Annotated in this window: 46 protein-coding genes and 1 pseudogene; 14 read left to right on the forward strand and 33 right to left on the reverse strand. The window is 42.9% G+C overall.

Features of this window, described 5'->3' with window-relative positions:
* Together AAA938_RS18800 and AAA938_RS18805 are read left to right on the forward strand one after the other, a co-directional pair.
* Positions 1-167: pseudogene (locus AAA938_RS18800) on the forward strand (IS1595 family transposase); the annotation flags it as partial.
* 4 nt (positions 168-171) lie between these two features.
* The gene (locus tag AAA938_RS18805; RefSeq protein WP_338230318.1) at positions 172-2,847 is read left to right on the forward strand and encodes a T9SS type A sorting domain-containing protein; all 2,676 of its coding nucleotides are present in this window, start codon (positions 172-174) and stop codon (positions 2,845-2,847) included.
* On the opposite strand, the gene AAA938_RS18810 is transcribed toward AAA938_RS18805, so the two are convergent.
* The 3 genes from AAA938_RS18810 to AAA938_RS18820 form a co-directional block, all read right to left on the reverse strand.
* Positions 2,848-3,969, reverse strand: a complete 1,122-nt coding sequence (locus tag AAA938_RS18810; RefSeq protein ID WP_338230319.1) for a serine hydrolase domain-containing protein — start codon at positions 3,967-3,969, stop codon at positions 2,848-2,850.
* Position 3,970: 1 nt separating this feature from the next.
* Positions 3,971-5,479 carry a S10 family peptidase gene (locus AAA938_RS18815; protein WP_338230320.1) on the reverse strand — a complete coding sequence of 503 codons (1,509 nt, stop codon included), beginning with the start codon at positions 5,477-5,479 and terminating at the stop codon, positions 3,971-3,973.
* Between the two features lie 233 nt (positions 5,480-5,712).
* Positions 5,713-6,126 carry a GNAT family N-acetyltransferase gene (locus tag AAA938_RS18820; protein WP_338230321.1) on the reverse strand — a complete coding sequence of 138 codons (414 nt, stop codon included), beginning with the start codon at positions 6,124-6,126 and terminating at the stop codon, positions 5,713-5,715.
* Positions 6,127-6,147: 21 nt separating this feature from the next.
* Between AAA938_RS18820 and AAA938_RS18825 the strand changes: the two genes are divergently transcribed.
* Complete coding sequence (locus AAA938_RS18825; RefSeq protein WP_338230322.1) at positions 6,148-6,405, forward strand: hypothetical protein; 258 nt, start codon at positions 6,148-6,150, stop codon at positions 6,403-6,405.
* On the opposite strand, the gene AAA938_RS18830 is transcribed toward AAA938_RS18825, so the two are convergent.
* From AAA938_RS18830 to AAA938_RS18850, 5 genes are read right to left on the reverse strand one after another with little or no spacing between them, the layout of a single operon-like run.
* The gene (locus AAA938_RS18830; RefSeq protein WP_338230323.1) at positions 6,398-6,679 is read right to left on the reverse strand and encodes a GNAT family N-acetyltransferase; all 282 of its coding nucleotides are present in this window, start codon (positions 6,677-6,679) and stop codon (positions 6,398-6,400) included. The two genes, AAA938_RS18825 and AAA938_RS18830, sit on opposite strands and share 8 nt — an antisense overlap.
* Positions 6,680-6,734: 55 nt before the next feature.
* On the reverse strand, positions 6,735-7,154 hold the full coding sequence (locus AAA938_RS18835) for a VOC family protein (protein WP_338230324.1): 420 nt from the start codon (positions 7,152-7,154) through the stop codon (positions 6,735-6,737).
* A gap of 4 nt (positions 7,155-7,158) precedes the next feature.
* The gene (gene kdsB / locus AAA938_RS18840) at positions 7,159-7,884 is read right to left on the reverse strand and encodes a 3-deoxy-manno-octulosonate cytidylyltransferase (RefSeq protein WP_338230325.1); all 726 of its coding nucleotides are present in this window, start codon (positions 7,882-7,884) and stop codon (positions 7,159-7,161) included.
* Positions 7,885-7,937: 53 nt separating this feature from the next.
* Positions 7,938-10,400, reverse strand: a complete 2,463-nt coding sequence (locus tag AAA938_RS18845) for a GumC family protein (RefSeq protein ID WP_338230326.1) — start codon at positions 10,398-10,400, stop codon at positions 7,938-7,940.
* A 3-nt stretch (positions 10,401-10,403) separates the two neighbouring features.
* Entirely contained in the window at positions 10,404-11,231 is an 828-nt protein-coding gene (locus AAA938_RS18850) for a polysaccharide biosynthesis/export family protein (protein WP_338230327.1), read from the reverse strand.
* A gap of 242 nt (positions 11,232-11,473) precedes the next feature.
* On the opposite strand from AAA938_RS18850, the gene AAA938_RS18855 reads away from it, so the two are divergent.
* Together AAA938_RS18855 and AAA938_RS18860 are read left to right on the forward strand one after the other, a co-directional pair.
* Complete coding sequence (locus tag AAA938_RS18855; protein ID WP_338230328.1) at positions 11,474-12,400, forward strand: GNAT family N-acetyltransferase; 927 nt, start codon at positions 11,474-11,476, stop codon at positions 12,398-12,400.
* Positions 12,401-13,764: 1,364 nt separating this feature from the next.
* A complete protein-coding gene (locus AAA938_RS18860) occupies positions 13,765-14,745 on the forward strand; it encodes a polysaccharide deacetylase family protein (RefSeq protein WP_338230329.1) in 981 nt (326 codons plus the stop codon).
* Between the two features lie 52 nt (positions 14,746-14,797).
* Here the strand turns inward: AAA938_RS18860 and AAA938_RS18865 are convergent, their stop codons facing one another.
* Together AAA938_RS18865 and AAA938_RS18870 are read right to left on the reverse strand one after the other, a co-directional pair.
* A complete protein-coding gene (locus AAA938_RS18865) occupies positions 14,798-16,066 on the reverse strand; it encodes a glycosyltransferase (protein WP_338230330.1) in 1,269 nt (422 codons plus the stop codon).
* A 328-nt stretch (positions 16,067-16,394) separates the two neighbouring features.
* Positions 16,395-16,739, reverse strand: a complete 345-nt coding sequence (locus tag AAA938_RS18870; protein WP_338230331.1) for an avidin-fold protein — start codon at positions 16,737-16,739, stop codon at positions 16,395-16,397.
* 185 nt (positions 16,740-16,924) lie between these two features.
* Here AAA938_RS18870 and AAA938_RS18875 point away from each other — a divergent pair, with 185 nt between their 5' ends.
* Together AAA938_RS18875 and AAA938_RS18880 are read left to right on the forward strand one after the other, a co-directional pair.
* Positions 16,925-17,332, forward strand: coding sequence for a hypothetical protein (locus tag AAA938_RS18875; protein ID WP_338230332.1), 408 nt, complete (start codon positions 16,925-16,927; stop codon positions 17,330-17,332).
* A 133-nt stretch (positions 17,333-17,465) separates the two neighbouring features.
* Positions 17,466-19,811, forward strand: coding sequence for a TonB-dependent receptor (locus AAA938_RS18880; RefSeq protein WP_338230333.1), 2,346 nt, complete (start codon positions 17,466-17,468; stop codon positions 19,809-19,811).
* Between the two features lie 1,758 nt (positions 19,812-21,569).
* Here the strand turns inward: AAA938_RS18880 and AAA938_RS18885 are convergent.
* From AAA938_RS18885 to AAA938_RS18905, 5 genes are all read right to left on the reverse strand, one after another.
* Positions 21,570-24,296 (reverse strand): TonB-dependent receptor, encoded by a 2,727-nt coding sequence (locus tag AAA938_RS18885; RefSeq protein ID WP_338230334.1) that lies wholly within the window; start codon positions 24,294-24,296, stop codon positions 21,570-21,572.
* A 35-nt stretch (positions 24,297-24,331) separates the two neighbouring features.
* Positions 24,332-25,429, reverse strand: coding sequence for a phytase (locus AAA938_RS18890; RefSeq protein ID WP_338230335.1), 1,098 nt, complete (start codon positions 25,427-25,429; stop codon positions 24,332-24,334).
* Between the two features lie 191 nt (positions 25,430-25,620).
* Positions 25,621-27,231: a tetratricopeptide repeat protein gene (locus AAA938_RS18895; protein WP_338230336.1), complete on the reverse strand. Its 1,611-nt coding sequence runs from the start codon at positions 27,229-27,231 to the stop codon at positions 25,621-25,623.
* A gap of 544 nt (positions 27,232-27,775) precedes the next feature.
* Positions 27,776-28,168 carry a hypothetical protein gene (locus tag AAA938_RS18900; protein WP_338230337.1) on the reverse strand — a complete coding sequence of 131 codons (393 nt, stop codon included), beginning with the start codon at positions 28,166-28,168 and terminating at the stop codon, positions 27,776-27,778.
* Positions 28,169-28,853: 685 nt separating this feature from the next.
* A complete protein-coding gene (locus AAA938_RS18905) occupies positions 28,854-29,714 on the reverse strand; it encodes an SDR family oxidoreductase (RefSeq protein WP_338230338.1) in 861 nt (286 codons plus the stop codon).
* 145 nt (positions 29,715-29,859) lie between these two features.
* On the opposite strand from AAA938_RS18905, the gene AAA938_RS18910 reads away from it, so the two are divergent.
* Positions 29,860-30,234 (forward strand): winged helix-turn-helix transcriptional regulator, encoded by a 375-nt coding sequence (locus AAA938_RS18910; protein WP_338230339.1) that lies wholly within the window; start codon positions 29,860-29,862, stop codon positions 30,232-30,234.
* A gap of 560 nt (positions 30,235-30,794) precedes the next feature.
* Here AAA938_RS18910 and AAA938_RS18915 read toward each other — a convergent pair.
* The 8 genes from AAA938_RS18915 to AAA938_RS18950 form a co-directional block, all read right to left on the reverse strand.
* The gene (locus tag AAA938_RS18915; protein WP_338230340.1) at positions 30,795-31,046 is read right to left on the reverse strand and encodes a hypothetical protein; all 252 of its coding nucleotides are present in this window, start codon (positions 31,044-31,046) and stop codon (positions 30,795-30,797) included.
* 17 nt (positions 31,047-31,063) lie between these two features.
* Positions 31,064-31,306: a hypothetical protein gene (locus tag AAA938_RS18920; protein WP_338230341.1), complete on the reverse strand. Its 243-nt coding sequence runs from the start codon at positions 31,304-31,306 to the stop codon at positions 31,064-31,066.
* Positions 31,282-31,710 carry a DUF5675 family protein gene (locus AAA938_RS18925; protein WP_338230342.1) on the reverse strand — a complete coding sequence of 143 codons (429 nt, stop codon included), beginning with the start codon at positions 31,708-31,710 and terminating at the stop codon, positions 31,282-31,284. Before AAA938_RS18925 ends, AAA938_RS18920 begins: the two co-directional genes overlap by 25 nt.
* A complete protein-coding gene (locus tag AAA938_RS18930) occupies positions 31,710-32,459 on the reverse strand; it encodes a hypothetical protein (protein ID WP_338230343.1) in 750 nt (249 codons plus the stop codon). Before AAA938_RS18930 ends, AAA938_RS18925 begins: the two co-directional genes overlap by 1 nt.
* Before the next feature lie 190 nt (positions 32,460-32,649).
* A complete protein-coding gene (locus AAA938_RS18935; RefSeq protein WP_338230344.1) occupies positions 32,650-33,294 on the reverse strand; it encodes a DUF6266 family protein in 645 nt (214 codons plus the stop codon).
* A gap of 273 nt (positions 33,295-33,567) precedes the next feature.
* Positions 33,568-33,762 (reverse strand): hypothetical protein, encoded by a 195-nt coding sequence (locus tag AAA938_RS18940; protein ID WP_338230345.1) that lies wholly within the window; start codon positions 33,760-33,762, stop codon positions 33,568-33,570.
* A gap of 29 nt (positions 33,763-33,791) precedes the next feature.
* Positions 33,792-34,502, reverse strand: coding sequence for a terpene synthase family protein (locus AAA938_RS18945; protein ID WP_338230347.1), 711 nt, complete (start codon positions 34,500-34,502; stop codon positions 33,792-33,794).
* 200 nt (positions 34,503-34,702) lie between these two features.
* Positions 34,703-35,281, reverse strand: coding sequence for a cyclic nucleotide-binding domain-containing protein (locus AAA938_RS18950; protein ID WP_338230349.1), 579 nt, complete (start codon positions 35,279-35,281; stop codon positions 34,703-34,705).
* Positions 35,282-35,550: 269 nt separating this feature from the next.
* Here AAA938_RS18950 and AAA938_RS18955 point away from each other — a divergent pair, with 269 nt between their 5' ends.
* Positions 35,551-36,030, forward strand: coding sequence for a MauE/DoxX family redox-associated membrane protein (locus AAA938_RS18955; protein WP_338230350.1), 480 nt, complete (start codon positions 35,551-35,553; stop codon positions 36,028-36,030).
* Positions 36,031-36,590: 560 nt separating this feature from the next.
* Entirely contained in the window at positions 36,591-36,848 is a 258-nt protein-coding gene (locus tag AAA938_RS18960) for a hypothetical protein (RefSeq protein WP_338230351.1), read from the forward strand.
* A 50-nt stretch (positions 36,849-36,898) separates the two neighbouring features.
* Here AAA938_RS18960 and AAA938_RS18965 read toward each other — a convergent pair whose 3' ends face one another.
* The 3 genes from AAA938_RS18965 to AAA938_RS18975 are packed head-to-tail and all read right to left on the reverse strand — an operon-like array spanning position 36,899 to position 43,738.
* Positions 36,899-38,221 (reverse strand): RagB/SusD family nutrient uptake outer membrane protein, encoded by a 1,323-nt coding sequence (locus AAA938_RS18965; RefSeq protein ID WP_338230352.1) that lies wholly within the window; start codon positions 38,219-38,221, stop codon positions 36,899-36,901.
* 17 nt (positions 38,222-38,238) lie between these two features.
* A complete protein-coding gene (locus tag AAA938_RS18970) occupies positions 38,239-41,439 on the reverse strand; it encodes a SusC/RagA family TonB-linked outer membrane protein (RefSeq protein WP_338230353.1) in 3,201 nt (1,066 codons plus the stop codon).
* Between the two features lies 1 nt (position 41,440).
* The gene (locus AAA938_RS18975) at positions 41,441-43,738 is read right to left on the reverse strand and encodes a TlpA family protein disulfide reductase (RefSeq protein WP_338230354.1); all 2,298 of its coding nucleotides are present in this window, start codon (positions 43,736-43,738) and stop codon (positions 41,441-41,443) included.
* 1,580 nt (positions 43,739-45,318) lie between these two features.
* On the opposite strand from AAA938_RS18975, the gene AAA938_RS18980 reads away from it, so the two are divergent.
* The 3 genes from AAA938_RS18980 to AAA938_RS18990 all read left to right on the forward strand — a co-directional run bounded on the left by AAA938_RS18980 (position 45,319) and on the right by AAA938_RS18990 (position 46,584).
* Entirely contained in the window at positions 45,319-45,531 is a 213-nt protein-coding gene (locus AAA938_RS18980; protein ID WP_338230355.1) for a helix-turn-helix domain-containing protein, read from the forward strand.
* A gap of 201 nt (positions 45,532-45,732) precedes the next feature.
* Positions 45,733-46,113 carry a hypothetical protein gene (locus AAA938_RS18985; protein ID WP_338230356.1) on the forward strand — a complete coding sequence of 127 codons (381 nt, stop codon included), beginning with the start codon at positions 45,733-45,735 and terminating at the stop codon, positions 46,111-46,113.
* A gap of 15 nt (positions 46,114-46,128) precedes the next feature.
* Positions 46,129-46,584 (forward strand): HAD domain-containing protein, encoded by a 456-nt coding sequence (locus AAA938_RS18990; protein ID WP_338230357.1) that lies wholly within the window; start codon positions 46,129-46,131, stop codon positions 46,582-46,584.
* Positions 46,585-47,188: 604 nt separating this feature from the next.
* On the opposite strand, the gene AAA938_RS18995 is transcribed toward AAA938_RS18990, so the two are convergent.
* Positions 47,189-48,967 (reverse strand): anti-phage dCTP deaminase, encoded by a 1,779-nt coding sequence (locus tag AAA938_RS18995; protein WP_338230358.1) that lies wholly within the window; start codon positions 48,965-48,967, stop codon positions 47,189-47,191.
* A gap of 704 nt (positions 48,968-49,671) precedes the next feature.
* Between AAA938_RS18995 and AAA938_RS19000 the strand changes: the two genes are divergently transcribed.
* Complete coding sequence (locus tag AAA938_RS19000) at positions 49,672-50,373, forward strand: sce7726 family protein (protein WP_338230359.1); 702 nt, start codon at positions 49,672-49,674, stop codon at positions 50,371-50,373.
* On the opposite strand, the gene AAA938_RS19005 is transcribed toward AAA938_RS19000, so the two are convergent.
* From AAA938_RS19005 to AAA938_RS19030, 6 genes are all read right to left on the reverse strand, one after another.
* Positions 50,361-51,446, reverse strand: coding sequence for a beta family protein (locus AAA938_RS19005; protein WP_338230360.1), 1,086 nt, complete (start codon positions 51,444-51,446; stop codon positions 50,361-50,363). The genes AAA938_RS19000 and AAA938_RS19005 overlap by 13 nt on opposite strands.
* On the reverse strand, positions 51,443-52,183 hold the full coding sequence (locus AAA938_RS19010) for a hypothetical protein (protein WP_338230361.1): 741 nt from the start codon (positions 52,181-52,183) through the stop codon (positions 51,443-51,445). The genes AAA938_RS19005 and AAA938_RS19010 overlap by 4 nt, the downstream gene beginning before the upstream one ends.
* A 770-nt stretch (positions 52,184-52,953) precedes the next feature.
* Complete coding sequence (locus AAA938_RS19015; protein WP_338230362.1) at positions 52,954-53,676, reverse strand: competence protein CoiA; 723 nt, start codon at positions 53,674-53,676, stop codon at positions 52,954-52,956.
* Between the two features lie 123 nt (positions 53,677-53,799).
* The gene (locus AAA938_RS19020) at positions 53,800-54,528 is read right to left on the reverse strand and encodes a DUF5131 family protein (RefSeq protein ID WP_338230363.1); all 729 of its coding nucleotides are present in this window, start codon (positions 54,526-54,528) and stop codon (positions 53,800-53,802) included.
* 6 nt (positions 54,529-54,534) lie between these two features.
* Positions 54,535-54,942, reverse strand: coding sequence for a hypothetical protein (locus AAA938_RS19025; protein ID WP_338230364.1), 408 nt, complete (start codon positions 54,940-54,942; stop codon positions 54,535-54,537).
* A gap of 335 nt (positions 54,943-55,277) precedes the next feature.
* Positions 55,278-55,487: a hypothetical protein gene (locus tag AAA938_RS19030; protein WP_338230365.1), complete on the reverse strand. Its 210-nt coding sequence runs from the start codon at positions 55,485-55,487 to the stop codon at positions 55,278-55,280.
* Positions 55,488-55,867: the final 380 nt, after the last annotated feature.

Here is a 55,867-nt window from a genome sequence, read left to right on the forward strand (position 1 = left end):
GTAACTTAAAGAAACACCTGCAGACTTACCATATGATCAGTGAACGAATGATGCAGAACTACCTGGACGAGTTTTGTTACAAGCTCAACAGAAGATACTTCGGTCAAAAACTCTTTGACAGACTCATCATTGCTTCTATTTATCCATACTGGTTTGATTGCGGATAATCATATGATTTTTTTTGGAGATAACACATTCAACGGAAACAATACCTTCATTTCAGGAGGCAATCTGGATGCAGATGGTTCTAATCAATTTAGTGTCCCTGCAGGTACCAGTACTTCATTTGTGAAAAATGGAAATGGAAATGACGATTGGCAGGGAGGCAATACCTTTGGAACGGTCAGTTTCACCAACAACTCCAACAACAGATTTAGATTGGCTAATGCTACGGGAGACACCTTTTTAAGCACCTCAACTTTTTCAAACAATGGGACAAACTTCCTGGGTATTGCATTCAATGGAACCAACACTTTTGCCCAGCAAATAGAAATCAACAACACCAATCCTGGAGGTGAAGTAAGATTTGGAGAAGGGGGAGGCACTTCTACTTTAAGCACAGGAGGAGTGGTTACCAGTTCTTTTGCTGCTGCTAACTTGTTAGAGTTTAACAATTTCACTCAGGTGCAAAACTCCCCCAACGGAACCTTCAACACAATTACTTTTACCTCTGTCAATTCCAGTTTCCAGGGAGACTTTACCGTATCTGCGACCACCATCAACTTCAACGGAGCAAATACCTATGCAAGAAACGGAACCTTTACTGCTGCCAGCATCCAAATGACCAATGCAGGGAACAATTTTGCCACAAGCGGTGGTATTGCCCGCTTTACCAAAACTCCCTCAGGAACAACTAATGACTGGAATGGAGGAAATACGTTTGGCACCCTGGAAATTACCAATAATGCAAACAGCAGGCTAAGGCTAGGACAAAACAGTGGGGATACCTTTAATTCCACTTCTGTCTTTACCAACAATGGGAATAATATTTTAGGGATTGCATTCCGTGGTACCAATTCATTTGCTCAGCAAATCACCATCAACAATACCAATGTGGGGGGAACGGTCCGCTTTGGAGAAGGTGGAGGTACATCTACCCTACAAGCCGGAGGAGTGGTTACCAATGATTTTTCTGTGGGAAATCTTTTGGAATTCAACAACTTCACACAAATTCAAAACTCACCCAACGGGAATTTTGGGGTAAGCACCTTTAATTCTATCAACTCCTCTTTTCAAGGGGATTTTGGAGTGACAGCCACCTCATCGATCACTTTCCAAGGTACAAATACCTATGCAAGAAACGGGAATTTTACCGCCCTGAATATCACCGCCAATGGAGCAAATAACTTTTCAACTGCAGGAGGCGTCGCGAACTTCACCAAAACAGGCGGAGGTTCCAACGACTGGGCAGGAGGCAATACCTTTGGTGTAGTTAATTTTGTAAACAACTCCGGGTCAAGATTCCGTCTTGCAGTAAATAATGGAGACACTTTTACACAAAATGCAAGTTTTGTCTCTACCTCCACGGGATTTGTAGAGCCTGCCTTCAACAACATCAGCACCTTTGCTGGAAATATTTCGACTATTGGATCCAACCGGGCTTTGACCTTTGGTTTGGGAAATGGCACTGTCCAAATCGTAGGGAACAATGCACAATTCTGGCAAGGTGATGCGGCAAATTCTCCTATTGTAGAGCGCTTGGTCATGAGCACCACGGGTTCATTGACCTTGTCGGTACCTTTATTGGTAGACATCTCAGCAACATTTACAAATGGAATCGTCAATAGCGATGCTGCCAACTTACTGACAATAGACAATGGTGCCCTTGCCTCAGGAATGTCCAATGCCAGCCATGTGGATGGCCCTGTTCAAAAAATCGGAAATCAGGCATTCACTTTCCCTGTTGGAGATGGAGGTTTTTATGCTCCACTTATCATGGCCAATCGAGGTGGTGGAGGAACAGATATCTACACCGCCCAATATTTTTTAATTGCCCCCGTAGATATCCCTACCGATACCACATCAAGAGACGCTACTATTGGTCTGATGAACCAAAGTGAGCATTGGAATCTGGAAAGGAATAGCGGAACAGTAAATCGAGGCATCTCCCTCTCCTATGATGTGTCAAGGACCGCACCGGTTGTTGATTATACCGAGCTAGTCAGCATTTATTGGGATGGCACTGCCTGGAGAGATTTAGGAGGGTCGATTTCCGGAAATGATACCGCAGGGACTATTACTGCCGGAAACACTTCCAATAGGGGTTTCCTTTCAATAGGAAGTTCATTTAGAATATTACCGGTTGAATTACTCTCTTTTACAGCAAAGCAAACAGAAACCCGGGATATCCTAATCGAATGGAAAACGGCAACCGAAAAAAATAATTCTCATTTTATCCTAGAACGTTCATTTGACGGGAAAAACTGGGAAACCATCTCCTTGATTCCCGGAGCAGGAGATTCTTTAGAGCCTCTCTCCTATCGACATTTGGATACTAATCCTCAGTTTGGGAGAAATTTTTATCGTTTGACACAGGTGGATTTTGATGGACTGACTACGGTCTACCAGACTATTGCTGTCAGTCTTTCAGGTGAACCCGGTAATAATCTACAAGTGGTAGTATATCCAAATCCTACACAGGGCAGGATCTACCTCGAAAGCAAGAACCAAAATCTGGATGGAATGCAGGTGGAAATTCTGAACCTCAACGGGCAATCTATCCTACAATCCGAAGCCATTAGAAATTCAAGGGCAGAGTTTGACCTCTCCGGATTACCTAGAGGAATTTATATTCTGAAGCTATACTCAGCCTCAGAGATTATCACTCAAAAGATTATCCTTCAATAATCAATTGGGAATGATGAGGGATAATTGATCCCACATCTGACGAATAAGAAAGAAAGGCACCGGCAAATCTCCCGGAGCTCCTCCCATCCGGATAATCACCAGATTTTGAGAAGGTATCACCATCAAAAATTGCCCGTTTTTCCCCATAGCCTGATACATATCTGCAGGTGCAGATGGAATCAATGCACCCGGAATGACCGTCTGTGAACCGGGAAGCATATGGGAAGCCTTTCCGTTTAGCCAGGTCAGGTATCCATAGCTTTTGTTGAGTTCCTGTGAGGTCTGAGAAAGTTGATCAAAGTACGAACCGGACCAGATTTGCTCCCCGTTCCAATTTCCCTTGGCTAAAAGCAACAAACCAAAACGGGCAAAAGAACGGGCGTCAGAATAAAACACATTGTTGTCTCCAGTCTGTTGCCAAAAGCCCTTCATACCGATCTTTTTCCCAAGTTTGTCCTCAAAGTAAGCTTGAAAACTCTTCCCGGAGGCCTTTTCTACTACCGATTCCAAGAGTGTATAGGTCCCATTATGGTAGCTCCATCGTGTTCCGGGCTTGGCCAAATAGGTGAATGAGGCCGGAGAGGTATCATCCAGATTGCTGACTTTGTCATTGATACCTGTGGTAAAAGTCAGATGATGCTCAAGCCTGATATCCCGCTCCTGAGAGGAAGGCATGGAAGTCCAGCCTTCTCCCAAGTATTTTTGAGTTCGGTCACTGATTTTCAAAAGCTTTTCTTGCTCAGCCATCCCTACCAGGGCAGCTGTCAGGGTCTTTCCAGCCGAGGCCCAATACCAAAAGGAGTTTTGGTCCATTCCTCCTGTACCGGTCAGCTTGCTCCCCCAATATTCCTCCACCACTATTTTTCCATCTTTCAGAATGATCAAGGCGCGGGTTTCCTGAGTAGGCAACCACTCCAAAAATTCATCCAAAGCCTGCCTATCCCAGCCCAACTCATCGGGAGATTGGCTTTCCCAAAGCGAGGATTCATTGGGAGGAAAATACAAATTGGAAGGAGTCTGATTTCTGGACTTTTGAGCATCCACGCAGGAGGAAGAAAAAAGAGCCCATCCAAAAAGGAGGGCTTTTGTAAGGTAGATTCTGGAAACGGAAAGACTTCTCATCTTATTTTCTGAGGGTATTTTCAATAAATTTTTTCAAGTCCTCTCGGAAAAGCTTGGCTGAGGGCAAATGGGTATACATCATATGTCCTGCTTCATAATACGTCATCACAATCCGGTCTAAAGCCGACTGAGGTAATTCCAGACGGGAAATGGAATGCTCCACTCCATGGAAAACCGTGGCGAGATCGTAATATCCATTCATGATCAAAACCTGAACATAAGGATCTTTGCTCAGCGCTTCCGCCATATCTGGCAAAGTGGTCACGGCTGCATCTGCTCCCCAGAAATTATTTCCCTGATGCTTCCAATCCCAGCGGAATCCTTCTTTGGAATAGGCTGAAGTAGCATAAAGCAGGTCCTTGCTTACTCCCAGGCTACCATGATAATAATCCAGAAAACCCATCGTGTAAGCCGGAGAAATCGCATCGCTCTGAGGGTCGGTAAATGCAGACATGGCCATGGGGTCGATATTGATTCCTTTGTACCGGGAATCCAATCGACCTACTGTTTCCCCTTCCTTTCGAAGAAGTTCTTGATAGTATTCGTCGGCTGTGATCTTGAGATTGGCTCTTTCCCATACCTCTGCACTTATTCCGGTGAGTCCTTGTAGTTTGACAGCCATGGCCGACTTCTCAGCAGCGGAAATCCTATTTCCTTTGAATAAGGCCGGAGCATACTCCTTCTCGGTAAACTCCCTCACTTTTTGCACAAAAGAAGGCAGGTCAGCCCCCTTATCGGCCACTTTATTATGATACCAGCTGGTAGCAGCCATAGTTGGCAGATAGACGAGGTAAGGAAGATCCTCATTAGGTGCAAAAAACAGGGTTCTGAGATCAAATACGGCCGAAACCATAATCACCCCATTCAGTGCGTAGCCTTTTCCCAAAAGATCGTTCATCACCCCGGCATTGCGGAAGGTTCCGTAGCTTTCCCCAAAAATGTATTTGGGCGAGTTGAGCCGATCATGGGCTTTCAAAAACTGCATGATAAACAGGCTGATAGATCGGATATCCTGATCTACTCCCCAAAAGTCCTTTCCGGTAGCTTTCCCGATCGGAACACTCAGTCCTGTGCCCACCGGGTCCATCATCACCACATCCGCAATATCCAAGATGGAAAATTCATTATTTACCAAAGAGTAAGGTGCTCCTTGATTATAGTTAGGGTCATCCACAACAATCCGTTTAGGACCCATGATGCCCATATGCAACCAATAGGATGAAGATCCCGGCCCCCCATTGTATGCAAAAACGATGGGTCTATCCTTGCCTCCATTTTCTTTGATATAAGCTGTAAATCCAAAAAGAGCGATCGGTTCGTTGTCTTCATCTCGCAGCTCCATAGTTCCGGCTTTCGCGTTGAGATTGACCACTTTACCATCAATGGTAACGGACTGCTTGGATTCAAACACCTGAGCTTTAGGCAAAGCTGCAGATTTTTCAGGTGCTGTTTCCTGAGCCCAGGTACTAATGGAGATAAATAAGAAGAGCGCTAGTAATCGTATGTGCATGGCTGTTAGATTTATTTTCTGGGTCAAAGTTTAAGTCAAGTTAATTCAGTTTCATGAATTTCCCATTTTTAGGTAAAACTAGGCGAGAGAAAGACATAAGATATAAGACACAAGACATTAGACCTAAACAGGTTTACGATTAGAGGGAGACAGGATTTTCTGGGAGATCATAAACTGTGAAAAAGTAAATGGGGATAGCAATTTTCCAATCTTTCAATTTTACAATTTTAAAATCAAGAATTCCGAAACTCCTCCCCGGCCTTTAGCTGATAGCATCTTTCATGCAAGTGAAATCCAAGTTTTTCGTAAAAAGGAATAGCATCTTCAGCAGAAAAAAGAAAAAGCCGGGCTTTAGGCGCCAAATCTCGGGTAAACTCCAGAAGCTTTCTCCCCACACCTTGCCTTTGGTAGACTTTGGCCACTGCCAAATCTGCCACAAAACACCGGTAGCAATGATCGGTCAGACCCCGAAGAAGACCCACCAACTCCCCCTCTTTTCTGGCTGTGACAATCAGATTGGAGCCGGAAATCATCTTCTGAAGCAAGTCCAAGTCATTCATAGGCCTCCTCTCTCCCAAACCGGAGTCGTTTAGAATCCAGAGAAACTCTTCCAGAGAAATTTCAGATTCAAGCTGAACGGAAATCATAAAAAATTATTAGTTTAGAATATGACAGGAGGAATAGGGTTTAGCCGACAAGGCCGGCAGTCTTTTGAAGACAATCATAAATTGGGAAAAATCAGGACCAATTCCAGCAGGCCCGGGGTATTTTTAGAAAGAAAAGAAGGAAATGAAGCAGCTTTAACAGAAACTATCGGTTACCTCCAATCGCTTAGAGAAAGAAGGAAAAAAGTACGGCTTTGGGTAGGTACTTTGGTAGCCCTCATAGTCATTCTTCTTTTACTTTTTCTGACTTTCCTTAATTGAGCACATCCCGAAGCTCAGCATGTCGGGCAAATGTCGCCTTGGCAAAGGGACAAAGAGGAATTACTTTTATTTCCTCATTTCTGACCCAATCGACCAGTTTCTTCAGCAATTGAAGCCCAACTCCCTGACCTTTGAGCTCTTCGTCTACTTCGGTGTGCTCGATGATCATTTTTTTAGGACCTGCCATGACATAGACCATTTCAGCCTTTTTCGATCCCTCCACTTCCAGGTAAAAACTTCCTCTCCTGCCGTCTGACTGATGTTTGATTTCCATTTTGATTTGGGTTAAAAGTTAAAATGAGTAATTCAGAATCAAACAACAAGCAGATTCAGCTTTGGGTTCTACCCTCGACCAATCCATCGTAGATATCGTCAATAGGTTCCCAGAGTTCTATGGCATGTCCATCCGGATCGAGGATATGGACAAACTTTCCGTATTCGAAAGTCTCTATTTCATCCAAAATTTTCACTCCAGCTTCCTTAAGCTCAATTACCAGTTCTTCGAGGTTTTCCACCCGATAGTTGATCATAAAGTCCTTTTCGGATGGCTTAAAATACTGGGTATCGGAATTCATGGGAGACCATTGGGTAAAGCCTTTTTGCTGGGGATTCTCTGAAGATCTCCATTCAAAAGCAGTCCCATAGCGGTCAGTATTCAATCCCAAATGCCTCTTGTACCAGGCTTTGGTGGCATCAGGGTCCTTTACCTTAAAAAATATACCCCCTATTCCGGTCACCTTCTTTGCCATAGGATCAAAAAATACTCTTTATGAAATTTCTCGCACGATTCAGATCTTCCTGAGTGTCTATGGAAATGGATTGGTGGTTGGTTTCTACCATTTTTATTTTGACTCCTCTCTCGACCAATCGGAGCTGTTCCAACATCTCTATTTGCTCCAGCCTTCCCTTTGGCCAGGAAGTAAAATCCTGTAGGAGTTCACGGGTATAGGCATAGACTCCAATATGCTTCCAATAGACCAAGTCTTCCTTTTTCTCCCTATTAAACGGAATAGGTGAGCGGCTAAAGTAAATGGCATTGCTCTCTTCATCGACCACTACTTTTACCGTATTGGGATTGTAGGATTCGTCCTCCGAAATCCTGCACATCAGGCTTGCCATTTTCACTTTTGGCCTTTCAAAGGAATTAACAAGATTCTGTAAGGACTCTCCGTCCTGAAAGGGCTCATCGCCCTGTACATTCAGAATCAGATCGGCATCTACCACCTCCAGGGCTTCGGCGATTCGGTCAGACCCACTTTCATGCTTTTTGAAGCTGAAATATACTTTCCCACCCAGTTCCAGAATCTGATCTCTGATCAATTCGTGGTCTGTGACTACCCATACCTCATCGCAAACTCCGGTCGCCAAAGTGCTGAGGTAGGTCCGCTGGATCACAGAAATACCTCCCAAATCCTGAACCAGTTTGGCAGGAAGGCGGGTGGATGAGTACCGGGCAGGGATGAGGACAGCTGTTTTCAATGTTTTTGCAGATATACGCAGTTTCCAATGTTTTCAGATCATGACTTCAATTTTCACCTGATTCTGAATGCATTTTTGATCACTTTCCAAGGTTCAAACTTCTTTGCCTTTTTGATTTTCTTTCGTTTGGTCTCCAAGTCATCCCCGTAGTAATTGTACATGTATTTGTTGTTTTGGGAATAGAGATAGGTATTTCCATACCCGTAGTTATACCCTTCATAGTGGTATCCCGAATTGAGGATTCCATTAAAAACTCCATATACACTGGTTACCTGCTTGTTGTTAAACAGGTCGTTGATCATTACCAAATGGTCTTTGATTGTATAGTTTTGTCTCACCACGTACAAGTTGATATCAAAGAGTCGCATCAGGTCGATGGTTTCAGAAACCAAGCCCATCGGAGGTGTATCAAAGACCACGATGTCAAACCTTTCCTCCAAGTAGTTCAAAAACTCCTTCAGCTTGGGGGTCTGAAGCAATTCGGCAGGGTTGGGAGGAATTACACCTGAAGGAACGAAATAAAGGTTTTGATGTTGGGAAGGAAAAATAATATCCTCTGCTGCCACTTTTCCGATCAGGAAGGTTGATAGCCCTACTTTTTCGGTATGGTTAAAGTACGAAGCCAATTTGGGCCTCCTTAAGTCAGCACCTACAACCACGGTCTTTTTGGAACCCAAAGCCATCGCGGAGGCTAGGTTAAGAGAGGTAAAGGTCTTGCCCTCCCCTGAAACGGAGGAAGTAACCAGAATCTTCTTTGTATTTTTCCCTGAAGCCAAATAGGTAATTGCAGATCTAAGGGATCGGAAAGATTCCGCTACAGCGGACTTGGGGTGCTCCAGCACTACCTTATTGGTCTCTTTGGTACTGTAACCGATTACACCCAATTGGGGAATCATGAAGTGCTTCTTTAAATCCCGCTGATCTTTGATGCTGTCGTCAAACATCTCTCTCAGCACGATAAACCCAAAAGGCAGAAGGAAGCCTAAAGCTACTGCAAGTCCATAGTTTTGCGTCTTCTTTGGAAACACCAATGTACCCTGCTTGGCCAAATCAAGAATGGCATTATCCGAAACGTTGGCGGCACGGGCAATGCCTGCCTCCACTCTTTTCTCCAAGAGATAAGTGAAAATATTCTCCCTCAACTGATACTCCCTGTAAATGTCAGTGTACTTGGACTCAGACTCAGGAAGTGTGGCAAACTGAGAATCATAGGTACGGATCTCAGCCATCAGGGAGTTTCTCTGTTTCTTCGTGTTTTCGATCAGATTGACCACATTTTCAAAAAGTGCATCCTGAACTTTTTCCATTTGCACGTCGATCTTCAACACCTCGGGATGGTTTTCATTGACCGTAGCCAGAAGTTTTCTTCGATCTTGAGAAAGGGTGACGAGACTTTGGATCAGTCCATTGAGCAATGGATCGGGGACTCCGATTACAGAAGGTGCTATCACATCCGAGTAGTCCTTACTCTTCTTCTCCATGTAATCTCTGATCTCCTCGAAATACTTCAACTGATAGTCCAGTTGGGCACTTCGCTCATCCAAATCATTGATTTTGCCAAGGATGCTGGAAAACTCTGCTGATACATCCAATAATTTATTATCAACCTTAAAGCGCAGTAGTTCCCTTTGCTTGGACTTCATCGAATCCTCCAAATACCCCAATTGCTCGTCGATAAAGTCTATCGAATTTTCCTGAATCTTATTCTTCTCATTGAGATCGTACTCGATGTAGGATTGCATCAGGGCGTTGATGTAGTCCCTTCCTTTTTCCACCACTTTAGTGGTAGTACTTATCCTGAGAACTGATGAATATTCATTGACTGTGCTGACCTGAATCGATTTAGCCAGCCTATCTTCCAAGGCTGATGGATTTACCAATCGAAAAATAACCTGATCCCCAATCCTTCCCGGATTGACCAACAGGACTTTAAATTTTGATCGGGCGGTCTCTACAGTCTCTCCGAAGCTGTAGGTCTTGTCAAAAACCGACTCATCTCCAGCAGCTTGTGCCCGGTTGAAATCCATCAATCCGCCCACTACCTGTCTCAAACGGAATGTTTCATTGGAAAGAATCTCCAGCTCAACGGGGCTGTCAGTCACCTGCAAATGATCCCAATCCACTTCCACACGAATCGGCGATCGATCATAGAGTTCTATATCCTTGATATTGGTTTTGGCGAAATACTCCACGTCAAAGTGAAGCTTTTTCAGGGCTTCCTTGGCCAGATTTTTTGATCTGAGTCGGAGAATGTCATTTTCCAGATTGATCCCTGAATTGAAAATATTGGATCGATCGAGGATTCGGGCTTCAGGGGTACTGTTGTTTTTGATGACCAAGGAGCCGGTGACCTCAAATTCATCTACTGTATATCGGTGAAAAATATAAGTACCTGTTACAAACAGGATAATAAAAAGGACATACCAAGGCCAAAAACGGATGTATTTGGCGACCACATACCGGATCTCCAGCGCTTTCTCCTCATTATCCAACTGACTCAGATCGAGCTTTTCCATCGTTTAGAGATTCCCTGTTACCAAATTTAAAATTAAAAGCACAGATGCCAATATCCCTCCAAAGAGTGCTAGAGAAGCGGTCAGGTTGTCTGCCGTTCCTATCTGTCTGATTTTCATTGGTTCCAGATAGAGGATATCGTTGGGCTGAATGAAATACCAAGGACTACCTAGCAAGGCTCTGTCATTCAGGTTGATCTGATGGATTTTGGTACCTCCATCATACTGCCTAATCAAAAAGAGCTTGTTTTTCTTCCCTAAAAGGGTGGTTTCCCCCGCATTGGCCAGGGCATCGAATAGCGTCGCTCTGTTTTTGAAGATAATCTGAACCCCAACACTGTTGAATTCACCTAAAGTGGTATACCGAATCCCGGCGATTCGTAGCCGAACATAGACATCATCCTTGAAATAAGCATTGATCGCCTCCTGCACCACATTCTTTGCATCTTCCTCGGTCATTCCTGCAATCTTGATCTTTCCTAAACGAGGAATATCCACCATGCCTTCCTTGTCAATAGAGTACCCTGTCATATACAAAGGATCGCTTCCCTGACCTCCTCCTCCGCCGCCGCCCATGCGCATTCCTCCCATATTATTTCCATTGTTTTGAAAAGAAAACCCCTCCACTAAAGTGGGGTCCGAGCTCGCAAAATCAATTTGCACGATATCGTAGGGCTGAAGGATGTATTCATAATCTACCTCGGCAAAGGGAATGAACTCATCCAGATTAATAGCAGTGCTATCTGAGAGATTTTGTAAATAGGTGATACGCTTATTACTAATACAAGAACTCACCATTGCGGCAAGCAGTATCAAAAAAGAAAGATGCTTCATTCAAATCGATTGATCAATCTTTCAAAGATATGTAAATCTGATAATCCGCAAGGATATGCCGGGGCATTTTATCGGTTCATGGACTTATTTTAACATCCCTATGGATATCGGTCTTATTGGATTTTCAATTCATTCAGATTCACCACTCTCTCTCCTCAATTTTAATTCTTATTCCTCATTCTCGTCACAATTTATCTATCTAAAAACCTCCCCAAATTGACCTTTAGACCTATATTCACAGCATGCATATCCGAAGGGGAACTCAGGAAGACATTCCGGCAATCATTAATCTATTGCGGCTTAGCTTGGGGGAAAGCCTAATCCCCAAGTCCGAAGCGCTTTGGAATTGGAAGCATGTGGAAAATCCATTTGGTCCTTCCCCTATCCTTGTGGCAGAAGACGGGGGGCAATTGATAGGAATTCGAGCATTTTTGAAATGGGAATACATCTATCAGGGTAAAGCAATTTCAGCTTGCAGAGCCGTGGATACCGCTGTTCATCCTGATTTTCAGGGAAAAGGAATTTTCACTTCCTTAACACTTCAGCTGATTGAAGAAGTAAAAAGTGAAGGAATAGAGTTGATTTTCAACACCCCAAATACCAAAAGCACCCCGGGATATCTAAAAATGGGTTGGGAAAAATGGGGAAATCTCCCCATTCAGCTTCATTGGAACTGGGCCTCGCTTTTCTCAAAAAATCAGGATGCTTTCGATTCGGATTGGGATAGTATCCCGCCTTTGATCGAAAAGCTGGAAAGTCGCCCATCCGAATCCAGTAGCATAAAGACCAATCTCCTTCCCGGATACATTTTTTGGAGATACAGGGATTGTCCTCTTTTCGATTATAAATTTGTCACAGATCAAGAAAAATACCTATTGATCTATAGAGTAAAAGACAACTCTTGGGGCAGAGAACTGCGGATTTGCGATTGTTTCTATCTGGAAAATCTGGACTTAGGGAAAGTCAGAAAAGATTTGAAGTCGATCCAAAAAAAATCCGGGGCAACCTGGGTCAGTGCTTCAGGCCTCCATTTGGAAGAGAGTTTGAAACTGAAATTGGCGCCAAACCTACCCATAGGCCCCTTGGTCACACTCAGACCAATAAATAAAGACCTAATTCCCAAATCTTTGCCTTGGGCATGGAGTCTTGGGGATTTGGAGTTGTTTTGAAGGGTACTTTGGACCACAGTCCATAGTTTAGGGCAGTAGTTGGAAAGGATAGAGTCGGAAGGGACACAAGAAAAGAGACTTGGGCCAGATGTGTTGCTTGGAAGGCAGATTTTTACCCCCCCCCTATCCCTCCGCCGCGGCGGAGGAGTTGGATACGGTAGATCCTTGAAGGATCGTATGGATAACCTAAATCCAGCTTCGGGAGAAGCAGGATAGCGAGGAAAAGGGATTGCAAATCCCTGAAAATAAGAGGGATTAGAAATCCATGGATAGGAGTTCGGGATTGCAAATCCCGAACAACGGTCTTCTAGGCGGGCTTGCGCCAGTTGGGTTTGCGTGTAAAATGGGCACAAGTCAGGAGACTTGCGCCAAGGTGGGCCTGAATGCAGAAGGCAGGTCAGGAGACCTGTCCATCAGGCGGGCTTGCGTCAGTGGAGCAAGTGACTGGATTACAAATCCCAGGAAAAGGAGTTCGAGATTGCAAATCTCGAACAGCACGACCTGCACGAACGCCACGCGGGCTTAAGTCAAAGTGAGTACCGATGGAATGACCCTGTAGGGGTCAAACTTTTAAATAGCCCAGGGTTTTAACCCTGGGTTATTAAGTCCAGCATTTCCCACAGCGCTGGCCAACAATCTCAATCAGGAAACAAGTCGTCAGTGCCAGCAAGATAGAGAAGTGAAATGACCAATGAGCATCCCGATAAATCGGACAAATTCAAGGATCAGGTAAAAGGGATTACAAATCCCTGAAAATAAGAGGGATAAGAAATCCTTGGATAGGAGTTCGGGATTGCAAATCCCGAACAGCGGAAAAAGGAGTTCGAGATTGCAAATCTCGAACAGCACGACCTGCACGAACGCCACGCGGGCTTAAGTCAAGGTGAGTACCGATGGAATGACCCTGTAGGGGTCAAACTTTTAAATAGCCCAGGGTTTTAACCCTGGGTTATTAAGTCAAGCATTTCCCACAGCGCTGGCCAACAATCTCAATCAGGAAACAAGTCGTCAGTGCCAGCAAGATGGAGAAGTGAAATGACCAATGAGCATCCCGATAAATCGGACAAATTCAAGGATCAGGTAAAAGGGATTGCAAATCCCTGAAAATAAGAGGGATTAGAAATCCATGGATAGGAGTTCGGGATTGCAAATCCCGAACAACGGTAGACCTATCCATCATCCAGGCGGGCTTGCGCCAAGGTGGTCGTCCTCCAGGTGGGCTTGCTCCCTAGACAAAGCCGGACCAAAGAGCACATTTAGTATTTCTCCTTGCACATTACCTTTGAAACTTGACGAGAATCGTTTCTTTATTTACTTTCAGATTCGATTAACTCCTCAGACCTTTTCAGCCCTATTCCTATTACATGACCGGTACTTTTACTATTAGCCTTGATTTTGAACTCCTTTGGGGAATTTTTGATAAGGTAGGAACCCGATACAAGCCCGAATACTTTTCCAATACACGCAAAGTAATTCCGGAGATGCTTGACCTTTTTGGCAAAATGGGCATTTCGGTCACTTGGGCGACAGTAGGAATGCTTTTTGCCGAAAACGAAGAGGAATGGAAGCATTACTCTCCTGAATTCCTCCCTTCTTATCGGGACAAAAAGCTTTCCGCATACGAGTGGGCTAAGAATCACGGACTCAGGCCTGAGGTTCACTTCGCTCCTGAATTGATTCAGCAAATCATTCAAACCCCAAATCAAGAACTAGGCTCCCATTCCTTTGCACATTATTACACCCTAATGCGGGGACAAAGTCCTGAGCAGTTTCGACAGGACTTACAAGCCAGCCAAAGAATAGCCGTTGAAAAATTCGGGGTGCCCCTCAAATCCCTTGTTTTTCCTCGAAACCACATCAATGAGCTCTATTTAGGCTTGTGTCTGGAAGAAGGCTTTGAGTATGTCAGAGGGAATCCCAAAAATTGGTTTTGGCAGGAAACCCAACACGAAAGTTTCAGTAAGAAGCTGTTTCGGTCAGCCGATTGTTTTTTCCCCATGGGTACCAAACCCTCTTACAATGAAAATGAGATTGTCAGATTTCCCGGAGAGCCTCTCATTCTCCCTGCCTCCAGAATCCTGAGACCTTTGACCAAAAACAATCCTGCTTTCAATTCAATCCGGCTCAACAGAATCCTGAGTGAAATGGAGGTTGCCGCAAAAAACAGGGAAGTTTATCATCTTTGGTGGCATCCGCATAATTTTGGGAATGACCCCAAACAAAGCATGCTAGAACTCAACAAGCTTGTTCTTCATTTTCTAAATCTCAGAGAGAAATATGGAATGGAATCCAGAAGCATGATGGAGTTGGGCCAAAAAGTGAAAAAACAAGGGGTTTTGGCCTAAATACAGCGAGTTGGCAGATAGCCTGAGATAAGTCATCCCTCAAAAGTTACTTTTATCGAGCATTGCTCAATACCTGGGTATAGATCTCCTCCAGTTGGGATACCATCCTCTTCATGCTGAAATTTTCAATGACTTGCTTTCTAGCCTCAATGGCCATTTCTGCATGCAAATCCTTTTCTTCAATCAATCGGAGTACATAAGCCTCCAATTTTTCCCATTCGTCCACCTCGCTCAAAAAACCCTGTTTTCCATGCTGAATGACCTCGCCGATACCCCCTGCTCGCGTAGCTACCACGGGCACCTCGCAGGCCATAGCCTCGAGCATGGCAATTGGGAGGCCTTCAAATTCGGAAGTACTGAGGTAAATATGCATCAGATTCAGGTAGGGAATCACTTCTTTTTTGACACCCACTAAATGAAAATTGGCTCGAAACCCTGACTTTTCGATTTGTTCTTCAATCTTGCTCCTCCACTCTCCATCTCCAACCAGCAAAAAATGGGCTTCGGGATGCTTTTTAATCATCCGGATCGCCAATTCCACCCAAAGCCAAAGGCGTTTCTGGGATCTAAATACAGCAACTTTTCCAATCACCGGTGACTCTTTGGGTATTCTCAAATCCTCCCTAAGTCTTACAATTTCCCTCTGCTTTGATATACTTCCTACTGCAAACTGCTTACTGTTTACTGCCACCTGCTCACTGCCTACTGCCAACTGTCTACTGCCCACTGTAAACTGCCCACTGCCTTCACCTTCCTCTTCATTCCTCTTCCACCACCGAAAAAATGTCTCTGTATTTACTCCGTTTTGCACTACCCGTACTTTGAGTCTGCCCCCTCTTTTGTAAGGATCCCAAATAGAGTTGAGTTGCATGGAAAGAGCCACCTCATTAGAAACAGCCACTGCGACATCCTGATTTTTGAAGGTAAGTCGATTTCCCCAAAAGGAGACCTTATTGTACCTATCCCAGGTATTGTGCTCTGTGTAGACAATAGGAATGGAAAGCTTTCTTCCTACGAATCTTGCAAGAATACCCGCCCAAGGAAGATGTGCATGAATCAAATCAAAATTTTGATCTTCAATAAACTTTCGGACTTTTTGAACCTGAAAAAACAGTCCAAGATTTCCTGAAGGAATCAAATGCACCTGAATACCGGCAGCTTCGAGTTCGTCGACGATATTTTGCTCCTGATGAAAAAAATACAAGCAGTGAAACTCAAACCTGCTTTGATCATGAACCAAGGCTGTTTCCGGAATAAGTTTCTCGGCCCCACCTCTGCCCAAGGATTTGATCAGGTGCAATATTTTTATTTTGGATGACAAGTCTCCTTATGTTGAGCCCACAAACCTAGTAAAAGGGGTCGAATGGACAATCCACATTGGGATAAATCGGGACAAATTCAGGGATAGGAAAAGGGATTGCAAATTCTTTGGATAGGAGTTCGGGATTGCAAATCCCGAACAGCGGGGCCCCTTGTCAAGGGGGAGTTGGATAGGGTAGATCCTGTGGATCGTAAGTTTGGAGTTTAAGGCACAAGTCGGGAGACTTGCGCCAGAGGGGCTAGTGATTGGGATTACAAATCCCGGGAAAAGGAGTTCGGGATTGCTCCCGATTATCGGGACCCGAACAGCAGGAAGCCAATGGAGCTATTTATATTTCTTCCAAAATACTTTCCCCGACTCCCTTTTTCCCTGAAAGCCATTCCCATTGCTCATGAAGGATAATTTTTTGGGATTCTGAAAAAGTTGGAGTTGAGCGGCATATTCCACTGGATAATTCACCTCGATCGTTTAGCTGATGGTAGGTAAAGACCAAGCTACCATCCTTTGGATCTACCTTTCCCAAAATATGCCCTTTTAAAATACCCTTTCCTGTATAAGAACAGGTAAGCATTTCACCTTCTTGCCTATACACGAAAATCTGGTTGGGGTCCAGCTCTCCGGAGCCGAGAGTTTGGACGATCTTAAATCTGCGTTCGTTGTAGTCTATTTTCATTGAGTAGGCTTTTAATGGCCTTTTATAAACCGATAAAATAATTCAAAATAGCTGAGGCAGTGAAGCTATCACTATTTTTTTATGGCAAAACAGAAAGGATTTGCAAATCCCCAACAAGGAGGCGTAAAGAAACCTAAGTGCTGCCTCTGGAGAAGCAGGAAAACAAGTAGACGGATTACAAATCCATGGAAAAGAGTTCGGGATTGCAAATCCTTTGGATAAGAATTCGGGATTACAAATCCCGAATAGCGAGAGGGGTTCGGGATTACAAATCCCAAACAGCGAGTGGGATTATCGGGACCCGAACAGTAAGAGTTCGGGATTGCTCCCGAATATCGGGACCCGAACAGCGGGGTTCGAGATTACAAATCCCGAACAGCGGGGTTCGGGATTACAAATCCCGAATAGCGAGAGATTACAAATCCCGAACAGCGAGTGTTTTGGAGTTTATGGCACAAGTCAGGAGACTTGCGCCAGTGGGGAGGTCAGGTGACCTTTCCGTCTTCCAGGCAGTCTTGCGCCAGTCCAAACGTATTGAGAAGGTTTACATCAGCAATGACCTGCCCTATCTCGGACATCTACCATTCACATAAATTGCAACAAACCCGCAAAACTTCCAGCCTGTTGTTTAGTTATCAAATTGAGGATAAGGTTTTTGAATATAATCCTAAATACCCATCATTTTCAATCAGAATGATCTTTTAGCCTTACCAAAAAACAGATTAAATGAATTTTCAGATGAATCGTGCTGCCCGAATTTTCACCTTCTTTTTTATTCTTCTCCTAAGTCACCCTGTCTTTTCACAGGATTTGACCGTGACCGGAAAGCTGATTGACGGGACTACCAACAAACCCATAGAATTTGCCCAAGTGGCGATTTTTGAAAAGGAGGATTCTCCCCAACCCATCACCTATTCTGATACGGATCTGGATGGAAAATTTACCCTGAAGGTAAAACCGGGAACCTACACGCTGAAAGCCTTTTTTATTGGCTATTCAGATTTTGAACTAAACGGAGTGGACATCAAATCTTCCACTGATTTGGGAGCTTTGGCCCTTCAAAGCGAAAACCAAAACCTCGAAGAAGTGGTCGTGGAGACTAGCAAACTTCCCGTGCGAACCAGCATGGAAGGCATTACCATCACTCCCGAAAATAACCTGGCCAATACCGGAGGCACTTTGCTGGACATCCTCCGAAACACTCCTTCCATTTCAGTGGCCGAAGACGGCAGCATTTCTCTAAGGGGAAGCACCGGTACCAATATTTTGATCAACGGACGCAACTCCTCTTTGACCCAAAACCTGGATCAACTGCCCGCGAGTGCGGTGGAAGAAATCCGTGTGATCAATAATCCCAACGCCCGATACGATGCCGAGGCAGAGGCCGGTGTTATTGATATTATCCTGAAAAAGGGTGAGGAACTGGGTACTCATGGAGGTTTGGAAGCCACCTACGGCACCCGAAGCCGAACCAATCTCGGAGCAAGAATTAATCGCAGAGGTTTCCGCTGGAATACTTTTGCAGGATATAACTACCGGGATTGGAAAGATGTAGGAACGAGAACTTCCACCCGGGTGCTTTTCGAAGAGGAAGAAACACTCAGTCAAACAACCGACAACAGTCGAAGAAATGCCGGGCATAATTTCAATATGGGAGCGGATTTCTACTTTGGAAACAGTGTCATCAGCTACGAAGGCGTCTTCCAATCCAGCCTAGACCGACAGACCAATACTCTGTTTGCTGAGTTGGAACGACCCGGACTGGAAGGAGGAAGCTTCGACTATGTACGGAGAAATGACGAAACCGAATCAGATGATGGATTTGACAATGCACTGATCTTTGATCATAATTTCGGGGAAAAAGGACATACACTCCGGGCTACCATTAGCCATTCTTACCGAAACCAGTTCAAAACCCAGAATATCTCCATATTCAATGGAACCCTGAATCCCCTGCCTGAAAATCAAACCGGGAGAGAAAGGGCCTTTACGGATGAGGTGCGGAATATCTCTGTAGCACAAGTGGACTATGTCCGCCCCCTTGACGAGGCCAAGTTGGAGTTGGGACTGAAATCAACCATCCGGGAGTTTGACAATGATTATCGCTACCTGCGATTCCAGGAAGGTTCTCAAGACTTTGTAGAAGACCCTGCGATCAGCAATCGCTTTATCTATCAGGATCAAATCCATGCTGGATATGGAGTCTACTCAGGGAAAAAGAATAAGCTGGAATATGCGCTCGGACTACGAGGTGAATACACTCGGGTAGATACTTATCTGGCAAATACAGGAGAGGAAAATGTACAGGACTACTTCAATCTCTTCCCTTCTGTACAAGGGCTATATAATTTGAATGAGACGCATGCTCTAAAATTCACCTACAGCAGAAGAATCGATAGACCAACAGCATGGAGATTAAATCCCTTCCCTGATATCACGGATAGCCTCAATGTGCGTAGGGGGAATCCCGATCTTCAACCTGAATTGATCAATTCATTCGAGTTTGGGCATTTGGCCAACTTTAAAAAATCGAGTTTGACCACCAACCTCTTTTACCGACAGGTCAATGGGCAATTGGACTTTATCACCATCGTGGAAGATGGAATCTCCTATTCTCAACCAGACAACCTACTATCCTCTGAGTCTTATGGGGTGGAGCTAATCGGGACTTCTGAGGTGAACGATTGGTATTCGATGAACGGGAGCTTTACTCTCTTCAGAATCGTAGTGGACGGATCCAATATTTCGGAGGAGTTTACCAATTCGGGTTTTTCCTGGAATGTCAAATGGACCCAGGACTTCAAGCTACCCAAAGGTTTTAATTTCCAAATTGCTGCCAATTACGAAGCTCCAGAGATTGAAGCTCAGGGTCGGGATTTAGCCCAGTATTTTGTGGACATGAGTTTGCAGAAAGGATTTTTGAAAGACAAAGGAAATCTCACGCTGAGTGTCAGAGATGTTTTTGACACCAGAAGGTTTGCAGGAAATGCCCTGACCAATACTTTTTCTCAGGAATTCACTTCCAAGCAGGAGACAAGAATAGTGCTGCTATCGGCGAGATATAGCTTTTGATTAGTCCAAAGGAGATGGACCATCGAAAAATCCTCCTTCTGGAAAAGCAGGATAACAAGTGAGACGTCATCGCGAGAAGCAAATCCTTCTTTATGACTTTATTAATTAGCTTCTGCTTCGAAGCGATCTCTTACTTTTTAAAAAAGATAGCTTCGGGGAGGCAGGCTTAGTTTAAAAAGTAAGATACTACACTCCCCTCCCGCCACGGCGGACAGGCGCAATGACTGAAAGGGAACTGAATAACAGAGTGAAACGTCATCGCGAGAATCAAATCCTTCTTTATGACTTTATCAATTAGCTTCTGCTTCGAAGCGATCTCTTACTTTTCAAAAAAGATTGCTTCAGGAAGGGGGACTTAGTTTAAAAAGTAAGATACTACACTCCCCTCCCGCCACGGCGCACAGGCGCAATGACGGAACCAGAACTGAATAAAAGAGCGGAACGTCATCGCGAGAAGCAAATCCTTCTTTATGACTAGATCAATTAGCTTCTGCTTCGAAGCGATCTCTTACTTTTTAAAAAAGATAGCTTCGGGGAGGCAGGTGTATTCATTATTTATTCGACCTCAACTTCTCCCCTCCCGCCACGGGGGACATGCGCAGTGACGGAACCAGAACTGAATAAAAGAGCGGAACGTCATCGCGAGAAGCAAAACCTTCTTTATGATTAGATCAATTAGCTTCTGCTTCGAAGCGATCTCTTACTTTTCAAAAAAGATTGCTTCAGGAAGGGGGACTTAGTTTAAAAAGTAAGATACTACACTCCCCTCCCGCCACGGCGGACAGGCGCAATGACTGAAAGGGAACTGAATAACAGAGTGATACGTCTTCGCGAGAAGCAAATCCTTCTTTATGACTTTATCAATTAGCTTCTGCTTCGAAGCGATCTCTAGCTTTTTAAAGATTGCTTCGGGAAGGGGGGGCTAAACAAAAAATCCTGCTTCTGGAGAAGCAGGATAACAACTAGACGGATTACAAATCCTTGGATAGGAGTTCGGTTTTACCCCCCCCCCCTAGCCCTCCGCCGCGGCGGAGAGGAGTTGGGTACGATAGATCCTGCGGATCGGAAATCCTGCTTCTGGAGAAGCAGAACGGTGAGTAATGCATTGGGATTGAAAATCCCTGAAAATAAAAAGGCCGAATTGCTCCCGTACGGCTGTCGTGATCGGCCTAGCGGAAAGAAAAGACCGCGGGGACGGGAAATGACCCCAATGGGGTCAAACTATTAATAACCCTGCCTTTGCCGTCAGGCAGGCCCGGGTGTGGTTCGACTAAGCTCACCAACCACAACCCGGGGAAAAACTGCACCCTCACCACCAGCGCTGGCCATGTATCTCGATATGGAACCAAAAAGTCAGTGCCAGCAAGAGGAAAGAAATCTCTCGCAAAGACGGTAAGGCGCTAAGAGATCTAAATCCTGCTTCTGGAGAAGCAGAACAACAAGATAACAAGTAGACGGATTACAAATCCCGGGGATAAAAGTTCGGGATTGCTCCCGATATTTATCGGGACCCGAACAGCGGTGAAATCCCGAACAGCGGTAGCGGAGCAAAGGACGGAACGCTTCTAATAAAAAATCCTGCTTCTGGAGAAGCAGGATAACATCTAGACGGATTACAAATCCTTGGATAATAGTTCGGGATTGCTCCCGGTTATCGGGATCCGAACAGCGGGCACTGAGTTCCGGAGTTTTAATCCTTACTCAGTGTCATTTGAAAATTGACTTTATCAACCGAGGAAATCTATCCTCACTTATCAATTAATCGAACAAATCGAATTTCAATCCAAAATTGAACCTTGCATTGTAAAATTCTTCCTGCATGGTTCTTTCTGCGATTCCTTGATAATATCTCAATGGCTGATTGGTCAGGTTATTTCCTTCCACAAAGACTCTCCATTTTGGAGTGATCGCATAAGAAGCATTGACATCCAGGAAGGTCTGCTTGTCATAATATCGGTCTTCAAATCCTTCTCCTCCCAATTCATCCAAATAATCGGAAGCATAGTTGAGAGAAACCCGAACTACCAATCGCTTATTTTCATAGGAAAGGGATGCATTAAACATATTCCCTGCAGTTCCGGGAAGCTGAAGGTCTTCCCCATCTCTGTCTTCTATTCCCGTAGTGCTTGATCGGGTAAAGGTATAATTGAGGTATATACCGAAGTTTTTCAAAAACTGTCGCTGAAAAGAGGCCTCCAACCCATAGACAGTGGCAGTTCCCCCGTTTTCAGGTCGGGAATACTGAAGGTCGGAACCAAACTGAGGGTCAGTAAATCCCTGAGTGGTAATCGTGTAAACGAAGTCATCAATATCCTTATAAAAGGCACCCCCGGAAATCAAACCCACATTCTCATAGTAGCGCTCGGCCATCAAGTCAAAATTCATGGAAGTGGCCGCCTTCAAATTGGGATTCCCTCTTTCCAACTCCTCATCTTCTGGGCTAAATGCCGCATAAGGTACCAAATCAAAATAATTGGGTCTGGCGATGGTATTGGTCCAGGCAAATCGAAGGACCGTGTTTTCACTAGGATCAAACTTCAAGTGCACACCGGGTAATACATTGGTATAATTTTGAGATCCAGCCGCAGGAGATACGGTTTCGTTGTCGATGTCAAAAATATTTCCCTCGTAATTTATGGAAGTATTTTCCACCCGAACTCCGGCTATCAAAGAAAACTTATCACTGACTTGATGGTCTGCCATCACAAAAGCTCCAGTGATGTTTTCTCTGGCATTGTAATTCCCCGGAACATATTCTTCCAAAAGGTCTGTTTCCTCAAATTCTCCTGAGTTTTTCAGATTCAACCCTCCCAAGAATTTGGGATCAACAAATGTTCCCACCGCATATTGGGAACCTGCAAGGTAATTGGGATCTGAGTAATTCTGATTGGGAACATCCCCAAGAGTAGCACCGAAAGAGTCCTCATCCAAAGGCTCATATTCGAAGAAATTATTTGAGCGATCTTTGGTTTTTCCCCGGTATCTAGCACCAAACTGCAGAATTCCTTTATCTGAATAGGGCAATTTGAAATCCAAGCGGGCATTCAAATCCTCATCAAAGGTCAAACCATACTGTTCGGATAATCCGTTAAATCCTATGGTCAAATTATCTGCTGGATTACTCAAGATGGCCAAAGGTTTTCTGGGATTGCTAACATCTACTCTTACATTTTGACCAGAGGACCGGTAGGAAATGTAACGCTCATTCGGTCTTTCCTCAGACGCTCTTGCATAGGTGACATTCCAGTCTATTTTCAATTTTTGAAACAGGTGATCACCACCCAAAGTGAGGTTATACACCCGCTGATCTTCCAATCGGGCTGCCTTGATTCGATCATTATCCAATCCACCCTTTGTCTCAAACTCCACTCTTCCAAACGTCTGATATACTCCTGGAGAAGTTTGGGTATAATCCCCATCATCAAATGAATCATCTAGACGACCGACTCTCATCCGAAATCGGTTTTCCCAATCGTCACGTTGATTGTACATCCCCGAAAGGAAAATCTTATGGTTTTTGCTCAGCTCATAGTCCAAAGCCAAAGTAGCTGATCTCCTCACCCTTTGTACCCGATACTCGCGGATGTCGAATTCTTCGAGCACAGTACCATTGTCCGATTCGTACCAAACTGCCTCAATATTATCTGAACCAAAATTATGGTTGTTGTAGGACCCTGATAAAATAACTCCCAGCTTATTGTCCAAGAATCGGTTGCCTAATACCACAGCACCAGTCCAAATTGGCTTATTGGAAAGCAAATTGATCCCAGAAGCTGCTGTACCGGATATTCTCAGCCCGTTAGGCGCCTGACGGGTAACCAAATTGACCGAACCCCCAATGGCATCCGCATCCATATTGGGAAGGACTGCTTTGTTCACTTCTATGGTTTGGATCATATCAGAAGGAATCAAATCCATTTGGACATTTCGGTTGTCCCCTTCCGCAGATGGAATTCGCTCTCCGTTGAGCGTCACCGAATTCAATTGAGGAGCCATACCCCGGATGATGATATTTCTAGCTTCCCCTTGGTCGTTTTGCATGGTAATCCCGGGAATTCGCTTCAATGCATCTCCGATATTGGCATCAGGAAAGCGCCCTATTTGATCTGAGGACACAATATTGGTGATGTTCGCATTGTTCTTTTGCTGATTCAAGGCCCGAGCTTGGCCTTTCAGACGATCTCCGAATACCACAAACTCAGCTCCTTCCAATGCTCCCTCTGTCAATTCAAATCTTAAAGTGGCAGTACCCCCATCGGTGATTTCAAACTCCTTTTCCTGAGTCATATACCCCAAATAGGTAACCTGAAGGGTGTAAGAACCGGACTCTAAATTCAGAATAGAAAATTCCCCGTTTTGATTGGTGACCGTACCGATCCGGGTTCCTTTGATGATCAAGTTTGCTCCCGGTAGAGAGAGGTTTTGTTCATCAACCACCTTTCCTTTCAGGATTCCTTGGGAATAAGCGGCCAAGGTTGTAGCCATTATTCCGCAGATTAGCAGTAGAAACTTTTTCATAATTATTTTTTCAGTTGTTGTTTTTCGATTTCATTTATCAAGTCTTCCCAGCGATAGATTTGGAAGGTCTTATCGTCAGACATGGCTACAAAAAGCCCTTGCGGAAAATCCTGGCCCAAAGCCTTCTGAGTCACTTCGGAACCATCACTTGACACAGTAGAGAGGGGTAGCTTCGCTAAAAGAGGATGGCTGTGAGGATTGGAAGACTCCCCTTCTCTTGGGAATACCTGAAAAAGATTTGCGCCCTGATCAGACACCAAAATATACCCGGTGGTAGGCCCGGATTTATAAATGCTGATCCCTTCATGGTCATCAGCGAATCCTTCCTGCCCAAAAAATGCCAACTCCTCATTTCCTTGGTCCGGTTCGGCAGCATATTTTCTAACTCCAACCCCTTCATCGGAATAGTAGATATATCCCAATTCAGAATCGACTGCAATTGCTTCTATTTCTTTTAAACCGGAATAGTTTCCAAACTTCCGTACCAGCCTAAGCCCCAGGGTTCCGGAATTATCAACCATCTCATACTGCCAAAGGTAAGTGCCGTCGGTGGGTCCATTTTTCCGTCCGGCGATCACATAGGATTTTCTAGTTTTAGGACTTTGATAGATTGCCACTCCCATTAAATCCCTGTAATCCGGCCCAGACTCCCCTTCGAAAATTGAAATGCCTCCCGGTACTACCTCCTGCATATCCGGCAGTGAAAAAAATCGGAGTTTGGAGGTAATCCTTTCCCCTGTGACGGCAAAGTCCAGTCGAATATCTCCCAAGGCAAACCCGTACCCTACATCTACATTGTTTGGTCTTTGGATACCCTTTCGGATCAAGGAGTCAATGACCTTTCCTTTAAGGTCAAAAACATATAATCCCCCAAGGGAGTCCTTATCCGTACCGATAATCAGGCTTTGTGAAGGATCTTCGCGATTAATCCAAATAGCAGGATCGTCCGTATCGTATGCCACTGGTTCGGTGATGTACACCGGTTTGATTAGAATTGAATCAGCACTGATTTCAGTGGTCTGATCCTTTTGGGAAGAGCTGCAGGAAAAGAGGAAAAACATCCCCAATCCCAACAGATTGCCTGTGTAAAAACGACGCATTTTAATTGATTTTGTGATGGGACAAACCTAGGTGAGCCAAGTCTTCCACCCTATTAAATGCCGTTAGCAAATAAGCAACAGCGCTCAAATCAAGCGTTAACAAAAAAGAAACAAGTTGCAAGTATTTTGTATTTAAAAAATTGATTTTCAGATAATTAACAGAGATTAATTCTGGATTATCAAATTGTGATTCATAGACAATGAATGTACTGCTGTAAGTTTTCCCCTTTGCCCAAACCCAGTTTTTTGCGGAGTCTATATCTGGAAATGCGCAGACTTTCCAAAGATATTCCCAGGGTAGAAGCCATCTCTTTGGAGTTGAGGTTCATCCGGATCAGACTGGCCAGCTTTATCTCGGATGGAGTCAGTTCCACCCCTTTTTTGGAAAGGGATTTGAAAAAATCCTGGTGGACCTTTTCAAAGCTTTCCTTGAAATCCTCCCAGTCGGCATCTTGAGTGAAATTATAATCTATCTGTTTGATCAGATTCCTGACCTTTTTCTTTTGCTCTTTTGGTTCTGTTTCCAGAATCTGCTTGAGCTTTTTTCTAATCTCCTCAAGGATTTGATTTTTTTCCAAAAGATGGGCAGTCTGTGCTGCCAGGGCTTTTGCCTGAGATTCAACCTCCATGGACATCCTGGCCTCCAAGAGATTGATATTTTCCTTTTCACTTAGAATCAGCCTTTCTTTCACTGCAAGAAGTTTGTTCTGTTGAAGAAGCAACTCATTCCCAGCTTTGATTTTCAGTTTTTGTCGATTAAAAATGACCAAGCCCAGAGAAAAAGCCAAGACCAGCAATCCCGCCATCAACCCCTTGATTTTGGAATCCACAAGGGAGAGTTGGTTTAGCTGATCGATCTGATTTTTTTGTTCTTTCAGCCGATATTGAGCCTCATGAAAAGAAAACTGCCGGGCTGTCTCCACTGAAAAAATCTCTTCATCCAGTTTTCTGGCTTTTTCCAGACTGAAATAGGCGGAATCGGATTGGTTCAATCCCTGAAAAGCTTTGGAAATATCTACCCATGCGCTTTTTTGTTGGTAGATATTGCTCTGATTTTGACTGATTCTGAGGGCTAGTTCACTATACTTTTTTGCTTCTTGGTAGCGTCCAGTCTTTCGGTGTACATCGCCAAGATTATTATAAATACCCGGAAGATGAGTGCTGTCCTGCACACTGAGTGCAGTCTGTAGTGCCTTTTCAAAATAATACCCTGCGGAATCGTACTGCTCCAAATCCTCGTAAATACTTCCCAAATTCTCCAAGATAAAGACTGAGATCAGGGACAGTTCGGGCGATTGAGAGAGTTTGAAGGCTTCCAGCTGAAAAGATATGGCTTCCTCATACTCCTTTTTTTTCTCCAGCCTAGCTCCAATCAATGCCATGGTCTTTGCCATTTCTTCTGGATTGCCTTCTTCTCTGAACACTTCAAGGGCCAGATAATGCCTATCTAGAGAAGAGTCTATACCCTTGGTTCGATAGTACAATTCACCCAGATAATTGTGGTTTTTAGCCAGACAGGATGTACAAGAAGATTCTTCCAACAAGTCCTCTGCTTCATAAAGCATAGCTTGCGCTTCCTGAAAAAGCCCCATTTCAAGCAAAATCTTACCCCTTAAAACCTGAATCAAGCCTCTTTCGAGTGATGAGTTTTGAGGAATGGAGTCCAAAAGCTGCGAGAGACCTGTAAATGATTCTACCGGGTTTTGCGAACTTCTTTTTTCCCATTTCTCAAAATCAAAGGCTTGAAATACCTCTTTTTGAGGAAAAAACTGGAGTAAGAAAAGAAAGAGAAAGATTTTCATTGAGCAATATGAAAATCTGGTTTGATGCTGGAGTTAAGAAAAAGTTGTCTTTTTGTTTTTTGGGTAAAACTGAAAAACCCTCGAACAGCAGTGTAATTGCATGAAGATTGAAAATCCGTGAAAATAAAAAGGCCAAATCGCTCCCTTAGGGCTGTCTGGATCGGCCTAGCGGATATTTACCCCCCTAACCCTCCGCCGCGGCGGAGAGGAGTTGGACACGATAGATCCTGTGGATCGGAGGTTTGGAGTATAAAGGAATTAATGAACAAGCCTGTCCTCAGCAGGCATGTCAGGAGCTGTCCGTAGGTAAGGCGGAATTGCGCCAGTGGGGTATTTACCCCCCCCTAGCCCTCCGCCACGGCGGAGAGGAGTTGGATACGGCAAATCCTGTGGATCGCAGGATTCGTCTGCAGGTCAGCAGACCTGTCTGTCCGCTAGGTGGGCTTGCGGCAATGTGCGTACTGATGGAATGACCCTGGAAGGGTCAAATTATTAATAACCCCGGGTAAGGAGGAACGACGAAACCCGGGGTAAAAGACTAAACTTACTTACCAGCGCTGGCCATGGATCTCGATCTGGAAACCAAAAGTCTGGGCCAGCAAGAGGAAAGAAATCTCTCGCAAAGACGGTAAGACGCAAAGAGACCTAAGTCCTGCTTCTGGAGAAGAAGAATAGAGAGTATGGGAGTTTGGGGGTTTGGGAGTTTGGAGGTATGGGAGGATGGGAGTTCTGGTGTATGGGTATATGGGAGAATAGAAAATGTCTCTCGCAAAGACGGTGAAACGCAAAGTGAGCTAAGTCCTGCTTCTGGAGAAGCAGGATAGCAAGTAAAAACATTGGGATCAGCGGTGATGACCCTAAAAGGGTCAAACATTTCAGTAGCCATGGGTTTTAACCCATGGATTTTTGGATAAGGCAAATCATCAGCGCTGGCCATGTATCTCGATCTGGAAACCAAAAGTCAGTGCCAGCAAGAGGAAAGAAATCTCTCGCAAAGACGGTAAGGCGCTAAGAGATCTAAATCCTGCTTCTGGAGAAGCAGAACAGCGAGGAGGGCTTGCGACGGTGTGGGCCTTAAACAAAAAATCCTGCTTCTGGAGAAGCAGGATAACAAGTAGATGGATTACAAATCCCTAGGATAAAAGTTCGGGATTGCAAATCCCGAACAGCCGTGTCTCGAACAGCGGGGTAACTATCTCTCCGACAAGTAGGATAGCACCAATGTGCGTACTGATGGAATGACCCTATAAGGGTCAAACTTTTCAATAGCCATGGGTTTTAACCCATGGATTTTTGAATAAGGCAAATCATCAGCGCTGGCCATGTATCTCGATCTGGAAACCAAAAGTCAGTGCCAGCAAGAGGAAAGAAATCTCTCGCAAAGACGGTAAGACGCAAAGAGACCTAAGTCCTGCTTCTGGAGAAGCAGAACAGCGAGGAGGGCTTGCGACAGTGTGGGCCTTAAACAAAAAATCCTGCTTCTGGAGAAGCAGGATAACAAGTAGACGGATTACAAATCCCTAGAAATAGGTTCGGGATTGCTCCCGATTATCGGGACTCGAACAGCAGAATAAAAGGCCGAATTGCTCCCGAACGGCTGTCAGGATCGGCCCTTATTAAAATTACTTTGCAAAATCTCTTTTTAATACTTCTTTCAGATTGGTAGGGACACGTCCCAAAATCTTTTCCACATCGGGTGAAAGGTGGGCAACTGTACCTGATTTGATCATTCCATAAACAGAAATCATGTAATCAGCAATAAAATCAGGAGCTCCTCCGGCTTTCAAAGCGGACCGAAATGCCTCCTCGCTGGGGTTGGGATATACAATATGCTTTCCAAGAACCTCAGTCAATATTTCCGCAGCCTCATAAAAGTCAAGCAATTGTGGACCAGTTAACCGGTAAGTCCTTCGAGTGTGCCCCACTTCCGTCAGGACCTTGGCTGCCACAGAGGCAATATCCTGGACATCTACAAAACCCGCTTTTCCATCGCCTGCCACGTTGAAGGTAATGCCTCGCTCCATCAGATTTTCAAACTCAAAATTTTTGAAATTTTGGGCGAAAAAGGAAGGTTGCAGAATCGTATAGTCAAAATGATTCTCCTTCAGGTGATTTTCAATGATAAAGTGAAAAGCCAAATCTCCTTTCAGACTTTCATTACCCATTGCCGAAAGATACACGACTCTGAGTATGCCTTTGGATTGGAGGAAATCAAGAAAAGGGAGAATGATAGTTTCCATATTCAGGGTCAATGGAGGCCCCAAAAGGAAAACTTGATCCACATTTTCGGTTGCTTGTTCGTAAGTTGATTGGTCGGTAAAATCAAATTTCACCCAATCCACTTTGGAGATATCCAAGACGGATTTCGCTTTCTCAAAGTCCCGGGTACCTGCAACAAAATTGAGATTGGATTCCTGCAATAGCTTCACTAGGGACTGTCCAATAGTCCCTGTAGATCCGGTAATTAAAATTTTCTTGTTCATTGTTCTGATAGTTATTTTTAATGGTTACTTTTAGTAACTCAAATGTAAAAAGTAACTTTATCCCAAGAAAGAAGGCACAATGAATACACCAAGTATCCCGGAAGTAACTAATGCTGAGTCAGAAGCAGATAAAACCGGAGAAAAAATGAAAATAATTTTGAATCTGGCGAGGGACCTCAACCAATTCTGTCCCGTACGGGATGTGGTACACCGGATCAGTGATAAATGGAGCCTACTTTCGATTTTGGCTTTGGGTACCCACGGCACCTTGCGGTTTAATCAATTAAAAAAGGAAATTGGAGATGTATCCCAACGGATGCTCACCGTAACCCTTAGAAATCTGGAAGAAGATGGATTTATCAGCAGAAAAATATACGCGGAGGTTCCTCCACGGGTAGAGTATAAGCTGACCGAAATGGGTCAAGGCCTGATGGAGCAGACCTTACAATTAGCGGATTGGGCTAATAAGCAGCTCCCTCAAATTATTGCGAGTCGAAATAAATTCAGAAATCTCCGGTGAGTAAGCTTGGAAAAGCTAAATGATCAATGTTCATCCCGATAAATCAGGTCAAATTCAAGGGGAAAAGCAATGAGATTGCAAATTCAGAATAGCGGAGCTGGCCCAGTTTCTCGATCAGGAAACAAAAAGTCTGTGCCAGCAAGACCTAGTGCGCCGTGGCGGATGGAAAGAATTCTCTCGCAAAGACGGTAAGGCGCAAAGAATTTTAAGTCCTGCTTCTGGAGAAGCAAAACGGTAAATAAATGCATGGGGATTGCAAATCCCTGAAAATAAAAAGGCGAATTGCTCCCTTACGGCTGTCGGGATCGGCCTAGCGGAGGCCTTAAATAAAAAATCCTGCTTCTGGAGAAGCAGGATAACAAGAAGTTGGATTACAAATCCTTGGATAAGAGTTCGGGATTGCAAATCCCGAACAGCGGGAATAACAAGAAGGTGGATTGCAAATCCCGAGAATGAAAGTTCGAGATTACAAATCTCGAACAGCAGTTCCACCAGGCGAGCTTGCGCCAAAATGGGTAATAAAAAAACCCGAACAGGATTCCTGCCCGGGTTTTTAATCTTTATTTGACTTTACTTAAAATCCTCTCCTCCAATTTGGATTCATCCACAGTCAGCTGACAGATGCTGACCAGAATGGTCCCGGCGGTAATGGCATAGCCTGCCACCTCCTGAATAATTTCCGGAACAGTACCCGGGGCGGTCATCACTGCCAATCCTGCAGCTGCAATCCACAATCCCAGCTTTCTGAGTATCTGGAAGAAGGGTGGAGTCGGTGCCTGGACTCGCTCCCTGATTTCATTGATTAGATCCATTTGATTTTTTTTTGATGTTAATCTTTCCTCTGAAAAGAATGCCTTGCATTCCTGAACAACTGCTTCTTTACCAAAAGCAGTACCTCGGAGATCCTTTCGATTTCTGCACTCAAGCTTTCCTGACGAAGTTTGAGATCGAGAAAATCTCCCTGCAAAGTCCTGAAATCCTGAATCAGGAACTTCAGAAAAAAGGCGATGACCGATAGCAACAGCGAAAGGATCGCCCCTGTGAGCATCAAGAGAAGTTGGGAATCTGACATGGCTCAATAGAGTAAGGGATACCCATGCCCACCACTTGCATTTCGACCACTTCACCCCTTTCCCAGAGTTCGCCCAATTCCTCGAGCAACTTCTGAAAAGCCAAGCGGGTAAAGGTGGGTTTCCCATCTGCATTGAATTCGGTGAAGGGTCCCATCTCAGCTGTATCGGGTAAATGGTCGGGTTGGATATGCCGAATAATAGCATTCTCTCCTACTCGGATTTCCCATCCTCTATCCTCTGTATGCCTAGGCTCCAGCTCATAAACACCTTCATCTATGCAATGCCTGTGTGGGGAATAGCAGGATTTGGGAGCTTCCCGGATGCAACAGAGCAGCCGACTTCCCAGGTAAAGCCTCCCCAGCGTTTGCCGGGGAGTATACCTGCGTTTGAGCAGGAGACGCATTAGCTTGTTTTGCTGGTATCCAGAATTTTGGCAGCGTTGTGGGCGCCATTGTTGATGGCGTACTCCACTCCATTGACAATCTGGATAAACTCTACTGTCAGCAAATACACGAAATGCGTTCCGCTCAGCTGTCCTTTATCCACAGAAAGAGATTGAGCTTCGGAGGTTTCCAACACGGAAAGGGCACCTGTGCCAGTGGCGGAAACCGTGCGGATACCGGAGTCAAAGTCCACTGCAACACCGGTAGCAGAAAGCCGGTAATGGGTAGCCCCGTTTGGAATGGCAATCATATCCCCCGGTACAAAAGCAGGGATTTGAACTTGCCAGGCGCTGGGAGAATCGGCAGTTTGGATATCAAAGAAGAGGGTACTGCTCAGGGATGATCCTGCATTCAGTTCCATATCTTTCAAGAGATCCCAATTCCCCAATTTGACTCTTCGGTCTCCTCTTACGCTGGATTCATCTGACTTCAGGACCTGCATCATCACCTGGGTAATGCGCAGATTAAGCCGCTTGTCTCCGATTTTGGAAATCACCGGTCTCAGGGCATCCCGAAGCAACTTCGATGAGTTGGCATTGTCGGTAAACTCCCGGATATTTTCCCGGGTCCGGGCAAATCGTGGATCATTCATGATCCTGGATTTTTCAACCCCGCCTTTTTCCCGGGCGAGGTATCCGTCTTTGGTTTTATAAAAGGACAATCTCCCGATTGGCCCTTTTAAGGTTATTACTCCTGTTTGCTTTGCCATAAGTATATGGGTTTTGGTGAAACATGGAGCTAAGGTGAATCACAAAGAACTGACTATCAATTGAATGTGCGGATTTGACGGATTTGACGGATAAATGCGCTAAATCCGCTTTTGACCTATGGAAAATGTACAACTAGAAAAAGTAGAATGGGAGAAAATGCGCCAATCTATTCCAAACGAAAGAAAAGGATTATATCGAGCCCAAAAATCGAATATCAGAGAATTCTTGTTTGCTCTTTTGGACAGTACAGAATCCACCAAAAATATATACTTCAGCTTCACTTGAAACTTTCCAAGGTAAGGTTACCAATTGTGATCCTTCTTTTCTGTATTTACCCTCTGGTATAAAATGAACTAATTTTCGATTAGGAACATAGATAACAAGCACTAGCTTTTCATGCTGTTTCCAGAAGTCAGTATCTGAGCCTGCATCCCAGGAAATTTCAAATAAGTCTGTAGACATCTTTCTTATTTGAATGCCTTCCAACTGGCTTAAATATCCTCTAAAGAGAAAGATTTTCTCCGGAATTATTTTGGGCTCCCCATCAACATTTTCAATGGCATTTTTTAAAACCCAGCTTAAGGAAGAATTTACTCCGTCTTCTTTTTTAGAAGAAGAGTCTTTATAAAAATGATCTAGAACTCTACGAAGGGGGGCTATAAATTTTTGACCTATTGAGAATGCTTTTTGCTGAAATATTTGCTGCTCTGTTGGGGTGTATTTTCTTGGGCCAGGTTTTTGGCGGACAACTGTCTTCCCATTTCGCTTATAGAAAACCAAATTTCCCAAACTACCGGTCATTCCTTCAAGAAAACCATTATTGATCCGTGCCATATTCTTTTTTGTTTGAACGTAAAAACCAATTAATCATCGAATGATAATATCTTCCTTTACTCTACTCTATTTTTCCCTATCCAAAACCTTGTTCTCTACCAATTTTAACCCACTCTGAGGCCATGAAATTAATGGCAGACTGGGATAAGACTGGGATGAAACCCGGAGGAGAAAAAGGATTAAGGATGTCATTGGGTAGGGAAATTTTTTGGGGTTTTAACCTTGGATTTGGAATTTTATAGAATTGTATATGGTGCGTAGCCTGAGAGAATGTTATGTGATGTAGGGGTCAATTTTTTCTTTTGGAATCCCTGCAAACGCAGCAAACTCATCCACAGTCACAAACTGATGAGGTTCTTTTTGAAATGAGATTTTGATCTTCACAAGCAATCTCTGGGCATACCGCTCACTTCGCCCGGTTATGATTTGAACATCTTTGGGGAATATGATCAATCGCTTCTTTAACATAGTGACTATAGCTAAGCAAAAGATAAGGATCATGAGTATGACACACCATTAAGGTAGGAATCGTAACGAAGCGTGACCTCGTTAGACCAAAAAGCACAACCTCCCATAAGAAGCTTCAATCCTTCCACCCAAGATTTACACTCGGAGCAATCACCTAATATTTCAAGAAAAAGCAGGTTAATTTCTTTATGTAGCTTTTTTTGCTCTCCCTCCAAAAATTTCTGTGATCTGGCAATATTCCCATCAGACAGAAGGGCCATTATAATTAGCTCATTATGGAAATCTTTATTTTTGATTTCCTTATCTGCAGAAAGCAGATCATTGCTTAAACAAATCCATCGGGCAATTTTATGCTCCAAGATTTCTGAAAGGCACCCAGCCAACGGATTATGTTCGCCCTTTAATACTTGAAAAGAAAGGTAAACACCTGAAATATTTGGACGATTCATCTGATAATCAATAAGATCCGGAACAATCTTTGCCTCCTTATTCCTTTTTTCCCAAAGCTGTGCATTAAGAAAATTCTCCCAGTGACAGGACCATTGGACATACCAATCTTTTCTGAAGCTGGAGGGTAGCTCAGCATCCAATTCTATCCAAGTCAAGATAAAAGGATTACGGCCTAAATATTTTCTTCTATTCCCTGATATTCTCAGGGCTTTGATAAAGGATTGAAATTCATTCTCTGAGAGTTTTTCTTGAATATCATCCAAGATAAAAAGCCAAAGAAAGCATTTCATGATCCATTCCAGTCTATGTTTTGAGCATTGGGGGAATAGGTAGCCGGCGAAATAGTTGATTTTCTGAAGCTGAATTTTTGTCAATTCTTCATAGGAATGGACTATTTTTCTAGAAAATGCCCAACGCAGCACTTTTTGATCAAGCTCCTTAGTAAACCGATTTACTGCCACAGGAAATTGAATAGTTTCCATACCCTATATCATTTTGATTTTCGCTTATTTCGAATGACACTTCTCGTGGAGATATTGAAAAATGAACCTAAGTCAGGATTAGAAATCTCCCCGGCAAGGCCTTTAAACTCTTTCATCAGAATAGGATAACCGGTTTCAAATCCCATTTTACTGATCTCCAATACTCTAGCTTGGCGCTGGGTCACCCTTTGATTGACAGCCAAAGCTAACCGCATGATAAATATGTCTTTGGCTGTTAAATCCTGCTCATCGTCAAAGGAAAACTCCAGGTAAATGACTGGAGAAATTGCTTTGATTTCTGCATCACTGGGCTTTCCTGAACGATAGGAATCCAAATCAAAAACAGTGTCTGAAGGTTGATAAATAGCAAAGAGCCTAAGTCCTGAAGGAGTGGATCTATAATAACCTATAAACCCCTCACAGATATATCTGCTTACTTTATCTACCACACCCGCTTTTTTAAGAAATTCTCCCCGCTGTTTGTGGATAAGTTTAAGTTGAGGGATAACTAAGGAATAGGAATCTTTTGGGATGTGTATCAATTGCTCATAATCGGCAATCATCATCTCGATAAATCTCTCTTTCATAGCTGTTGGATTTAAAAGTTGACATATTTAAAAAGGAAGGTTATACTATAAATCACTGAATACAAACTAAAAGACAAGTGTTAATCTAGTGTTAACTAGGGCTGATTTCAAAATTTTCAACTGACTTTTTTAGTCTTGATTAATAAAAAGTGTCATTTGTCACTTTTTTTAAGAACATCCCTTTCATTGTGTCATCTGTCCTTTATCCAAATTCTGTAAGTTTCTACTTTTCAGACGGCTATACATAAATCTTAAGCCTGCCTTTTCCCATGAATCTAAAAATTCAAAATGTAAGAAAAACTAAGGTGAACACTCAGTGGATATTATCCGAAGCTTCTGGTTTGCTCATAGCTTTTGTATTCACCTATACCGCAATTGCCAAAATCTATGATTGGCAGGCTACCCGGCTAGCTATGTACAATCAGGTGATTCCGGATTGGTCGAAGGACTTGCTTCTTTATGGTATCCCTTTGATCGAGCTAATTGTAGCATTCATGCTACTGATCCCAAACTGGAGGAAAATAGGTTTTCTGGCAAGCCTGATTCTGATGCTGATCTTTACCGGCTATGTAGCTTGGGTATGGTTTGGACTGGCCGGGCGGGTTCCCTGTTCATGCGGGGGAATTATTTCTTCCCTGACTTGGGGACAGCATTTTGTTCTCAATTTGGGATTGATTGGGATTTCGGTACTGGGATTGAAGTTGGAAGTGGGGAAGTATGGGAGAGTAGGCAGTCGCAGTTTTCAGTAGGAAGGGAGTAGGGATTGGCCCCTAAGGGGTCTAACTTCTCAATACCTGTGTGCCTGGAGAGTAGCCATGGGTGTGGATCGACTTCGCTCACCAACCTCAACCCATGGATTTGGATGCGATGTATTAGTTGGGCGCTGGGGTAGGATCATGAACTGGAATAGAAACGTCAATGCCAGCGCAATGGAATCGGGTAGGTATTCGGGATTACAAATCCCTAAGGATAGTAGGGCCGGATTACAAATCCAACCCAGCTGAGGAGGTCTGTGGGGGCCCGCCAGCGGACGGGCAGGCACAGACCACGGGGAAAAAATAGAATGCCATTGCCGGGCAAATGTTGCTCAAATGGGAAACAGTTAATTCATAACCAAGAAAAGTAAAGATATCACGGTCAGTGATGCCACAAGGTGGTAGCCTGACAACAGCAGGGGGCGATACCTGATACGCGCGGATCAGTGTAAATCCGGCCGCCCCTCTCGGAAGGCCATAGCTGCGTGCAGGCAGTGAGATGGCCAAAGCGACCGGAGTTGAATCAGTTTCAAGTAAATCAACAAACCAAAATTATGAAAAAATCAGTTTTAAATCTCGTTCGAGGCGGTGTATTCGCCTTAGCTGCAATAGCGGCTTTCGCTTTTACGCAGCCTTTGCCAAACACCCCAGTTTTTGCTACACCTGATGGTGGACAAACCTGGGTCGAGGTCACCAACCTCGAAATCAATGAGGACTACGAATGTATTCCCGGAAGTGAAGCCTGTACCTTCAGTTCGCCTTCCATGGACGATCCTATTGGTCCTCAAAATCGAAAGTTTAGGCTTTTGTAAGCCAGCCTAGATTTAGGGGTAAGAGTCAAATCTTACCCCTTTTTTGCTTTTTAATAAAACTCAAGTTCCCTTGCAGGAATCGGCAAAAGGTATTTTTCAGAATTTGGTTCAAGCACATAAACAGTTCCCTCATAGGTTCTTTTCAAAGTTTGTTCAAACCGATCATCGCTATTAAACCGCCTTAAATCAGACCACCTGATTCCCCTAAATGGGAGTTCTTTTCTTCGTTCTTCCAATATGATACTAAGAGCTTGGCTTTCGCCTGTGAATTCGATAGGCTCCCAACCCTCCAACATTCGATTTTCCAACAATTGATTCAGTACCTCCTCCCCCTTCTTTAAATCCCCTGTCCTCACCAGTGATTCTGCATAATTCAGATAGCTTTCATTCAGGGATAATCCTCCAAACAAAGGCCTTCCACTTAAATAACTCCCGCGAAAATTGATAAATCCACTGGCTCGGGTAATGAAGAATAGCTCTTTTCTTAAATCAGTACTGTCATACAAATTGAGCAGTTCCGGAGAAATCTGAAATCCTGATTGTGAATTGAAATAGCTAGTACCCCCAACTCTGGCTAACCAAATCACCTCTGAGCTAAAGCGGGGAATCGGATAGGTCGCATTTTTATCCAAATCCTTGTAATCCAATAACTCACCACCCAAAGAAAGAACCTGCTCTGCGGCATTTTTTGCCAGCTCAAATTCCTCCCAATCCAGATAAACCCGAGACAAAAGTGCATACCCTGCCTGACGTGAGGGCCTCGACAAATAGGGAGTAAAACTTGGCAGCTTGGCAACTGCTTCCTCCAAATCTTCTCTGATCAATTCCCTAATCGCTTGTCTATCGGCCAGTTCAGGTCTGAATACCATAGATGTCCCTCTTCTGATGGGGATTTTCTGGCTAATCCCATCAGTTTCCAAGTTTGCTCCCTCCTGGAAAAGTGTACTGAGATTGAAGTAGGCAAACGCCCGGTAAAACAAGGCAGTTCCTTTCAATTCACTGACTTTGGAATTTCCTTGGTCCATCTTTTCCAAGGATTCCAAGGCTACATTTGCGATCTGAATTTGATTGTATAAATCCCTCCAATCAAAAATCAGATCATTTACCTCAAACGGTCTTGGCAACCATAAATAAAAGTTTTGTTCCAATAGATCCATCGAGGAAATCGCCTGATCATCTGCCACAAATTCATCTCCCATGACTACGGCTTGGGTTGGAAAATAATTCATAGACTCTGCATTATCCAACAATGCCTCCACCGCCTCTATTGAATCTGGCGTATCAATGGCTTTATTCGGTTTGACATCCAGATAGGACTCGCAGCTTGTCATTACCAATACCATTAGGGTAAGAAGAATATTTACTTTTTTCATTTTTTTTCAATTTGGAGTTAGAAATTCATTCGAAGTCCGAAAGCTGCGGACCTTAAAGGACGCATAGTGGGAAAATCAGGGTCCAAAGGATCAGAAGTGGCTTTCCAAAGAATACCCACATTGTTGAGATAGGTGAAAATCTCCAAACGCTGGAAGGGAAGTCCCGGGGAATTCACTTGGTCCCAAGCATATCCCAATCTGATATCCTGAAGCCGTATATGATCGCCCCGCTCGACCAATACAGAGGAGGACTGATAAAATGACTGACGAAGTGTGTTTAAACCTGCAGGTTGGGAAGGAATCTGAGTGATCAATTCATCTCCGGGTTCTCTCCACCTATCCGTGTAATCTGAATGGGAAATTTGCCCTCTGGAAAGAGCTGCATAGTCCACCGATCTCCTTCGATAGTAGTACCCCATCCGGTAGGACATATTGATGGAAAGTGACCAGCCTTTCCATTCAAAATCATTACGTATCGAACCAAAAAGGGTGGGTCTGGAAGATCCGTGAAACTTTAAAGTCTCCGGCGTCAATCCCCCGATTATCTGGGAATAGTTGTCTGAGAGTTCCCCATCCACAAACCCCAATGGATTTCCTGTATCGGGATCCAAACCTCCCCAAGGATAGGAATACACCGAAAACAGAGGTCGCCCTTCCTGTGGAACCACGTTTCCCGCTCCTCCGAGGTATTGTGAAATCGTCCGGGTCCCCTCAAAACTCAACACCTCATCCCTAATCCCACTCATCAGAAACTGGGTAGTCCATCGTATGGGTTTTACCAAATTGACCGTGTTGAGGACCAGATCAAAACCGGTGGTTTGGGTTTCCGAAAAATTGCCTCTCACCACATAGATGCCGTTGGAATCCGGAACCTCAGACTCTCCTATCAAATCCTCTCCTCGTTTGGAGTAAAATTCAAGACTACCACCTATCCTTCCGCTTTTGTTTTCAAAATCAAGCCCCAGATTAATTATTCTGATTTTCTCCCACCTTAGATTTGGATTGGGGGGATTGGTGATAAAGGCATTCCTTAATCCAGTCACATAAGGATGAAAGTTTTGGTAGAACAGCGTAGTAAAAGCAGTAGTGGATTTATCAATATTCCCATTATACCCGAAACTGGCCCTCAGCTTCAAATAGGGCAAGTATTCCATTCCATAAAACTCCTCCTCGCTGATCGTCCATCCCAGCCCAGTACTCCACAAGGGCACCCCACGCTGATTGGTCTCCACACCAAACAAGTTGGACATATCCCGCCTTGCACTCGCTGAAAAGGTATACCTGTTTCGGTAGGTGTAAGCCGCATTTCCGAAATAGGAAACATATCTATCCACCAATCCCGCATGATTGCCTTGATACGGGATCGTTTGGAGATTACCTTGATTTTGATACAAACGGAATTGGGAAATATAATCCACCGGTGAACTTAAACCCGTCGCATCATCATATCCATAGTATAGTGCCTGATCCGAGCGGGTTTGAAGGTCCCTCAACTCCCAACCTCCCAGGGCATTGATTTCATGGTTTTCACGGACCAAGCGATAACTCAAATTTGCCCTGAGATTATGGCTGAGAGAATTGGTGATTTGCTGGTTCAGGCGTCCTCCTCGGGGAATGGGAAAGGATAAATTTCCATCCGAATCCACTTGGGTAAAACTGTTGATCTGATGCCTTACTGCATACAAATCGGTGGTTTCTATATTCCGAGAAGTATTTTGGTTGTTCCAAAATTGGTACAATACCTGAGCCGTCAAACCTTCGGCAATCTTGTAAGTCAGTCCCAAATTGGCACGCCAATCCATGGCTGTGGTTAATTGATTTCTACGGTTGATTTCCTCCAAAGGAATAAATCTCCAGTCCAGAAGCTCGGAGTCTCGGGTACTTTCCACAAATCGGGTATTGAGCAAACCCACCACTGGGAGGGGATTGCCCTGACTATCAGCCAGTGATTCGTAAGGAAAAAGATCCGGCAAGGCGGTTTTTACGCTACGGTCTGATTTTGCCAAGGCAATACCTGTAGCTATATCCAGTTTACCTCCTAACAGCCTCCAATCCTGACGGGCATTCAGGGTGATTCTTCGGTTATCATTTCCGATGACATCTTCCAGATTGGAGTCCAATCCTCCCGAAAAATTAAATCGATACTTCTCCCCTCCTCCACTTACCTGAATGGCATTTTGAAATCTCATCTCAGGACGGTAATAGTGTCTGCTCAATTCCCTTCTGGAATCCTGAGTGGCAAATTGACTGAGTCTGTTATTGGCTTCCTCCTCACTAATGCGCCCCTCTCTGGCAGCCAATAAAGTTTCTACTACTGGGGAAACAGGCAATCGAGCGGCATTGGTAATTCTGGCATTATAAAACCCGGAATTGAAGAGATTTCTTTCCTGTTCTATAAAATCCCCTATATCCATCAAGGGTTGATAAAAAAGATCCTGCTCCTCAACCAAGGTCAGGTTGGATTGAAGCGAAACCTGAATGGGCTGATTGAAATTCCCTGATTTGGTGGTGATCACGATTACGCCATTTCCTGCCTGGGCTCCCCAGATAGATGCAGCCGCAGCATCCTTGAGGACGGTAATACTTGCCACATCATTGGGGTTGATATTTTCAATAGGTCCTTCATAGGGCAGATTATCAATAATTATCAAAGGCAGGGTATTTCCAAAAAGGGTGCTTCTTCCCCTAATACTGATCGGATCATTTAAAGCTCCTGTTCGATTAAAAATGAGTCCCGGAGTAACGTCTTCCAGTCGTTCCAAAACATTGGTAGAAACCCTTCGGTCTACGAGTTCCTGATCCAGAAAAGCAAAGGAACCCGTGGCCCTTTCTTTTGGAATTTGCTGATATCCTGTGGAAAGAACTTCTACCTGATCCAGCCCTATTTCTTCGGGTTCCATGAGAATATCCAGTTGAACCTGGCCTGACTGAACCTCTACTGTCTGCTGAACCATCTTGAATCCGATAAAACTGATCCTAAGCTCATAGATTCCAGGCTGGAGATTCAATGAAAATTTGCCTGTCTCGTCCGTAACGGCAGAAGTTTTGGGATTGACTACCAATACCAAGGCTCCGGGAACTGGAATTCCTGTGTCTTTTTCGAGTACAGTTCCGGAAATGCCCGAACTGCTTTGCATGGCACTTGCAGGGGTTAGGCAGCCAAATACGAGAAATAGCACTGCCAAGCACCCAAATGGGAATAAATAAAGCGTTTTCATATCAATGGGATTGAGTAAGTGTATGGATAGATGGGGAGTCCCCGTTCAGATAGGATTGAAGCAGTTGCCTCCACCCTTCGAGGTCTTGTGGAAATCCTCCGATCTGAAGGATTTTGCCGTCCTTATCCAGGAGCATTTGTTCCGGAAAGGCCTGAATATGGTATTGTTTCAAAGCCGGGTGGCTGACCCCATGGGCAAAAAGATTCAATGCCTTAGGGGTAGTCAATTGGTCTTGGGCCAGTGTGGATTTCCAATGTGCCAGATCCTTGTCTCCGGTGATGGTGACAAAAAGAATGTCGGAAAGGCTCCCAAACTCTTCCAGCAGGGGAAGAAATTTGTTTCTTGCAAAAGCCAGACAGGCTCCACAACCGCTCAACCAAAAGTCAAGAAAAACCAACTTTCCCTTCCATGACTCGGGATAGACCGGCTCGCCCTGTTCATTCCAGAAAGGCTCATTCAAAAACTCACTTCCCTTTAGGTTGGCAAGTAAAATGTCCTGGAGGTATTCTTTGATCCAAGGGGATTCAGTCCTATCCAACAAACCTGCGATCAAGGAATCGGCTACTTCCAACTCCTTATATTGCCGGACAAGGAAGAAGGCATTCACCTGGTTTTGAAGATTTTTGGGCAAAGCCTCGGTAAGGTGGATAAAGGAAATGCCTGAGTAGATTTCCAAAAGGTAGTTTTCCACATATAAAGCCTCCACAAACTCCAAGGGATATTCTTTGAGGAAGTTCACCCGATTTAATTCCTCCTCTTCCAGCGCATTTTCCAAAAGCAATTGACCCCACTCCGGCGAGCTGGATTGGGTGAGCACCATAAAGTCCAAGGCCTGCTTTCTGAGTTTCCCTTTCCAGTAAAGCCAGAGCCAGTCATAAAATTGCGGGTCCAGATCATCCCCATACCGAATCAACTCCCGAAACACCGGATGATTCTGTCCTGTGGTATTCAGTAGGAATCTGGCTCGGTGGAGTCGTTCAGAATCCTCAGCCAAGAGTTCCATCTTTCTATTCCATCCAACCGCCTGGTTTTCCTCAATTCGTTGGTATTGGGCTATCTTCTCCGGGCTGTCCAGAATCCGATCCTTGCTTGAGATAAGCATGATGGGATTGATGGATTTATTTTCTGCCAAAGCCAAATCCTGAAGCTGAACCTGAAGGCGGAACTTTTCCTTTTGAGGTCCCAAAAAGAGAAGTTTGCCAGTATCCCTATCCATATTTACCCTGAGTGAATCATTCGGCTGTACCCAGAGATCCTGAATCAGAATCTGTGTGCCTAATTTGATTTCCACCCTGCCAAAGCCTGCCTGCAAGGGGATTTTCGTTTCTCCAAGCTGAAGTCCATTGGTACCTTCCAGAAACTCTCCGGAAGAAAGGCTAAGTGAATCCTGGAGCTGGAGAAAGTAATCATGCCGGAAATCCAATTCCTGCGAACTGAGGGAAACCTTTAGATTACCGGGTATTTTGGTCGGTGCCCCTTCTAACTCAAACCGGATAAAAAGGAAGGTGGAATCTTGGAGAGAAGAGGGGTTGGAAGAGAGAAGACCGGAGACGGGAGACGGAAGAGAGGTCCGCTGCAGGATGCTTCGACTTTGCTCAACACAAGTGTCGGGTGTCCGATGTAGCGGGTCGTCACAGTGGAGAGCTCTTGGGTGAGACGAAGCAGTCTGATCAATAGAAGCCAAGACTGGGAATGGGGCGGGTTGGAGACTTGAGATCCCCTCCCCTGCACCCATGTCCTGGTCGCTTTCAACTAAACCATTTCTAGTATCTAGACACAAGACACAAGAAGCAAGACTTTGAGCTTCAGTAATCTTAGAGCTAGTTTCTCGGCCAGAATTGGTTGTGACATCAAAGACTGGGACAGAGGAGGAATGGAAAATTACTTCTCCATTTCCTTCCTCATTGTCCTGGTCGCTATCAACTAAACCAAAATTTAAGTTTTCGAAAGTATCGGAGCGGGTCTCCCCGCCCCGATTGGGCACAGACCTCTGAGGAAAATCTGCACCGGGTGAATCAGCAACTTGACTCTGACTGGGTGATGTACAACAAATGCCTATTAAAATAAAGTAGACTGGAATGCAATTAGGTATTGGGTATTTGAGATAGACTGCGCGAGATACACTTCGCTTCGCCACGTGAAATACGCCTGCGGCGAGATATTTGATGAGCACTTTACACCGCAAAGCGGTGGGTGGATTAAGAAGTCCAAGGCGTTCTTTTATCGCCTTGAGCTTAATTCTGGCTTTCTGGAAAAGGCATGACAATGCCAGGAAGCATGTGAATAGAAATTTTTTCATGCTACTAGTGGTTTGTGATGATTGCTTGATTTGAGGAAAGAGATATGGCTACGCCGAAATACGCTTCGCAGAGATATGCTAGCGCGAAATACACTCCTCCTTCCTCGGAGTGAAATACACCTCCCTGCGGTCGGTGAGATATTGGGTTCCGAATTGGAATCAAGTATTTCAGACGCCGAAGGCGGCTTTATTTCGATTTTATTTCAACAGTGTTTCAATTGTATTTCGGATTAGGAAATAGCTATCCATCCTGACTCCGTATAAGCCAAGCAATCAATGAGTTAATAAATAAGTAGATAGTAGAAGGAAAAAGATACGCTGCAGTCGATCGGTTCCTTCTGGAAGAGTCACTAGGAAAGAGATACCGCTGTGCTGAAATACGCTTCGCGAGATATCGCTTTGCTGAGAAATGCTAGCGCGAAATACACTCCTCCTTCGTCGGAGTGAAATACACCTCCCTGCGGTCGGTGAGATAATGGGTTCGCGATACTAAATCAGCTTATCATCTTTCCTTAATGACTGGCGTCACTCCCGGATTCGTAGAAGTATGCCAACCGGAGGCTACAAGGTCCTAGTCGGGCAATCCGAGAGAAAAAATAGGTTCAGGTAGGGTTTTTGATCAGGTTTTTGAAAAGCATTTTACTGCTTTTGTTGACTCTCGAAGTTGGAAATGAAAGTGCTGACATGATTGAGAAAATTAGAATTTCGGATGTCGGATATCGGATTTCGGTCCGTCCAACTCTTGATACTTGATACCAACTACTTGATACTCTTAAGAAATCTTCGATTTCCACCGTGCCAGGCACATCCACTGGCGGCAAGGGATAGGTTTGAGGGAAATACTGCTACGCTGAGATAAGCTTCGCGAGATACCGCTATGCTGAAATACGCTTCTCGAAATAGGCTCCCTGCGGTCGCGAAATACTGGAGATACTGATAGAATCAAGTATTTAAGACGTCAAAGGCGGCTCTATTTCCAAGGTATTTCAACAGTATTTCTACCTTATTTCAATAGTATTTCCAAAATCAAGAAAAGGGAAACTCGAATTTTCAATGGTCTGTCCTTGCGCGCGTAGGAGCAATCCGAGTAGAAAAGTGAATCGTGGGATCCTCAAATAGGATTCTTTGGTTTTAAGGGAAAGAGTAGATCAAATCTTGAAATTCCAGCCATAAAATGAGGTATTTCCAGGGATACAGCAACTGCTAACCTACACCTAGTCTGTGTTTGGGCTTTAGAAAAATCAAGAAATCGGATCAACCCTGTTTTCATTTTGAATCAGTTTTTCTGAAATGTAGTCCAACAGCTTAAAGATTTCTTTAATATCACTCAGCTGTACCTGATTGCTCTCTTGCACTGGAATCTGGCTTAATATGCGTATCAGTGCATCTCTACACCTTATAGCCTGGTGTGCCTCTAGCTTAATTTGGATACCGAATTCTGAGGTATCACCCTTGTTTCTTTCAATCATTATCATGTTATTCTGTAAATATATCATTATAAAAATGATATTTCAAAAATTGAAATCATTTTTTTCTTGATTTTTTTAATGTTTTCATACATTTAAATAAAGATTTACTTGATGACCAGACTAGGGGAATATTTGAATAGAAAATCTGTTAATAAATCAGATGTGGCAAGAAAAACAGGGCTAACACCGCAAAGAATCGGTGAGCTTACTCTGAATCCAAAAACCAAACTAACCGCAGCAGAACTTTACCTGATTGCCAAGGCGATTGATGAGGATCCTTGTAAGTTGTTGGAGTATGTGTGTCAGGATTTGAGGGAGCAGTAATTGGGAAAAGGGGGTGAGGTGGTTGAATTGGAGAATTAAGGAGGAATTCACCTTCTACACATTTATTGAAAACTTCAAAAAAGTAAAGGCGGACATTAACCAAATAGAAAGGCCAGGAAAATCATAAATGATGAGACCCATGGGTTGGGAAATGGTGAATGAGGAACGGGTTTAATTTATTGTCTAATAATTACTTTAACCATGAATCTAAGGGATCAACTTTTTAACTTGATGAACAATGGTGAGCTTGAGTTGGGCTCAACTCATAAAAAACTATGTCTACCAATTATTGAGCGCATTTATAAAAAAATGATACTAAATTTAAGATTTGGAAGTATTCAAATAGATGAGGGGGTAATTCTAAATGGACACCATAGATATCTAGCTTCCAAGCTGGCTAATTTTAATTTAGATCGAATTCAAGGGATAAGGTCTTCGGCAAAGGAACTAATTGATTGGCAAAACGTTATATTGGTCGAGGAGGATTGGGATACTGAAGCCAAAATTAGGCTTTTGAATGAAGAAGATGCAAGATTAAACGAAATGAGTTTAGAAGAACTTCTTGCACTACTCGACACATAATCTTAGCTTTACAAAATGTTGATTTTCTTAGACATAGATGGTGTAATGGTTTCAGGTGCCACCTGGAAAGTTCCAGAAACTCTGGAAGACGGCTTTCCTGTGTTCTTAGAAAAGGCAGTTAGAAGCCTCAACTCATTAATTACTCCGGACACAAAAATTATCTTGAGTACCAGTCATAGAGATAGGTTTACCTTGCACGAGTGGAAAAAAGTATTTCTCCGACGTGGGATCGTAGTTAATAAGCTTGATAGATTCCCATACGCACACGGATTAAAAAAACGAAAAGACGAAATCTTGGAATGGTTTGCGACCCATTCAAGACCTAAGGATTTTGTCATCATCGATGATGATAAAACTCTCTATGACCTTCCAAAGGATCTAAAAGAGCATCTCATAGTAACCAGTCCGTATATAGGGCTGACTATGGAAAATCTACAGGAAGTAAGGGGATTGGAACTAGAAATGGTCTAATTCCTACCTTTAAAACTTTAAAAAATGTATAAACTAATTCCAAAAAAGCCCCTTCAGGTGAAATCTGAAGGTTTTTTCATTGATAGGTAGGAATAACTACAACTTGATAAGCATAAAATTAGGCAATTATGAAGCCGAAGGATAAACTAAAAGGAGCAAGCAAATTTGGGGTAAAAATCAATAGAGATTCTTCGCTGAACCATACTTCCAAGACCGTTTTGTTTCCTAAAAAACTAGAACTAGCCAATAAAGTAGTCGCCAATCTTAAATGGAAGGCGGATTAATAATTGGCTTGCCCAGATTAAAGTCTAAAATTAGGCGACAAGTAAACTGGAAAATCCATTCTATACCAGAAATGGAGGACCATAAACTCTGTAATGTGATCGCCTATTTTTTTAACGTGACAAGCAATTCTGCGGAGACTTTTTCAGCTATCAGGTCCTACAAATCCAAAGAAATTCCGATTCAATCCCCATAAGCACTCCACCGGTTTTCCTGAAATAATCGGGACAGGTAGTGTAAAAGCGCTTTCATTGTTTCCCGATTATCATCGGGACGGGCTGTGCTACGCACGCAACGAAAGCTTAGTTGTTAAATGTTTTTTTTATTTTTTAGTTTTATTTATAAGCTCAATATACTTTTCACTACTTTGCTTTTCTCTTTCAATATACGAAATTGGTAAAAGTTGAATCTTCGGTTTTGCGGTTGATGGATTCCATTCAACAACGTTTCCATCCTTATCTTTTCTTTTTATAGATCGACCTGAACCTGAATTTAATGAGAATAGGTCGAAAAACTTTCTGGGTCCAACTCCAATGAATGGTATAAAATAAGTAGAATCCTGTTTTTCTTTCATTTCGTCATCGGGTATTTTTGATTTTATAGATTCTGAGTGAAATTCTAATGCTTTTGACTTTGGATATGGTTCAATAAAATATACTTTGTCAACACCCGCAGCAATTATATGTTTTGCGCAATTATGACAAGGGAATGTCGTGCAAAATAGCACACTATTTCTTGATGAAATATTATTTCTAGAGCACGTCATAAGGGTTTCCATTTCTGCGTGAACAACCCTACCAAATTCTATTAAGTCTTTAAGCCTACTAGAATTTAGAATGGTTTCCAATTCCTCAATTGGAATACCTTTTTCAGCAGATTTTTTTAAAATTTCTTCAATAATTTTCTTTCTTTCAATAACGTTTGAATCATATCCTCTTGTGTAATCTCTTCCAAAAGGGAAATCGGTAAATTTATTATCCTTTTTGTCATAGTATGGCCAATATAATCCTCCACCATATTTAGGAATATCATTCGCTCCTGTTGCAATAATATCATTATTTTTTGTTAAAACAGCTCCAACTTGTCTAGATAAATCAGCAGACCTTAATGAAGCTGTAAAAGCCATAAACATTGCATATTCCTCAAATAAAGGTGTTAAATGAGGGGAACCAAAAATTAGATCTAAAAATCTAAAAAGACTTTGCTTGAGTTCTTGACTATTATAATTAACATCAACAAAAAAATCAGAAAGATGGTAAGTGTCAGAAGTGTGTTGACCGTGTCCTACATCATCGCTTTCGTCCTTAGCAATTAAGGTATTTGCTTCCTCATCTGAAATTTTTAATTCATCAATTAAGTATTTTGTTCTGTGATTAATGTCGGAATAGACTCCAATAAGATAGAATCCCTGACCATAAATTTCTCTTAATGCTTTAACTTCGTCAGGGTGTTTTATTGACTCTATAATATAAGCTTTTCTTAAAACATCATTTTCCCTTTTACTATTAATAATTGAGGCCGCACCTAAAGCTAAAATAGCATTGTTTTTTGTAATATTTCTGACCTGATTACCAATTTGCATCAGGTTGCTAATTCTTTCATAATGTTGGGAACCAGATCCTATTGGAGGTGTGTGTATCGGCAATTTTTCTAGAATTACTTCTGAAATTTTAACCTCTTCGACTTGGTAGTTAAAATTATTTTCTAAACGTGTTCTAATAATATCCTTAACAGATTGGTATTGAGTTCCAATTGCACCTACTAGACCAATTATTATTTCAGAATCATTGAAGTTTTGGGATAAAAATTTACTTTGCTTTTTAGGCTTTTCTTCTTTTACTGAATTCTCAACCTCTATTGGAGTAGAAATAGTAATTTGTTCACCATTTAATAGTTTTTCAACTTGTATTTCGTATTCTCTTGACTTTTCGGGATTTCCTTGGAATTGAATAGTTCCCGTAGTGGTGTAAAAATTAATTGAAATTCCATTTACTTTTACTTGAAATGTGTTTACATTAATTTCTTTCCAATCATCAGGGATTAGTGGTGATAAAATATCTTTTAATTGATTTAAATTTCCTGAGGTGAATTTGAGACTCATAGTTTTGGTTTAAAATATCACATATCTTCATTAATTAGCACGATTTTTCCGTGATTATAGACCTAAATCGGATCGCTAAGCTCTATAAAGCCTCTAATTCTATAGTGTTTAATTTTTCTGGTAAATTCTATTCTCCAAAGTTTACTTTGGGAAAGATTCTAATTTTCTTGCCCTTTCACAAACCTACCCTGCTAGCTAGCCCAAGCCTCCTACACTACTATCTGGCTCCTCGCTAAATCTTTCCATAGGAAATATTTTACGCTCAGCCCCCACAAGAAGATTTTTTGATGGCTTGTCCTATCTCCTTAAAGAAGAGGGTGATCACGACGTAGAAAATGTGAGGATAGTAATCCATAAGAGCCTATCCCGCTTACACTGTCCGATTATCAAAAACTTCTTATTGCTAAGGAAGGGGATTTTGGGAAAGAAAAAATACCCACTGGTGGGTATTTTTTGGGGTAAAGTAAAAAAAAGCGAGGGGGAAGGGAGGATTTTTGGGTGGGAAGAGGTGGGGACCTAAATTTCGCACCATTCGGATCAGGTAATTTTTGGCCTTGAGTTTTGTCACTCACAGTAGCAGATTGCCTGCTTTATGGCTTGAGATTTGTTTACTCCAAACCGAAATCCTTTATTTGCTTATGGAAAATTTGGATCGCCTCCGGGAATTTTTTACCGCCAAAAATTTAAAATCCTACCATCCCCTTATGAGTGAGAAAGAGTTGGCTAAATGGGTGGAACCACTGGAACCAAGTACTCTTTTCTCCTTCCAATCGAAAATAGATTTTCTCAAACAACTTAATTCTTTTGCCCAATCGCATTTGGAAGATGAGTTGTTTTTGAAGCAACTGCTTACCAAGACTTTCTTTGAGGAAGATATTATAGGGGCTTTCGAGGTAAAAGCTTTGTCCTCGAGACTTGATCTACTCAAAATTAACGGTGTAACCACCGCTTTTGAGATTAAATCCGAATTTGACTCCTTGGAAAAGCTGGAAAAACAAAGTCAGGATTACTTGGCATTATTTGAATACAACTATTTGGTAGTCGGTGAAAAGCACCTAGAGAAGGCTGAAAAAGTGTTGCCACATGAGTTTGGAATCTATACGGTCAAAAACAAAAAGCTGAAACGATTTAGGGCTTCTAGGCGAAATCGATCTATTAACCCAAAATCCCAACTATCCATACTTACTTCTAAGGAGCTGAGAATCGAGTTTAAATCAAATGAATCCAATTGGATTCTGGCTAACTATTCATCGACAGAGATCAATGAAGCTTTCAAAAAAATCCTAAAGAAGAGATATACCCAAAAGTGGAATTTCATTAAAGAACGGTCCTCAGAAATATTCCCACTGGACTATCAATATTTTTTCCATCATCCGATCAGCCCACAATTGATCTATTCCAGATAAAGCGGGATAGTTCGGCCTTCCTCGATCCAAACTTTCATGCAGTGCAGATAGTGCTGCATGGCTATCTTTTTAAATTTAGCCTGATTCTGTCCATTCTCTAAACCGGAATTAATATCCTGGAGTAACTTGATTCCTGCATTACCTTCAATAAAGGAAGGATAATTTTCTTTAAGCCTAACAAAGGGTACACTCCCTAAAACTGCTGGAACAATAAAGTCCTTGAATTGGGACAGTTTCTTTTCTTCTGCTTTGAATCCGTAGTACAGGTTATCATAAGGATCATAAAATATAAAACCAGGACTGATAGTACCTCCGGCAGTCAAATCATCTTTTTTTATGCCTACATAATCTCCAAAAGCATCAAAATTTTCTCTTTCAAATGTTTCAATCAAACTATTATCGGCCTCGGAAATAACATCATTATGGTCCAAACCGACATTTTTTATGTCCGAGTTTAAGGCACTTCGAATTATAATTTTTGTAAGCCCTTGGTATCGGTCTTCTCTCAGGATACGGTTGTGTTTTCTGAAAATTGGATTGGTAGGACTGACGGTTCCCAAGTCATAGATAAAAAAATCCGATCCTAAACGGATTACCGCTTCAATTTCAAGTATATCCGCGTCAAAGGAATCAGTGTTTGTCATAAAGGCAAGTCTAGGAAAACGATCTCTTAGACTTTCCGATTGCCTGGTAATTGTATTTGCCTCACCCTGAAGATTCACTAGGGAGGATATAACAGGAACAACTTTGTCCACACCAGCAAATTGACTTAGAAAATCAACCCTACTTGATACAGATTCAAGTATTGTTCTAGAAAATGTGATTACTTCAGATTGAGTACTATTGGAGAGTTTGATATAGTTTGGTAAGGATAAAAAAACGTGTTCAGAATTGATGGAATTGATCAAATCACTGTAGATCTCAAAAGGAGTCTGTTGATTATTTTTTCTATCCTTTTCCTTGATCACTTCGATCATTGGGTACATACTTGAGCCAAATTCCGTCTCTTTCAATACCAAAATCTCCTGTTGTCTGGCTCTAAATACCGGTACATATTTTAGGGTTGAGCTCATGGCAATTCAATTTTTAAGTTTCTCAAGTATTCAATCTCATCATCAGCGACCTCTTCATTTTCAATCAATATCCCACTATTTTCCACAAACTGGTCTAAAAAGTTGTTATAAGAAAGTGCGAGCCAAATGAATTTTTGTTCAATTGGCGGTTTGTCTTTATGAATTTCCAATTTTTCAGAAATCTTTGTTTTGTAAGTTTCAAAAAAATCCCGTCGATCCTCTGCTCTGATCACATTATAGAACGGATCAATATAAGTGAGCTCTTGGTCACTTTTTAACTGAAAATCAAAATCAGCATTAATATCTTCCAATAAAGCTCGAAATGTATCGGAAATTACAACTCTTGGATATATGGCTGATTTAGATTCCAGAAGATACGCATTGGCCAATGGTAGACCTACTGCAATATCTTCTTCGTCGAGCATCCAACCGTAGTCAATTCCTCCTCTTAGGAAATAGCCCAATGAAGCCATTTTTTGAAACAGGTTAGATACAACAAAAAGAATTTCATTGGCAATAGTTTTGTCCTCTTCCATATCGGCGGCAATGCAAATATTATCACTAAATAGATAATACCTGCAATAATTTTCGGGGATCAATTGAACTACTGACTTAAATGCGTTGATGAAATCATTCGCTTTTTCCGAGATCAAATTTTCGGAAGAAAATACCTCATTGTTCAAATCCGCATCTTCCTCGAATTCTTTAAGCAAGGCGCCAAAGCCAAGGACATCCAAAAAACAGACAATTCGCCTTTGATATTTTATTTGTGAATCTGTCACCTTCTATTAAACAGTATTAAAATTTCGGATTCAAATCGAAAATGAATCTGCTTCCGAAAAAGTTGAACTTACTAAATGGCTGCATTCTATTTTCTATCATTTTGGTGATACCAACGAAATGATCAGATTCCTTTTCTCCTGCATTTTCACATGCTTTTACCGCCTTTTGAACTGCATTGGTGAAGTTACGCCAATCGGAATACCCCAAAATCTCCTGCAAATCGCAGCCACTCTAACACTCTAACCCTCCATCAAGGTTATGACAGGCTTCTTCAAATTTTTGGAACAATGAAGCGATTAACTCCTTTTTCATCTTAAATCGAAAAATCAATTTTAATCCTCTTTAAATCCAAAACTTCTAATTTACTCCAATTCCAGATCCTAAAAACCGAAATATCACTTACCACAAAATCCTATCAACTAATTATCAAAAGCTTCGTTATGCTAAGAAAGGGATTTTTAGGGAAGAAAAAATACCCACTGGTGGGTATTTTTTGGACAAAATGTAAAAAATCGCGTAGAAACTGTGGATTTTTGGGAGGGAAGGGGGAGTTTTGAATTCGTCTGATGGTCTTTGGTTTTCCTGATCTTGAAAAAGCTTCGCTTGATTTTACCTTGGGGACTTTGGAGAAGGATTGGTTTCAAGTGGTCCTTTCAAGTTCCGGCGCAGCACTTTAATGAGGTAAATTGAGGGGCATTTTTTCAAAGATCAATAGCCTTGATGCTCATAGCGGTTGATCTTGATTTTCCTTTTGAATTTGAATGTAGAAGCTAAAATCACCGCCGTATTTTTTAATGAACTTTTCTTTTTTAATGTATACCCCTCTTATCTGAGTTGTACCCATTCCCTCTTTCACCATAAATAGCGAATCCTCGCCAAAGTCTATAAACAAAGGTCTTTGTACATCTTTCCAGCTTCTGCGAGGAAATTTCCATTTAAAAAATTCTCCATTAATTCCCTTTTTGACCTCAGGGGCACTCCTTTTCCATCGTATAGGTTTACGGGGAAGGCTTTTCAATTCAATGGAATCTTGATCGTCCCATTCATCTTTTACGGTAAGATTCACTCTGAATTCCTCCCCATTAATTAACCAAATCATCCGTTCACCATAAAAATCTTCTCGCTCTCTAATTGTTGATTTTGAAATAGGGGAATTCTGTAATTCAATTACTATCTGATTTTTAGTCAGAATATCTGCAATATGGGTTTCTGAGTCTTTTGAAATTAATACTTCTGAATTTTCCTTTCCGAAAGTTGCTTTCCAATGCTTATGCCAAGCAGATTCAGGTTCGGACCACGTGTCGCAATTCTCATCTTTTACATGAGCCCAATGCCACACATAAATTTCACCACATTTTGAAATTACCTTCTTCCTGCAAAGGGGGCATATTCCATCTAATTTTGGTTTCGCTTCAATTTTCCTATTTTCAACTAAAGCCCAAATCATAGTTTGAGTTGATGAATATTTGAGAAAAATATAACCCGTTTTCTACTTAAAAATTAGAAAATCCATTTAGGATATAGCACAAACAACAGCGAATTTTTAATTACGCGAAGAAAGAAAAAACTATTAAATATACCTTTCCAACTCCACTTCCGGCATTTCATCATAGGTTTGTCCATTGAGTTCGCGGCCGGCTTTCTTTTTGTTTTTGCCACCCCATTGTTTGAAGAAGAAAGCCACTTTGGCGGTTTGGCATTGTTCCTGAATATCCAAGACCCATTCGGGATCCATAGGTCGGGGCTTGTGACCACTCTCTCCGCCGACGATGACCCAGTCGATGCCATTTAGGTTGAGGTTGGGTAAAGGTCCAATCAGCGGTTCACAGGATAAGAACTTAACTCTTGCTCCTGTTTGACGAAGAAAATCAATCCGGTCCAGTACCCGATCATCCTCTACAGAAACTCCCATCCAGATGTTATGTGACCAAGACAAGAGGTGGCTAATCTCAGCCAGTCGATCTGCCCGCTTGGTTAGGACTTGAAATACGTGCTGACCATTGTCCTTCATTACTTGAAATACCTTTTGGATAAACTCTACTGGCACATCCTTGTGAAAGAGATCGGACATGGAATTGACAAACACCACTTTTGATTTCTTCCAAGTGTAAGGAATGCTCAAGGCATCTTCGTGGATTCTAACCTTTTTGAATCCAGCTTGGTACTTCTCTACTCCCATAGCCTTTAGGCGCTTGGTCATGACTTCTGCATAGCAGAATTTGCAGCCTGCGGAGATCTTGGTGCAGCCAGTGACCGGATTCCAGGTCAATTCGGTCCATTCAATTGAGGTTTGTGCCATGGTAAATCAGGTTAATTGGATTGAAATTCGGTTTGACCTATTACAATAATCGTCATAATTGATGTAATAGGACCCTTTTCTCCATTTTTGACCGTCAGTTGGTGTCACAATAATTTGATTTTGAGCGGTAAAGCCTTTTAGTACCTCTACTGCATGTTTGGGCCGAAAACCTTGATGTAAAGTTGCTTCGTAGATTTCACCATTGGTTCGGCTTTCTTTTAAAAAAGTTCTGAAAAAAAGTTCAAGCTTGTTTAACCGATCTGCTGTGGTTGATGTAAAAAGTGTTGGTTCCCCTGGATTTTTATAACTCCATCCTCTCCCCTCCTCTTGATCTATTTCCCATTTGGATTCCAGCATCTTTTCAAACCCATAAATATGACTGGTAAAAAAGAAAAGGCAGAAAAACTGAATCAAGATCTGGAAACTTACAGTCTGTGCCAGCGAAAAGACCGAAATGCCTTAAACAAAAAATCCTGCTTCTGGAGAAGCAGGATAACAAGAAGGTGGATTACAAATCCCTAAAAAAAGGTTCGGGATTGCAAATCCCGAACAGCGGATTACTCCCGATTATCGAGACTCAAACAGCGGGGTGAAGCAGAACAGCGAAGAAACCTCCATTTATTTATATGATGACCCTGTAGGGGTCAAACTATTAATAACCCCGGGTAAGGAGGAACGACGAAACCCGGGGTAAAAGACTAAACTTACTTACCAGCGCTGGCCATGGATCTCGATCTGGAAACAAAAAGTCAGTGCCAGCGCAAAGGATAGAACGCTTTTAATAAAAAATCCTGCTTCTGGAGAAGCAGGATAACAAGTAGTGGGATTACAAATCCATAGACAAGAGTTCGGGATTGCTCCCGATATTTATCGGGACCCGAACAGCGATGGTAAAGGACCAGCCACAAACCATGAGGAAGGGACATGACCCTGTAGGGGTCAAACCTTTCAGTAGCCATGGGTTTTAACCCATGGTTTAAATGATAACGTAAATGATTCGCGCTGGCCATGTATCTCGAAATCAGTGCCAGCGCAAAGGACGGAACGCCTTATAATTAAAAAATCCTGCCTAGGGAGAAGGGGGATGGAGTTAGTTGAGGCACAAGTCAGGAGACTTGCGCCAGTGGGGGTTTGGGGGTTTGGAGGTATGGGGGTATGGGAGGTTGGTGACTCGTCCTAAAAATAGTTTACAGGTTATTGTTTAAATCCTGATACTGATTGACTATTTCTGTTAGTCCTTTTATTGGTTTACAAGTGTACGGTTTTTGGGGTAATAGTTTTTCCACAATCGATCTGTTTTTTGATTGGTTTGATGGATTTCTTCAGGAGTTTTGTTTCC

This window comes from Algoriphagus taiwanensis (genome assembly GCF_036245645.1).
Classification (GTDB): domain Bacteria; phylum Bacteroidota; class Bacteroidia; order Cytophagales; family Cyclobacteriaceae; genus Algoriphagus; species Algoriphagus taiwanensis.

Excerpts from the sequence above, each read along its gene's own strand:
- AAA938_RS18805 (WP_338230318.1), top strand. The coding sequence starts at position 172 with ATGATTTTTTTTGGAGATAACACATTCAACGGAAACAATACCTTCATT.
- AAA938_RS18810 (WP_338230319.1), bottom strand. The coding sequence starts at position 3,969 with ATGAGAAGTCTTTCCGTTTCCAGAATCTACCTTACAAAAGCCCTCCTT.
- AAA938_RS18815 (WP_338230320.1), bottom strand. The coding sequence starts at position 5,479 with ATGCACATACGATTACTAGCGCTCTTCTTATTTATCTCCATTAGTACC.
- AAA938_RS18820 (WP_338230321.1), bottom strand. The coding sequence starts at position 6,126 with ATGATTTCCGTTCAGCTTGAATCTGAAATTTCTCTGGAAGAGTTTCTC.
- AAA938_RS18825 (WP_338230322.1), top strand. The coding sequence starts at position 6,148 with ATGACAGGAGGAATAGGGTTTAGCCGACAAGGCCGGCAGTCTTTTGAA.
- AAA938_RS18830 (WP_338230323.1), bottom strand. The coding sequence starts at position 6,679 with ATGGAAATCAAACATCAGTCAGACGGCAGGAGAGGAAGTTTTTACCTG.
- AAA938_RS18835 (WP_338230324.1), bottom strand. The coding sequence starts at position 7,154 with ATGGCAAAGAAGGTGACCGGAATAGGGGGTATATTTTTTAAGGTAAAG.
- AAA938_RS18845 (WP_338230326.1), bottom strand. The coding sequence starts at position 10,400 with ATGGAAAAGCTCGATCTGAGTCAGTTGGATAATGAGGAGAAAGCGCTG.
- AAA938_RS18850 (WP_338230327.1), bottom strand. The coding sequence starts at position 11,231 with ATGAAGCATCTTTCTTTTTTGATACTGCTTGCCGCAATGGTGAGTTCT.
- AAA938_RS18855 (WP_338230328.1), top strand. The coding sequence starts at position 11,474 with ATGCATATCCGAAGGGGAACTCAGGAAGACATTCCGGCAATCATTAAT.
- AAA938_RS18860 (WP_338230329.1), top strand. The coding sequence starts at position 13,765 with ATGACCGGTACTTTTACTATTAGCCTTGATTTTGAACTCCTTTGGGGA.
- AAA938_RS18870 (WP_338230331.1), bottom strand. The coding sequence starts at position 16,739 with ATGAAAATAGACTACAACGAACGCAGATTTAAGATCGTCCAAACTCTC.
- AAA938_RS18875 (WP_338230332.1), top strand. The coding sequence starts at position 16,925 with ATGGAAAAGAGTTCGGGATTGCAAATCCTTTGGATAAGAATTCGGGAT.
- AAA938_RS18880 (WP_338230333.1), top strand. The coding sequence starts at position 17,466 with ATGAATTTTCAGATGAATCGTGCTGCCCGAATTTTCACCTTCTTTTTT.
- AAA938_RS18885 (WP_338230334.1), bottom strand. The coding sequence starts at position 24,296 with ATGGCTACAACCTTGGCCGCTTATTCCCAAGGAATCCTGAAAGGAAAG.
- AAA938_RS18890 (WP_338230335.1), bottom strand. The coding sequence starts at position 25,429 with ATGCGTCGTTTTTACACAGGCAATCTGTTGGGATTGGGGATGTTTTTC.
- AAA938_RS18895 (WP_338230336.1), bottom strand. The coding sequence starts at position 27,231 with ATGAAAATCTTTCTCTTTCTTTTCTTACTCCAGTTTTTTCCTCAAAAA.
- AAA938_RS18900 (WP_338230337.1), bottom strand. The coding sequence starts at position 28,168 with ATGGCCAGCGCTGATGATTTGCCTTATCCAAAAATCCATGGGTTAAAA.
- AAA938_RS18905 (WP_338230338.1), bottom strand. The coding sequence starts at position 29,714 with ATGAACAAGAAAATTTTAATTACCGGATCTACAGGGACTATTGGACAG.
- AAA938_RS18910 (WP_338230339.1), top strand. The coding sequence starts at position 29,860 with ATGAAAATAATTTTGAATCTGGCGAGGGACCTCAACCAATTCTGTCCC.
- AAA938_RS18915 (WP_338230340.1), bottom strand. The coding sequence starts at position 31,046 with ATGGATCTAATCAATGAAATCAGGGAGCGAGTCCAGGCACCGACTCCA.
- AAA938_RS18920 (WP_338230341.1), bottom strand. The coding sequence starts at position 31,306 with ATGTCAGATTCCCAACTTCTCTTGATGCTCACAGGGGCGATCCTTTCG.
- AAA938_RS18925 (WP_338230342.1), bottom strand. The coding sequence starts at position 31,710 with ATGCGTCTCCTGCTCAAACGCAGGTATACTCCCCGGCAAACGCTGGGG.
- AAA938_RS18930 (WP_338230343.1), bottom strand. The coding sequence starts at position 32,459 with ATGGCAAAGCAAACAGGAGTAATAACCTTAAAAGGGCCAATCGGGAGA.
- AAA938_RS18935 (WP_338230344.1), bottom strand. The coding sequence starts at position 33,294 with ATGGCACGGATCAATAATGGTTTTCTTGAAGGAATGACCGGTAGTTTG.
- AAA938_RS18940 (WP_338230345.1), bottom strand. The coding sequence starts at position 33,762 with ATGTTAAAGAAGCGATTGATCATATTCCCCAAAGATGTTCAAATCATA.
- AAA938_RS18945 (WP_338230347.1), bottom strand. The coding sequence starts at position 34,502 with ATGAAATGCTTTCTTTGGCTTTTTATCTTGGATGATATTCAAGAAAAA.
- AAA938_RS18950 (WP_338230349.1), bottom strand. The coding sequence starts at position 35,281 with ATGAAAGAGAGATTTATCGAGATGATGATTGCCGATTATGAGCAATTG.
- AAA938_RS18955 (WP_338230350.1), top strand. The coding sequence starts at position 35,551 with ATGAATCTAAAAATTCAAAATGTAAGAAAAACTAAGGTGAACACTCAG.
- AAA938_RS18960 (WP_338230351.1), top strand. The coding sequence starts at position 36,591 with ATGAAAAAATCAGTTTTAAATCTCGTTCGAGGCGGTGTATTCGCCTTA.
- AAA938_RS18965 (WP_338230352.1), bottom strand. The coding sequence starts at position 38,221 with ATGAAAAAAGTAAATATTCTTCTTACCCTAATGGTATTGGTAATGACA.
- AAA938_RS18970 (WP_338230353.1), bottom strand. The coding sequence starts at position 41,439 with ATGAAAACGCTTTATTTATTCCCATTTGGGTGCTTGGCAGTGCTATTT.
- AAA938_RS18975 (WP_338230354.1), bottom strand. The coding sequence starts at position 43,738 with ATGAAAAAATTTCTATTCACATGCTTCCTGGCATTGTCATGCCTTTTC.
- AAA938_RS18980 (WP_338230355.1), top strand. The coding sequence starts at position 45,319 with ATGACCAGACTAGGGGAATATTTGAATAGAAAATCTGTTAATAAATCA.
- AAA938_RS18985 (WP_338230356.1), top strand. The coding sequence starts at position 45,733 with ATGAATCTAAGGGATCAACTTTTTAACTTGATGAACAATGGTGAGCTT.
- AAA938_RS18990 (WP_338230357.1), top strand. The coding sequence starts at position 46,129 with ATGTTGATTTTCTTAGACATAGATGGTGTAATGGTTTCAGGTGCCACC.
- AAA938_RS18995 (WP_338230358.1), bottom strand. The coding sequence starts at position 48,967 with ATGAGTCTCAAATTCACCTCAGGAAATTTAAATCAATTAAAAGATATT.
- AAA938_RS19000 (WP_338230359.1), top strand. The coding sequence starts at position 49,672 with ATGAGTGAGAAAGAGTTGGCTAAATGGGTGGAACCACTGGAACCAAGT.
- AAA938_RS19005 (WP_338230360.1), bottom strand. The coding sequence starts at position 51,446 with ATGAGCTCAACCCTAAAATATGTACCGGTATTTAGAGCCAGACAACAG.
- AAA938_RS19015 (WP_338230362.1), bottom strand. The coding sequence starts at position 53,676 with ATGATTTGGGCTTTAGTTGAAAATAGGAAAATTGAAGCGAAACCAAAA.
- AAA938_RS19020 (WP_338230363.1), bottom strand. The coding sequence starts at position 54,528 with ATGGCACAAACCTCAATTGAATGGACCGAATTGACCTGGAATCCGGTC.
- AAA938_RS19030 (WP_338230365.1), bottom strand. The coding sequence starts at position 55,487 with ATGGCTACTGAAAGGTTTGACCCCTACAGGGTCATGTCCCTTCCTCAT.